The 56,892-nt window shown below is 52.9% G+C and carries 60 protein-coding genes and 2 riboswitches (1 of these 62 only partly in view); of the genes, 3 read left to right on the plus strand and 57 right to left on the minus strand.

Going from position 1 to position 56,892, the window contains the following annotated elements:
* Positions 1-21: 21 nt before the first annotated feature.
* The gene (locus ACE418_RS01570; protein WP_416449034.1) at positions 22-174 is read left to right on the plus strand and encodes a transposase domain-containing protein; all 153 of its coding nucleotides are present in this window, start codon (positions 22-24) and stop codon (positions 172-174) included.
* A 137-nt stretch (positions 175-311) separates the two neighbouring features.
* Here ACE418_RS01570 and ACE418_RS01575 read toward each other — a convergent pair whose 3' ends face one another.
* The 21 genes from ACE418_RS01575 to metK form a co-directional block, all read right to left on the minus strand.
* Complete coding sequence (locus ACE418_RS01575; RefSeq protein WP_416448854.1) at positions 312-1,313, minus strand: glycosyltransferase family 8 protein; 1,002 nt, start codon at positions 1,311-1,313, stop codon at positions 312-314.
* Positions 1,314-2,378, minus strand: coding sequence for a glycosyltransferase family 9 protein (locus ACE418_RS01580; protein ID WP_416448855.1), 1,065 nt, complete (start codon positions 2,376-2,378; stop codon positions 1,314-1,316). It lies immediately after the preceding gene.
* 14 nt (positions 2,379-2,392) lie between these two features.
* On the minus strand, positions 2,393-3,175 hold the full coding sequence (locus ACE418_RS01585; protein WP_416448856.1) for a glycosyltransferase family 25 protein: 783 nt from the start codon (positions 3,173-3,175) through the stop codon (positions 2,393-2,395).
* 16 nt (positions 3,176-3,191) lie between these two features.
* On the minus strand, positions 3,192-4,124 hold the full coding sequence (locus ACE418_RS01590) for a glycosyltransferase family 8 protein (RefSeq protein ID WP_416448858.1): 933 nt from the start codon (positions 4,122-4,124) through the stop codon (positions 3,192-3,194).
* A 2-nt stretch (positions 4,125-4,126) separates the two neighbouring features.
* The gene (locus tag ACE418_RS01595) at positions 4,127-4,888 is read right to left on the minus strand and encodes a glycosyltransferase family 2 protein (protein ID WP_416448859.1); all 762 of its coding nucleotides are present in this window, start codon (positions 4,886-4,888) and stop codon (positions 4,127-4,129) included.
* Positions 4,889-4,895: 7 nt separating this feature from the next.
* Entirely contained in the window at positions 4,896-6,113 is a 1,218-nt protein-coding gene (locus tag ACE418_RS01600; protein WP_416448861.1) for an O-antigen ligase family protein, read from the minus strand.
* A gap of 83 nt (positions 6,114-6,196) precedes the next feature.
* Positions 6,197-6,496 carry a hypothetical protein gene (locus ACE418_RS01605; protein WP_416448862.1) on the minus strand — a complete coding sequence of 100 codons (300 nt, stop codon included), beginning with the start codon at positions 6,494-6,496 and terminating at the stop codon, positions 6,197-6,199.
* A gap of 316 nt (positions 6,497-6,812) precedes the next feature.
* Positions 6,813-7,814: an AAA family ATPase gene (locus ACE418_RS01610; RefSeq protein WP_416448864.1), complete on the minus strand. Its 1,002-nt coding sequence runs from the start codon at positions 7,812-7,814 to the stop codon at positions 6,813-6,815.
* 101 nt (positions 7,815-7,915) lie between these two features.
* Entirely contained in the window at positions 7,916-8,380 is a 465-nt protein-coding gene (ribH, locus tag ACE418_RS01615) for a 6,7-dimethyl-8-ribityllumazine synthase (protein ID WP_014016697.1), read from the minus strand.
* A 30-nt stretch (positions 8,381-8,410) separates the two neighbouring features.
* Positions 8,411-9,055, minus strand: coding sequence for a riboflavin synthase (locus ACE418_RS01620; protein ID WP_416448866.1), 645 nt, complete (start codon positions 9,053-9,055; stop codon positions 8,411-8,413).
* Complete coding sequence (gene ribD / locus ACE418_RS01625) at positions 9,036-10,172, minus strand: bifunctional diaminohydroxyphosphoribosylaminopyrimidine deaminase/5-amino-6-(5-phosphoribosylamino)uracil reductase RibD (protein WP_416448868.1); 1,137 nt, start codon at positions 10,170-10,172, stop codon at positions 9,036-9,038. The genes ACE418_RS01620 and ribD overlap by 20 nt, the downstream gene beginning before the upstream one ends.
* A 94-nt stretch (positions 10,173-10,266) precedes the next feature.
* Positions 10,267-10,398, minus strand: a riboswitch (FMN riboswitch).
* A 58-nt stretch (positions 10,399-10,456) separates the two neighbouring features.
* On the minus strand, positions 10,457-11,101 hold the full coding sequence (gene rpe, locus ACE418_RS01630) for a ribulose-phosphate 3-epimerase (RefSeq protein WP_416448870.1): 645 nt from the start codon (positions 11,099-11,101) through the stop codon (positions 10,457-10,459).
* 2 nt (positions 11,102-11,103) lie between these two features.
* On the minus strand, positions 11,104-11,967 hold the full coding sequence (gene rsgA / locus ACE418_RS01635; RefSeq protein WP_416448872.1) for a ribosome small subunit-dependent GTPase A: 864 nt from the start codon (positions 11,965-11,967) through the stop codon (positions 11,104-11,106).
* A gap of 10 nt (positions 11,968-11,977) precedes the next feature.
* Positions 11,978-13,954: a Stk1 family PASTA domain-containing Ser/Thr kinase gene (gene pknB, locus ACE418_RS01640; protein ID WP_416448874.1), complete on the minus strand. Its 1,977-nt coding sequence runs from the start codon at positions 13,952-13,954 to the stop codon at positions 11,978-11,980.
* Positions 13,955-13,990: 36 nt separating this feature from the next.
* Positions 13,991-14,698 carry a Stp1/IreP family PP2C-type Ser/Thr phosphatase gene (locus ACE418_RS01645; RefSeq protein ID WP_298588976.1) on the minus strand — a complete coding sequence of 236 codons (708 nt, stop codon included), beginning with the start codon at positions 14,696-14,698 and terminating at the stop codon, positions 13,991-13,993.
* 69 nt (positions 14,699-14,767) lie between these two features.
* Positions 14,768-15,796, minus strand: a complete 1,029-nt coding sequence (rlmN, locus tag ACE418_RS01650) for a 23S rRNA (adenine(2503)-C(2))-methyltransferase RlmN (protein ID WP_416448875.1) — start codon at positions 15,794-15,796, stop codon at positions 14,768-14,770.
* A 1-nt stretch (position 15,797) separates the two neighbouring features.
* Entirely contained in the window at positions 15,798-17,129 is a 1,332-nt protein-coding gene (gene rsmB, locus ACE418_RS01655; protein WP_416448876.1) for a 16S rRNA (cytosine(967)-C(5))-methyltransferase RsmB, read from the minus strand.
* Positions 17,130-17,228: 99 nt separating this feature from the next.
* Positions 17,229-18,164 carry a methionyl-tRNA formyltransferase gene (gene fmt, locus ACE418_RS01660; RefSeq protein WP_416448878.1) on the minus strand — a complete coding sequence of 312 codons (936 nt, stop codon included), beginning with the start codon at positions 18,162-18,164 and terminating at the stop codon, positions 17,229-17,231.
* Positions 18,164-18,625 carry a peptide deformylase gene (gene def / locus ACE418_RS01665; protein WP_298588963.1) on the minus strand — a complete coding sequence of 154 codons (462 nt, stop codon included), beginning with the start codon at positions 18,623-18,625 and terminating at the stop codon, positions 18,164-18,166. The genes fmt and def overlap by 1 nt, the downstream gene beginning before the upstream one ends.
* 463 nt (positions 18,626-19,088) lie before the next feature.
* Positions 19,089-21,446 carry a replication restart helicase PriA gene (gene priA, locus ACE418_RS01670; RefSeq protein ID WP_416448879.1) on the minus strand — a complete coding sequence of 786 codons (2,358 nt, stop codon included), beginning with the start codon at positions 21,444-21,446 and terminating at the stop codon, positions 19,089-19,091.
* 345 nt (positions 21,447-21,791) lie between these two features.
* Positions 21,792-22,982 carry a methionine adenosyltransferase gene (gene metK / locus ACE418_RS01675; RefSeq protein WP_416448880.1) on the minus strand — a complete coding sequence of 397 codons (1,191 nt, stop codon included), beginning with the start codon at positions 22,980-22,982 and terminating at the stop codon, positions 21,792-21,794.
* A gap of 59 nt (positions 22,983-23,041) precedes the next feature.
* Positions 23,042-23,142, minus strand: a riboswitch (SAM riboswitch).
* 136 nt (positions 23,143-23,278) lie between these two features.
* Here metK and ACE418_RS01680 point away from each other — a divergent pair.
* The gene (locus tag ACE418_RS01680; RefSeq protein WP_416448882.1) at positions 23,279-24,541 is read left to right on the plus strand and encodes a hypothetical protein; all 1,263 of its coding nucleotides are present in this window, start codon (positions 23,279-23,281) and stop codon (positions 24,539-24,541) included.
* Between the two features lie 350 nt (positions 24,542-24,891).
* Here ACE418_RS01680 and coaBC read toward each other — a convergent pair whose 3' ends face one another.
* The 6 genes from coaBC to ACE418_RS01710 form a co-directional block, all read right to left on the minus strand.
* Positions 24,892-26,106 (minus strand): bifunctional phosphopantothenoylcysteine decarboxylase/phosphopantothenate--cysteine ligase CoaBC, encoded by a 1,215-nt coding sequence (coaBC, locus tag ACE418_RS01685; protein WP_416448883.1) that lies wholly within the window; start codon positions 26,104-26,106, stop codon positions 24,892-24,894.
* 16 nt (positions 26,107-26,122) lie between these two features.
* A complete protein-coding gene (gene rpoZ, locus ACE418_RS01690) occupies positions 26,123-26,332 on the minus strand; it encodes a DNA-directed RNA polymerase subunit omega (protein ID WP_014016712.1) in 210 nt (69 codons plus the stop codon).
* Positions 26,333-26,347: 15 nt separating this feature from the next.
* The gene (gene gmk, locus ACE418_RS01695) at positions 26,348-26,962 is read right to left on the minus strand and encodes a guanylate kinase (RefSeq protein WP_416448885.1); all 615 of its coding nucleotides are present in this window, start codon (positions 26,960-26,962) and stop codon (positions 26,348-26,350) included.
* A gap of 7 nt (positions 26,963-26,969) precedes the next feature.
* Entirely contained in the window at positions 26,970-27,266 is a 297-nt protein-coding gene (remA, locus tag ACE418_RS01700) for an extracellular matrix/biofilm regulator RemA (protein WP_416449035.1), read from the minus strand.
* Positions 27,266-28,153, minus strand: a complete 888-nt coding sequence (locus tag ACE418_RS01705; protein ID WP_416448886.1) for a YicC/YloC family endoribonuclease — start codon at positions 28,151-28,153, stop codon at positions 27,266-27,268. Before ACE418_RS01705 ends, remA begins: the two co-directional genes overlap by 1 nt.
* 169 nt (positions 28,154-28,322) lie before the next feature.
* Positions 28,323-30,026, minus strand: a complete 1,704-nt coding sequence (locus ACE418_RS01710) for an Rqc2 family fibronectin-binding protein (protein ID WP_416448887.1) — start codon at positions 30,024-30,026, stop codon at positions 28,323-28,325.
* Between the two features lie 180 nt (positions 30,027-30,206).
* Here ACE418_RS01710 and ACE418_RS01715 point away from each other — a divergent pair, with 180 nt between their 5' ends.
* A complete protein-coding gene (locus ACE418_RS01715; protein WP_416448888.1) occupies positions 30,207-31,562 on the plus strand; it encodes a sensor domain-containing diguanylate cyclase in 1,356 nt (451 codons plus the stop codon).
* A 75-nt stretch (positions 31,563-31,637) separates the two neighbouring features.
* Here ACE418_RS01715 and ACE418_RS01720 read toward each other — a convergent pair whose 3' ends face one another.
* From ACE418_RS01720 to ppk1, 30 genes are all read right to left on the minus strand, one after another.
* Positions 31,638-32,270 (minus strand): class II aldolase/adducin family protein, encoded by a 633-nt coding sequence (locus ACE418_RS01720; RefSeq protein ID WP_416448889.1) that lies wholly within the window; start codon positions 32,268-32,270, stop codon positions 31,638-31,640.
* A gap of 12 nt (positions 32,271-32,282) precedes the next feature.
* Entirely contained in the window at positions 32,283-33,047 is a 765-nt protein-coding gene (gene speD / locus ACE418_RS01725; RefSeq protein WP_416448890.1) for an adenosylmethionine decarboxylase, read from the minus strand.
* 27 nt (positions 33,048-33,074) lie between these two features.
* Complete coding sequence (locus tag ACE418_RS01730) at positions 33,075-33,572, minus strand: metallophosphoesterase family protein (RefSeq protein ID WP_416448891.1); 498 nt, start codon at positions 33,570-33,572, stop codon at positions 33,075-33,077.
* Positions 33,569-34,159: an XTP/dITP diphosphatase gene (locus ACE418_RS01735; RefSeq protein ID WP_416448892.1), complete on the minus strand. Its 591-nt coding sequence runs from the start codon at positions 34,157-34,159 to the stop codon at positions 33,569-33,571. The genes ACE418_RS01730 and ACE418_RS01735 overlap by 4 nt, the downstream gene beginning before the upstream one ends.
* An 11-nt stretch (positions 34,160-34,170) precedes the next feature.
* Complete coding sequence (locus tag ACE418_RS01740; protein WP_292260038.1) at positions 34,171-34,833, minus strand: coenzyme F420-0:L-glutamate ligase; 663 nt, start codon at positions 34,831-34,833, stop codon at positions 34,171-34,173.
* A 14-nt stretch (positions 34,834-34,847) separates the two neighbouring features.
* Positions 34,848-35,390 carry a hypothetical protein gene (locus ACE418_RS01745; protein WP_020311568.1) on the minus strand — a complete coding sequence of 181 codons (543 nt, stop codon included), beginning with the start codon at positions 35,388-35,390 and terminating at the stop codon, positions 34,848-34,850.
* A gap of 36 nt (positions 35,391-35,426) precedes the next feature.
* Positions 35,427-36,230 carry a glutamate racemase gene (gene murI, locus ACE418_RS01750; protein WP_416448893.1) on the minus strand — a complete coding sequence of 268 codons (804 nt, stop codon included), beginning with the start codon at positions 36,228-36,230 and terminating at the stop codon, positions 35,427-35,429.
* Positions 36,220-36,669 (minus strand): acyl-CoA thioesterase, encoded by a 450-nt coding sequence (locus ACE418_RS01755; RefSeq protein ID WP_416448895.1) that lies wholly within the window; start codon positions 36,667-36,669, stop codon positions 36,220-36,222. The genes murI and ACE418_RS01755 overlap by 11 nt, the downstream gene beginning before the upstream one ends.
* A 250-nt stretch (positions 36,670-36,919) precedes the next feature.
* Positions 36,920-37,264: a YkvA family protein gene (locus ACE418_RS01760; protein ID WP_416448896.1), complete on the minus strand. Its 345-nt coding sequence runs from the start codon at positions 37,262-37,264 to the stop codon at positions 36,920-36,922.
* 11 nt (positions 37,265-37,275) lie between these two features.
* A complete protein-coding gene (locus ACE418_RS01765) occupies positions 37,276-38,184 on the minus strand; it encodes a hypothetical protein (protein WP_416448898.1) in 909 nt (302 codons plus the stop codon).
* 57 nt (positions 38,185-38,241) lie between these two features.
* The gene (locus tag ACE418_RS01770) at positions 38,242-38,979 is read right to left on the minus strand and encodes an SDR family NAD(P)-dependent oxidoreductase (RefSeq protein WP_416448900.1); all 738 of its coding nucleotides are present in this window, start codon (positions 38,977-38,979) and stop codon (positions 38,242-38,244) included.
* Between the two features lie 10 nt (positions 38,980-38,989).
* A complete protein-coding gene (locus ACE418_RS01775) occupies positions 38,990-39,778 on the minus strand; it encodes a sulfite exporter TauE/SafE family protein (RefSeq protein ID WP_416448901.1) in 789 nt (262 codons plus the stop codon).
* Positions 39,779-39,845: 67 nt separating this feature from the next.
* Positions 39,846-40,991 (minus strand): MGDG synthase family glycosyltransferase, encoded by a 1,146-nt coding sequence (locus tag ACE418_RS01780; RefSeq protein ID WP_416448903.1) that lies wholly within the window; start codon positions 40,989-40,991, stop codon positions 39,846-39,848.
* 115 nt (positions 40,992-41,106) lie between these two features.
* A complete protein-coding gene (locus ACE418_RS01785) occupies positions 41,107-41,385 on the minus strand; it encodes an HU family DNA-binding protein (RefSeq protein ID WP_044504084.1) in 279 nt (92 codons plus the stop codon).
* A gap of 40 nt (positions 41,386-41,425) precedes the next feature.
* Complete coding sequence (gene mazG / locus ACE418_RS01790; RefSeq protein WP_416448905.1) at positions 41,426-42,451, minus strand: nucleoside triphosphate pyrophosphohydrolase; 1,026 nt, start codon at positions 42,449-42,451, stop codon at positions 41,426-41,428.
* Between the two features lie 41 nt (positions 42,452-42,492).
* Positions 42,493-43,215 carry a hypothetical protein gene (locus ACE418_RS01795; protein WP_416448906.1) on the minus strand — a complete coding sequence of 241 codons (723 nt, stop codon included), beginning with the start codon at positions 43,213-43,215 and terminating at the stop codon, positions 42,493-42,495.
* 100 nt (positions 43,216-43,315) lie between these two features.
* Complete coding sequence (locus tag ACE418_RS01800; protein ID WP_416448908.1) at positions 43,316-43,801, minus strand: MarR family winged helix-turn-helix transcriptional regulator; 486 nt, start codon at positions 43,799-43,801, stop codon at positions 43,316-43,318.
* 126 nt (positions 43,802-43,927) lie between these two features.
* Positions 43,928-45,661 (minus strand): proline--tRNA ligase, encoded by a 1,734-nt coding sequence (locus tag ACE418_RS01805; protein ID WP_416448909.1) that lies wholly within the window; start codon positions 45,659-45,661, stop codon positions 43,928-43,930.
* A gap of 3 nt (positions 45,662-45,664) precedes the next feature.
* Positions 45,665-46,732: a flavodoxin-dependent (E)-4-hydroxy-3-methylbut-2-enyl-diphosphate synthase gene (ispG, locus tag ACE418_RS01810; protein WP_416448911.1), complete on the minus strand. Its 1,068-nt coding sequence runs from the start codon at positions 46,730-46,732 to the stop codon at positions 45,665-45,667.
* A gap of 15 nt (positions 46,733-46,747) precedes the next feature.
* Positions 46,748-47,770, minus strand: coding sequence for an RIP metalloprotease RseP (gene rseP, locus ACE418_RS01815; RefSeq protein ID WP_416448912.1), 1,023 nt, complete (start codon positions 47,768-47,770; stop codon positions 46,748-46,750).
* 14 nt (positions 47,771-47,784) lie between these two features.
* Complete coding sequence (locus ACE418_RS01820; protein ID WP_416448913.1) at positions 47,785-48,930, minus strand: 1-deoxy-D-xylulose-5-phosphate reductoisomerase; 1,146 nt, start codon at positions 48,928-48,930, stop codon at positions 47,785-47,787.
* A 13-nt stretch (positions 48,931-48,943) separates the two neighbouring features.
* Positions 48,944-49,771 (minus strand): phosphatidate cytidylyltransferase, encoded by an 828-nt coding sequence (locus ACE418_RS01825; protein WP_416448914.1) that lies wholly within the window; start codon positions 49,769-49,771, stop codon positions 48,944-48,946.
* A 19-nt stretch (positions 49,772-49,790) separates the two neighbouring features.
* Positions 49,791-50,558: an isoprenyl transferase gene (locus tag ACE418_RS01830; protein WP_416448916.1), complete on the minus strand. Its 768-nt coding sequence runs from the start codon at positions 50,556-50,558 to the stop codon at positions 49,791-49,793.
* Positions 50,551-50,805, minus strand: coding sequence for a hypothetical protein (locus ACE418_RS01835; RefSeq protein ID WP_416448918.1), 255 nt, complete (start codon positions 50,803-50,805; stop codon positions 50,551-50,553). Before ACE418_RS01835 ends, ACE418_RS01830 begins: the two co-directional genes overlap by 8 nt.
* Positions 50,802-51,362 carry a ribosome recycling factor gene (frr, locus tag ACE418_RS01840; RefSeq protein ID WP_416448919.1) on the minus strand — a complete coding sequence of 187 codons (561 nt, stop codon included), beginning with the start codon at positions 51,360-51,362 and terminating at the stop codon, positions 50,802-50,804. Before frr ends, ACE418_RS01835 begins: the two co-directional genes overlap by 4 nt.
* Positions 51,363-51,408: 46 nt before the next feature.
* Positions 51,409-52,134 carry a UMP kinase gene (pyrH, locus tag ACE418_RS01845; RefSeq protein WP_416448920.1) on the minus strand — a complete coding sequence of 242 codons (726 nt, stop codon included), beginning with the start codon at positions 52,132-52,134 and terminating at the stop codon, positions 51,409-51,411.
* Positions 52,135-52,214: 80 nt separating this feature from the next.
* Complete coding sequence (gene tsf / locus ACE418_RS01850) at positions 52,215-52,862, minus strand: translation elongation factor Ts (protein WP_416448921.1); 648 nt, start codon at positions 52,860-52,862, stop codon at positions 52,215-52,217.
* A 109-nt stretch (positions 52,863-52,971) separates the two neighbouring features.
* Positions 52,972-53,715, minus strand: a complete 744-nt coding sequence (rpsB, locus tag ACE418_RS01855) for a 30S ribosomal protein S2 (RefSeq protein ID WP_020309742.1) — start codon at positions 53,713-53,715, stop codon at positions 52,972-52,974.
* A 233-nt stretch (positions 53,716-53,948) separates the two neighbouring features.
* Positions 53,949-54,956: a 3D domain-containing protein gene (locus ACE418_RS01860; RefSeq protein WP_416448923.1), complete on the minus strand. Its 1,008-nt coding sequence runs from the start codon at positions 54,954-54,956 to the stop codon at positions 53,949-53,951.
* A 57-nt stretch (positions 54,957-55,013) separates the two neighbouring features.
* Positions 55,014-56,892, minus strand: the 3' portion of a protein-coding gene (gene ppk1, locus ACE418_RS01865) for a polyphosphate kinase 1 (protein ID WP_416448925.1). The gene runs 278 nt beyond the window's last position; only the last 1,879 of its 2,157 coding nucleotides appear in the window; its start codon lies beyond the right edge, outside the window; it ends in the stop codon at positions 55,014-55,016.

Consider the following 56,892-nt stretch of genomic DNA (forward strand, 5'->3'; position numbering starts at 1 on the left):
AGTGCCATCGTCTACAGCCTGATTGAAACAGCCAAAGCCAACGACTTGGATCCCGAACAGTATCTGAAATACCTTTTTGAAAAGCTGCCGAATACAGCAAACTTCAAAGATGCCGAAACCTTGGATCAATACCTGCCTTGGATAACAAAGGCCCAGGAAAAGTGCAAAGAATAAATAGAATCAAAGCCTCAGACTTATGAAGAAAGGATAGCATAAGTCTGGGGCTTTTTCTATACACTAATTTATTTTCCGCTTACCCTCTATAGATTGTAATGAGAATCTATAGAGGCTATATTATAAGTACTAAGCATTTAAATATGTAATTTATAACGAATCCGTAACCACGAATACCAAAAAATACCTTTAAAATATCCTGCCATATTTCCATGTGCTTTCTGATATCGTCCCCACTGCTGAAAATCATGATAATTTTCAGGCTTCTTTATCGGCAAAATATTAGTAATAGTAGGCCACGGTGATAATGCATTATACTTCCGCCACTGTGCATCAAAATCCGTCAATACCATTTGCCAAGGTTTCCGGCGCCCCGTCCAATGAATAAAAACGCTATCACCTTGGTCATATGCACCGCCATCGTAAACATTATAGCAAGCAGGTAAGTGATAATTAGCTCCATCAAAAACAAGATTTAAAACATCTTGACTTTGCCCTAAAAAACGTTCACACGGTTCATTTTGGTATGAAAATGCTTTTTCTGTAATAGAAGCATTTTCCCATGAATTTACATCAACAACCATAACCCCATCGTTAAAATATTTTCCACTCTTTAATTTTAAAAAATCCGCTCGATAAGTAATCGCTGAATCTCGTTCCGATACAGCGCCCATAGGTATACCATTCATATCTAAATGGCATAACGGCTGAATAGAATTGACACACATTGTATCGGCATCAAGATAAATATATTTCTTTACCTTTCCTTTCAACACCTTAGGCATATATAATCGTGCATATGTAATCCTTGAAAAACGAGAAACCTTAATATGAAAGTCTTCAAATGGCTTCATGTTCAAAATATACACAACACATCTGCAATTCCATTTTTGAGCCAAAGTTCTAATTTTTTCTCGGTTTTCCCTATCACAACTATCCGTAAAAACATAAAATGTAAAGTTCATTTCTTTATTATTTTCCAAAACAGAAATAATAGAAACTCCCATAATGTGAATAAATTGATTATTGACATTATAACAAATATGGCAACTTGGCTGAGATTCTTTCAAATAATTATAATCATATTGGGTAGTAATAAAATTGTCTTTGCTAAAAAAGTCATCGCTAAACGATTTCACTCATATCATCTCCATTATACGAGATATTTCTTTTTGAACCATAGATACAGTTACCGCTTCTACACAATCATTTTTCTTACATTTGCGTGGCCCAATGCAAATATGTTTTCCCGAACAAGGAAGGTGAGCACTGACAGCTCCCGTATATTTTCCAGCCGGCGTATATATAGCCGGTGTATTATGCGTAAAAATAGTAATAACAGGACAGCCTGCAGCTCCTGCAATATGTGAAGTCCCAGTATCCAATGTTAATACTAAATCAACTTGGCGAAACAGGGCAATTAATTCTGAAAAAGATGTTTTTCCAACCGCATTAATACATGAATCTTTATGGCTCATATGTGCAAGGATTTCTCGAACTTTATCAGCATGTTTGGGAACGCCTGTCATAATAACGATGCTATTATATTTCTCTATCAACCAATCTGCAATGATAGAAAATTTATCTGCTGGCCAATCTTTTGCTCTATCCGTTGTTTCTACACAAAAAGCAACTTTTCTCTTATTAGTACTAACAGGTTTTAATAATTGAGCCGCAGCTTTTATATCAGAATCAGTAGAAGGACAAAAAACGGGAGGAATAAATTCTATTTCTGAATCATTCGTATATAACCGCATCAAATGCTGAAAGCTTTCTGACATTCGATGTTCTTGATAATTCCATCCATCTGAAAATGATAAATCATTGGTATAAAACCATTTTTCCCAACCTAATTTCCAACCTAAAGCTTGTTCCATGCTAATCCGAACCGGAATATGGGCAAACCATTTCATTAAAGTAACTCGTTCGCGAGGATCAAGAGAAATCCCTATATCAAAGTTATATTTACGGAGCATCTTTCCCATACGATATACATCCATATATCCACCTTTACTTTGATACGTATAGGGAATGACTTGATCAATCCCATCAAAGAACGAAGCTACATAAGCTAAATTCGCGGTTGCCAAATATATAATTTCAGAATCAGGATATGCTTTTTTTAAAACAGGGATAACTGAGGAAGACATAATCATGTCCCCTAAATGCATAATACCGTCAATAAATATTTTAATATGTGACATATAATAGCCTCTCCTCAACAATCTTCATCATAAAAAAGCGAATCAATATGGCGTTCAAGTCGTTTATATTCAACAAATAATCTTTTTTCCCAAGAATATCGTCGAAGTAAGCGTTGAAAAGAATAGTCTTTAATTTTTTTAATGTCTCTAGACGAACGTGTATGACGATTATCCACTGCATCAATAAGAGAGGCATTAGCCAACTCTTGATTTAAAAAAACAACGTTCTGATCCAGGCAAAAAATATCCAAATATAATAGCTTATAATATAATGCCCATGCATCAATCTCAAAAGCCAAAGGGATCTGTGCTTTCAAAATCTTTTCAGCAGCAACACGATTAATGACATAGCCATGGGCTGCTGAACCAGCCATGGAACGAAGAATATGAACGGAAGATTGTCCGATAGGTTGAACTTTTCTTGTATGTGCTTTGGCTTTGTATAAAAGTAAAACAGCTCCTTTCTTTTGATTACCTATAAAATCCGCCACTGCAGGCGCTAATTGAGGAAAATCATCCCGTATTTCAACATCATCTTCAAAGACAAAAATATACTTTTCATTTGTCTGTAAAAATTTCTTGTATATAGATAAGTGGGATAATGCACAGCCAATTTCACCTAAAGTAAGGAGCCCTCCATCATCTACATAATGACCTATTTGATCTTTAGTCAATTGATTTCCCATAATTGCTGGAAAAAATCTAGGCTCCAATCCAAGTCTACGAAATACCGAAGAGATATTATGTTGCCGTTCTTTTGCATTTATAGCATTGATTATAAAATGATTCAATTCCATTGACTTTCGCGCTCTCTTACCCTAAAATTTTTCTCCAAAAGCCTGCCCACTTCATGCGTAAATTTTGCCTTTTAATTGATTTTCCCTTCATATCTGCACTAGGCTGCGGCATTGGATGGTCTCTAAAAGTTGTCCATTTTAGATAACTATAATATAAATGATTGAAAGGCCCCTCCAAAGGGAATTCCCAAGGTTTATATCTTCCAGCCCAGTGAAAAACAGCCGGATTTTTCATAGCCTCTAAAGCCTTTACCCTTAATGAAGTATGACATAATACTTTTAAGGGCATCGTAAATACAGGTGGAATAACATTCCATCTAAGCGGGATGTTTTTCCAATTGTTCATAAAAACCTTATTCAGGCCATCTTGATCGTGATGACGGAAAGCATGTCGAGTTACCGTACCAATAACTAAGCTTCCATATCTTTTTTGTCGCCACTGTTGTAAATCCATGATAAGAACGCCTGAATTAAAATAAGGGTCTCCCTCCGGCAATCCTAACGTCTCAAACTTTTGCCGCCGCATCCTTTTGGATTTCATAATGCCAAAATCACAAACTGCACCTAGTGGTTTCCCCTCTAGAGAAAGATTCCATAATTTCTCCACATCATCTAATACGACTAAATCTGTGTCAAAATAGATAACCTTAGTGACAGTTCCCGGAAGCACTTGATCAATAGTAAGTCGCAAATAAGCAGCTTTACTAATATGTCCACTAGTAAATCCGTGGATTCCCTTACTATCTACGGAAATAAATCGAATTTCGCCCTTTAAATTGCGTACAGTCTGCATAATTCGATTTTTATTTTCCGTCAAAATAGCATCCTCTAAAATATAAAAACAGATTTTTTCTGGATGCGAGGCATTTTTTAAAATAGATGCACACGCTACTGCCAAATGCTGCGCATATTTATTATCGGCGGCTAAAACAAGCGTAATTTTTTCCATCTTCAATCCTTTTCATTTTTCTTCTGCAATTCATATAATTTCACATATTTAAGCATAGTATAAAAGCCATGTTGTCCACATGAAATAATCCCCATCCAACCATCTAAAAAAGCTCTTTTGATGAGTAAAGCTCTCAATGCACCTAAACTTGCATGTAAAAAGGCTGTTCCTAAAGATACTCTTTTTCCTCGCTGATATCTTTCTTCCGCCCAAATTGTTGTATAATAATCTGCTTTCATTAACCATTGATGCCAGCTTTTATAAGTATAATGCTGCATTTTACCTTTCAGTATTTCTTTAGGTAAATTACATTCTGGATGCTCATGGACTTTACCAACCCAACGTACCTTATCCCTTGGAAATAATCTGCATACACAATCTGGAGAAAAAATTCCATGGTGAAATTCATATCCGTTAAAAAGCATATACCTTTCCATGCCATATTGACGTGCTTTATTATTACTCTGAACAATACTTATTATATGTTTACATAAAGTTTCATCAAGACGTTCATCGGCGTCAAGGTACATAATCCATTCTGAATCAGTTTGTGTAAGAGCAAAATTTCGTTGAGCTGCAAAATCATCATTCAGTTCATGAAAAACAGTCCTTGCGCCCTCTTTTAATGCTAAATTTATCGTAGAATCTGTACTCCCCGAATCAATAACCAACACATCGTCCGTGCATTTTTTCGCATTTTTAATCGCAGTTTCAATATATGCTTCCTCATTTTTAGTTAATATTACAATTGTCAATGTACTCATAAAATCCTCATTTCTTTACTAGTGGAAGATAAAGAGACGCCATGGTAATTCCCCACATGCCATAAAACATTCTCGTAATGTCCTTATTGTATAATGTGTTATCCACCATACCATGAGAAAATATAGCAACACAGACCCATAGCATAGCATAAACATAATAATTATCTGGTCTTTCATCTATCTTCTTTATTAAAAACACCATACTCCCTAAACTAAAAATTAAGTAGCCTATTCCCCCTACTGTTCCAGACATAGAAAAAAATGATACTGTATTATTATGTGGGAAAGGCAAAGTCGGTTCTTTAGCTTGAGGTAATATATAGTGTTGTTGATATTCCTTTTGCCAATTTCCCATCCCAATACCAAATAATTTATGATCATCCCACATATGGAATGTCGATTGTAATAATAAAAGCCTTTCCTGATCATAAGGCCGATGGGCGACATGCAATGTAATAAATATACTACCTACAGCAAAAACAATTAATATGGTAAAAAAAAGAAACAACTTCTTTATCAACCGAAAAGAATATTTATTTTGGAATATCCATAATAATAAAACAGTTAAGAAGCCCACTCCGCAGGCCGCGATTCCACCTCTGGATTGAGTTGCCAACAATGCAACAAATAACCCAAACGCTGCAATAAGTAAAATCATAAAAGTAATAAAATAAGCAGGATGCTTTTTTCTAAATTTACTAAAATGATAAAGGGATAAACTAAAGAATGGAAGTATTATTTCTAAAGCCATGGCAAATCGATTTGCAGCACTGAATGAAACAGATACTCGCTCAGTAAATACCAAATTTCCAAGCGAAATGACTTGTATCAAATAATACAATCCAGCTATCAAAATTCCAATTTGAATAAAAGCAACATACTTCGAATCAAGAGTTAAAAGGAAGAATAAAATCCAAAGAGGTAAAGAAAATAAAATATAATTAAATGTATACTTTATAGAGCTTTCCAATCCTAGCCCTATAGCCGCAAAAATTAATGAAATTACAAAAATTAAATAAAGTGCAACAAAGCCATCTCTTCTAAATATGTATTTTCTATGCATTCTATATTTTTTTAAATAGGCTGCAAACAAAAATATACTTAAAATACCAAGTGTAATATTATATGTTGCAGTGGAGATATTACCGAATAAAGAAAAACTATACAAAATCAATATACATCCTAATCCATATTGCTTCAAAGCTAATGGAAATTGTGACTCCATTAAAATTCAATCCCTTCTTATTGTCAGTATTCGAATACATTCGTTCCAATAAAATATAGAAAAACTGCATATTACCTTAGATACTACAATCTTTTCGTCATCAAAGATATCATTTTTTCTTTTTTAGCACTACCATGATTTATGTGCTTTGAAAGTGGCTCTATACAGCTATGGATTAATTTCTCATCAGCATTTCGAATTACTTCTTGATATCTATCTTTTTCTCTATCAATCAGTCGATAATATTTATTAAATTCACCAGTTTTTATACAAAGGTCATCTCCAATTCTTACTTCAAGTTTAACATGCCTATTATGACTACAATTTTTATTTTTTAGCTTAACTTCCACAAATTCGTGTAGTCCTACATTTTCTTCATCCATTAAATTCACTGCCTCTTTGACCATCCTATTTACGGATTATGGCTATTTTCTACATTTTTATCTATCTGATACGCGTGATAACTACGTTACATTGTACCATATCCCCCGGTCAAAGTACAGCCAACCCGCATCCTTCCTAGTATGGGCACTACTAAATACAACGTAGCAGGCCATCTTGCCATTTATTCATCACATTTTTAACTTTCTTGCAGGAAACTCACTATATTGTTGATTCCAATCTCGTATAGTCCACACATGCACTTCATCAATGAGTTTCTCACCGCTATTAATTTATTTCTGCAACACAAAGGGCAGCTTATCTGCTTTTTCCCATATAGATTTCATCCATAAGCTTTTCAAACGCAGTTACAATCGTATTATGTTGGAGGTCACTAAATTTTTTCTGTTGTTCATCGTATACTAATCCATCCTCTTTCTTGTACAGCGAGTGAAAAAGCACTTTATCCGTATCCTTGGCACGGATTTCGATATATTTAGCCAAAATATAGCTATGTGTACTGATGAGGATTTGTACATGCTGCCTGGAAAGGGCTAAAAGGCAATCGGCAATGACCGGCAAAAATTCAGGGTTTAAATTGGCTTCCGGTTCATCCCATAAAAGTACGGTATTTTCTGTAATAGTTTCATTCATTAATAGTTGCCAAAGAATTCCAATTTTTTTAAATCCTTCCGCTTCCAATTCAAAATTGATTTTCTGCCCATTTTTTTTGACAATGTAAAATTCGTCATTGTCAATCGCAATGGTCCCGTTAATCAATGGTTCTAACAGCGGCAAAATATTCTTTGCCAATGCAGACGGTTTCTTAAGCCCCCAACGCCCGGCACATTCGATACTATCCAACAAGGTCTTATCAAAGGGAAAGTCATTATACTTATGCGCCATTGCTAACAGCCCTCGCGAGTGGGTCAGCATATCTTTTACTGGTAAATAAACGGCATTGATTTTTTGGGTGAAAAGGCTATTCTCATAGGATATGGTCTGTACACCGGCATCATCAGATTCCAAAAGATGATGGGGTATGATTTTAGTCTCCTGATCCGTACTAGCAAGAGAAAAATGGCATACTTTCTGCTTTTTATCCCTTGCCAATGATTTTGTCTTAGCGTTTAGCTGGAAACAAGCCTGGAAATTTTCACGATGGTCTGCAGTCAATTCGCAACACCCATATACCGCTTTTAACAGCTGCGTCTTCCCCGTTCCATTAGCTCCAATGAATACATTTATATTCGGCGACAAAGAAATTTTTCCATCCGAAAAAACTGAAAAGTTTTCCATATGAATTTCATATAAAGCCATGACTTATCACCCCTGTCATCTGATTGAACATCGGTTTATAGCAAGGGCTGCCTTTCCCAGCATCCGCCTGGAGAGACAGCCCTTTGTGATTTCGCTTGCTTTTATAATTCTTTGATGAGGTTGACCATTTCGATGGCGCTGGTAGCGACGTCGAAGCCTTTGTTGCCGGCTTTTGTGCCAGCCCGTTCGATGGCCTGTTCGATGTTTTCGGTCGTGATGACGCCGAACATGATGGGGATGCCCGTTTTGAGGGATGCCTGGGCAATGCCTTTGGCCGATTCGCCGCAGACGAGGTCATAGTGGCTGGTAGCCCCACGGATGACGGCACCGAGGCAGATGACGGCGTCGTATTTGCCCGATTCAGCCATTTTCTGGGCGATCAGGGGGATTTCAAAGGCGCCCGGGACCCAGGCTGTCGTAATGTCTGCGTCGTCGACGCCATGACGATGGAGAGCGTCGTAAGCGCCGCCGAGGAGCTTGCTGCAGATGAATTCGTTGAAACGTGCGACGACGATACCGAATTTCGCACCAGAACCGATTAATTTACCTTCTTTGACTTGTACCATTGTAAAACACTCCTATTCTGAAATATTATCTTAAAATCCATTTTCCAGCAGTTTTTCCATCGTCAGGCCCGAAGACGCCGGCGACGGATGACCGACTGTGAAGCTATGGACATATTTCCCGATGACATCGGTTTCCAAGTTGACGATAGCGCCCGGATGTTTATCCATGAGGGTCGTATTGGCCATGGTATGGGGAATGATGGAAACGGAAAATTGGCTGCTGCCGACGGATACGACGGTCAGGCTGATGCCATCGATGGTGATAGAACCCTTTTCGACGATGAACGGTTCCATTTCCTTGGGGATGGAAATGGTGATGACCCGGGCAATGCCGTCGGTAGCGATGCGGGCGACGTGGCCGATGCCGTCGATGTGGCCGCTGACGATGTGACCGCCCAGGCGGCCGCCGACCTGCATGGCCCGTTCGAGATTGACCTTGGAACCGCTCTTGATGGTGCTGAACGACGAGCGGCGCATGGTTTCATGCATGACGTCAGCTGAAAAGGTCGAGTCCGTCATATCCGTGACGGTCAGGCAAACACCATTGACAGCGATGCTGTCGCCGAGCTGCGTGCCTTCTAATACTTTATGTGCCTGAATGGTCAGGCGGATGGAATCGGGGCGGCGGTCCATATGGGCAATCGTCCCCAGTTCCTCAATGATGCCAGTGAACATAGGCGCCCTCCCTGTTGGCATTATATGCCGTAATCAATACATTATTATCATGGAGTTCTGCCGAATCGTAGACCAGCGGCAGGCATTCATCGAGCTCATCGACGCCATAGCCGCCGACAGACGGCAGGGCACCGGTCCCGCCGATGACCTTGTCCCCCATGAAGGCATAAATCTTATCGACCAGGCGGGCATCGAAGAAGCTGCCCTGGATGGTACTGCCGCCTTCGACGAGGATGCTGGTCAGCCCTTCGTCATGCAGGAGCTGTAAGGCGTCGGGCAGGTAGATGGTCTTGCCATCCTGAAGCGGGGCCAGGATGATGCGCACGCCAGCTTCTTTCAGGGCTTTCATCTTTTCTACCGGGCACAGCGACGTCGTGACGACAATCGTCTGCGTCGTCTTATCGGTGACGACGAGGGAGTTCAGCGGCGTCCGCCCTTGGGTATCGAGGACGATGCGCACGGGCTGGTGCGGCGCGTCCTGACCGGGCCGTTCAATGCGGCTGGTCAGGAGCGGATTGTCGGTCAGGACCGTGTTGATGCCGACTAAGATGCCGTCATAGATGGAGCGCAGGTAGTGGCCATAGCTGCGGGCCCATTCGTTGGTGATCCACTGGGATTTCCCCGTCCGCGAAGCCGTGCGGCCATCGAGGCTCTGGGCCAGTTTGATGGCGATGAACGGCTTCTGGACCATCATGTTCTTGATGAAGACTTCGTTGAGCTGTGCCGCTTCCTTCGACAGGAGTCCGACTTCGACGGCGATGCCGGCTTTGCGCAAGATAGCCGCACCCTTGCCAGCTACTAAGGGGTTGGGGTCGAGCATGGCCATGACGACTTTGCCGACGCCTTTTTCGACAAGGGTCCGAGCACAAGGCGGCGTTCTCCCGTAATGAGCACAAGGTTCGAGGGTCACATAGACCGTAGCTCCCTTCGCCCGTTCGCCAGCTTCACGCAATGCCCATACTTCGGCATGAGGCGTGCCGGCCTTATGATGGTATCCCGTACCGACGATTTCGCCATCCTTGACGATGACGCAGCCGACGGCAGGATTAGGTGTCGTATAGCCCAGGGCGGTCTTTGCCAGCTCCAGGGCTTTTTTCATATACTCTGCCGGTTCCAATGTATTCCTTCCCTTCTATTCGGATTTCGCAAGATAAAAAAAGGCTATGGACGTAAGATTCCCATAGCCTTTTGAGCGCAACAAAAACACAATCTGTCGTCTTTTCCCATCCAGACTGTACTGTCGGTACCGAAATTGCATCGGTTCAACCCTTGCGGGTTAGCGGACTGTCACCGCCGGTCAGGAATTGAAAGCGCCGCTTTCTCACCTTGCCTCAAAGACTATCCTTATTCATTTGAACTACATGTATGATTTTAGCACATGAAAAGAAGAAATACAAGTCCTTATCGCAAGGACGCGATGGCAGCGGCCCGGTCCTCTGCGCCGAAGACGGCACTGCCTGCGACGAGGAAGGTGGCACCGGCGTCTTTGACAGCCTGGACCGTCTTGGCGTTGACGCCGCCGTCGACTTCGATGACGGCTGTCGTATTGCCAGCCTGTTCCAGGAGGGCTTTGGCCTGGCGGATCTTATCGACGGCATAAGGGATGAACTTCTGGCCGCCGAAGCCAGGGTTGACGCTCATGATGAGGATCATATCCAGCTGCCCGGCAATGCAGGACAAGGTCGATACCGGGGTCGCCGGGTTGAGGGCAACGCCGCCTTTCATGCCGGCTTCGTGGATCTGCTGCAGGACCCGGTCGAGATGGGTGCAGGCTTCCTGGTGGACAGTCACGTACTGGACGCCGGCAGCAGCCAGGCCGTCGATATAGGTTTCCGGATGTTCTACCATGAGGTGGGCATCAAAGGGCAGCTGGGTACAGCTACGCAGGGCCTTGACGACGGGGACGCCAAAGGTGAGGTTGGGCACGAAATGGCCGTCCATCAAGTCGAGATGGATACAATCTGCCCCCTTCCGTTCGACGTCCTGAATGTCTTCAGCCAGGCGGGAGAAGTCCGCCGATAATATAGATGAGCAAATGGTTACCATGACTATCGTTTCCTTTCTGCAATGGAAGTGAGTATCTTACAGTACGTTTCATACCGTTCTTTCTGGATATGGCCGTCGGCGACGGCCTGTTTGACCGTACAGTCCGGTTCGGACAAATGGAGGCACGACGAGAACTTGCAGCCGCCGCTGTAGGGCAGCATGTCCGGGAAGAGGCGCAGGACCTCCTTCGGGTCGAGGTGCTCGAAATCGAGAGAGCTGAATCCCGGCGTGTCGACGACGTACGTATCGCTGTCGAGGCGCATGATTTCCGAATGGCGTGTCGTATGGCGGCCGCGCTTAATCTTTTCGCTGACGGCGCCGACGGACAAGTCTTTCCGGCCCAGAATCCGGGACAACAGGCTCGACTTGCCGACGCCTGACGGGCCGGCAAAGGCCGTCATGCGGTGCGGCAAAAGATTCTGCAGCGTATCGAGGCCTTCGCCGGTCTTGGCCGACACGAGATAGACGTCGTAGCCGCAGCGTTCATAAAAGGCCTTATAGGATTCGGCCGTCTCCCGGTCCAAATCGCACTTATTGAAGCACAGCGTCGGATGGATGCCGCCGTATTCACAGGTCATGAGCATCTTATCAACGAGGAACTGGTTCGGGTCCGGCGACTGGGCCGCCATGATGACCAGCAGCTGGTCGATATTGGCTACGGCCGGCCGGCGTATCTGGTTGCGCCGGGGCAGCAGGGCTTCGATGACGCCCTTGTCCTGGCCCAGTTCGGTGATTTCCAGCTCGTCGCCGACGAGGATCTTCGCTTTCAGCAATTTGCCGCGGCGCCGGCACTCGATGAGCCCTTCCCGGCCGACATCGACGTAATAATAGCCGTTATAGTTCTTGATGACGCGTCCTTTTGTCATGTTCCTCCCCTTAGATATACTGGTCCTGTACTAACGAATTGTTGATGTATACTTTGACTCTCGTCTTGCCCGTGCCGCTGACGCTCTTCGAGATGTTGTCGCCGCCGGCCTGATTGCGGTCATAGACGACGCGCGAACCATTGTCGTCGGATACGACAATTTGGACGTGCTGGCTGGAAGCGCCAGACGGTACGCTGATGTTGACTTTCCCGTAATGCGGCGTCCCGGCCGGTTCCTGGTTATTGGCACTGCCGTCAGAACTACTGGAGCTGCTCTGCTGCGAGCTCTGGCTGCTCTGGGACGACGGATATTCAACGGACAAGTTGACGACCTTGCCATCTTCCGAGGTCTGACCCGTGACGACAGCCTGGGAGCTGTCTTTCGACGAATCGAGGTTGGACACGCTGCCGACGGAATAGCCGGCGCTTTCCAAGGCTTTCACAGCCGCGTCGAGGGTCATGCCGCTCGTATTGGGCGCTTCATTCTTGGCCGCTTCCGCTTCTTTTTCGGCTTCGCTCTTGCGGCAGACGACGAGATTGACTTTCGTCCCCTTTTCGACTTTCTTCGGCGATTCCGGATCCTGGTCGATGATGGTCCCGTCAGCATACTGGGCGCTCTCTTTGTAGCGCACCTTGCCGACAGACAGGCCGATTTCCTTCAGCTTCTTTTCGGCCTCATCGAGGGTCAGGCTCCGCAGGTCCGGTATGAGGACTTCTTCGCCCTTATTGCCCTTGCTGACGGTCAGGTAGATGGTCCGGTTGGCCTTGACGACGGCCCCGCCAGACGGCGTCTGGGAAATAACTTCGCCGACTGGCACTTCGTCGCTCTCTACTTCCTTGACGGAGACGTCGAGTTTCTTATCTTTCAGTATCTTCTTGGCGATTTCAACCTGTTTGCCCGTCACATCGGGGACGGTAATGTCTTCGGTACTCCAAAAATTCCCAAAGGAAAAGAAGGCCCAGACAAAGGCGACGAGGAAGACGCCGAGCATACCGATGATGATGGTTTTCTGCGAATGATTGCTGATAGAATCCATGAACCGCGTAAAGGGGTTCTTCTTCTTTTCTTTCGGTTCTTCTTCGGGCAGGTCTTTTTCCTTGATGGGCTGTAATTTCTGCGTGCCGAAGTTATACGGGCCCTTGCTGATGATCGGCCGGGCACCGTTGGTATTGATGAAGCCCTGGGACAGGCGCAGTTCCGACATCATCTCGCCGATGGACTGGAAGCGGTCATCCGGGTTCTTGGCCATGGCCTTCAAGATGACCTGTTCGACCAGCCGCGGGATGCGGCGGTTGTACTTCGTCGGCAAGGGGATATCGTCCTGGACGTGCTTCAAGGCGATGCTGATAGCCGTATCGCCCTGGAAAGGGACGACGCCGGTCATCATTTCGTACATGACGACACCCAGAGAATAGATGTCCGTCCGTTCGTCGATATGGCCGCCGCTGGCCTGTTCCGGTGAAAAGTAATGGACCGAGCCGAGGACCGTACGGTCGCTGTTTTCGACGGAATTCACGGCCCGGGCGATGCCGAAGTCGGCGACTTTGATGCGCCCGGTCTCGGTGACCAGGATATTATGGGGCTTGATGTCGCAGTGGACGATGCCGTTGGCATGGGCATTTTCCAGGGCTTCGCCGATATCGAAGGCAATCTGTATCGACGTGTTGATCGGCAGGTGGCCGTGTTTTTCGATATATTCTTTTAACGTTTCGCCGCGCACGAATTCCATGACGATGTAATGGACATTTTCATCGTAGCCGACGTCGTATATATTGACAATATTGGGGTGTGACAATTTGGCAGCCGCCTGGGCTTCCTGGCGGAAGCGGACGACAAAATCGTGGTCGTTGCCGTATTTTGAATGAAGTATTTTTACGGCGACGATCCGGTCCAGGAGGATATCCTGTGCTTTGTACACGCTGGCCATGCCGCCTGTGCCTACTTTTTCCAATATCTTGTATCTGTTATCTAAGATATGACCAATCATTTTTAGCTATTCCACCACTTTCATAGTCGTTCCCGATTATATGGTTGTTAAAATTGCCGTGATATTATCTTTCGCCCCGTTTTCATAGACACGGGCAAAGAGATCATTGATGATTTCCCGCTCTGTCCGGCGGTAATCGCCGATGGCATCGTAAAGTTCCTGTTTCTGGATGAACGATGTCAGGCCGTCGGAACAAATCAGGATGCGATCTTTCGGCTGTACTTCAAAGGCTCCGCTGTCGACGACCAGGTTCTCATCGACGCCGACGGCTCTGGTCAGCACATGGCGCTGGGGATGATCCATCGCCTCTTCTTCAGTGATCTTGCCCTTGTCGAGCAGGACCTGGACGATGGTATGGTCGACGGAAATCTGTGTGAATTCCCCGTCGCGGTATAAGTAGATGCGGCTGTCCCCGACGTGGCCCCAGAAGGCCATATGCCGGGCCAGGGTCACCATGGACACGGTCGTCCCCATGCCCTTGAGCGAAGGGTCGATCAAGGTCTTGCTGAGGATGCTGGAATTCGCATATTGAATGGCTTTTTCCAGCTGTACCGGTGCTGCATAACTAAAGTTCTTGAAATAATACGCTATCGCTTCTACGGCCGTCTTGCTGGCGATTTCACCGCCTACATAGCCGCCCATACCGTCGGCTACGGCCAGTACGTTTTTCTCATGGCTGATATAAAAGGAATCTTCATTCACTTTCCGAACCAGGCCGATTTTGGATTCACCGTATGTGCCCAAATTCTCACGTCCTCTCACGGTGTTTCGTTATAGGTACACATTAATTCATATCATATTCGCCGTCACCTGTCAAATTTTTTCGCGTTTTATGCGCAGCTGACCGCAGGCGGCCTGGATCTGGCTGCCCATTTCCCGCCGCAACGTGACGGAAACGCCATGGCGCTGCAAGTACGTGACGAACTCGTTCATCGTCTTTTCATCGGGCCGGTAGAGGCCGACATCGTAGTTGTCGTTGATGGGGATGGCATTGACCAGGATGTTCTGGCCGCCCAGGAGACGGGCCAGTTCCTTGGCACAGGCATTGGTACAGGTCAGGCCTTTGATGAGGATGTATTCAAAGGTGACCTTCCGGCCGGTGACGTCGAAATAATGGCGGGCCGCCTTCAGGACCTCGTCGAGGGGATATTTCTCGGCAATCGGCATGATACGGCGCCGCAAGGCGTCGTTGGGGGCATGGAGGGATACGGCCAGGGTGATGGGCATCCCTTCTTTCGCCAGGTCGTACATCTTGGGGACGATGCCCGACGTCGACAAGGCCATGTTGCGATAGCCCAGGTAGAGCGTATCCTTATCATGGATGAGCTTCATGAAGCGGATGACATTGTCATAATTGAGCAGCGGTTCCCCGGTTCCCATGATGACAATGGAGTGCAACTCCGGCGTGACGTACTTGCGGAAGGCCAGGAGCTGGGCGACCATTTCGCCAGCCGACAAGTTGCGGACAAAGCCGTTCTTGGCCGAGGCACAGAAGGCGCAGTTGACGGCACAGCCGACCTGGGACGATACGCAGATGGAATTGCCATAGTCATGCTTCATGAGGACCGTTTCGACAGTCTCGCCGTCAGCCAGCTGCAATAAGAGCTTCACCGTCTGTCCATCGGGAGCGTCCAGGCGGGATACGACTTCCGGGAAATAAATCGGCAAGGCCGCATTCAATACTTCCCGGTCTTTTTTCGGTAACAGTACCATTTCATTCCAGGAAAAGATGTTTTGCTTATAGATATAATGAAAAATCTGGTCGGCCCGGAATTTTTTCATTCCCTGGGCGACGAGGAACGCTTGGAGTTCCTTTTTCGTCATATCAAATACATTACTCATGTCAGCCCTCCTTTTTCATGCGGGCAATGAAGAAACCGTCCAAGCCGTCGCGCTGCGGCAGGAGCTGGATGAAAGGCCCTTCATGGCCGGGAACAGGCAGCCACTGCGTCGCGTTTTCCACGTGGAATTCCGGATGGTTCTTCAAAAAGTCGGCTACGATGCGGCCGTTTTCATCATCATTGATAGTGCAGGTGCTGTAGACCAGGACGCCGCCAGGGCGGACGCACTGGGACGCACTGTCCAGGATGCGCCGCTGTAAGGCTGGCAGTGTGCGCAAATCACTGGGATTCTTGCGCCAGCGCAGGTCGATTTTATGGCGCAGGACACCGAGGCCCGAACAAGGGGCATCGACCAGGACCCGGTCGGCTTTGCCAGCATATTTCTGGCCGATCGTGCAGCCGTTCTGGAGCAGGGTCCGCACATTCTTGAGTCCCAGTTTCTGGGCATTATATTCGATGAGCCGCAGTTTATGCTCGTGGATATCGCCGCCGTAGACGACGCACGACGGACCGCCCAGTGCCGCCATATGGGTCGTCTTGCCGCCGGGAGCGGCGCAGACGTCGAAGATGACTTCGTGCGGTTTGGGGTCGACAATATGGGCTACCAGCTGGGATGGTTCATCCTGGATGATGGCCCGGCCATCGCGCAGGCACGTCAGTTCATGGATACCGGGATTGCCGTCGAGGTAGATACCATCCGGCGAAATCGCTGCCGGACGGGCCGGCAGGCCTTGCTTTTCCAGGTCGGCCAACAGATCTTCGCGACGGGTCTGAGCTGTATTGACGCGCAGGCACAGCGGCGGGATGGTATCGAAATATTGACAGAGCCGTTCCGTATCGTCCGGGCCGTAGGCTTCGAGCCAGCGGCGGACGAGCCATTCCTGCTGATGATAGGTCAGGGACAGATAGGCTGTGATATTTTCACTCTTATCGGGGATGACGAACTGGCTGCGGCGGCGGATGCTGTTGCGCAGCATGGCATTGACGAACTTGGCCATGCCCCGATTGCCGAACTTCGTCGCCATCTTGACGGCTTCATTGCAGGCCGCCGATTCGGGCACTTTAGTCATGCCGAATATCTGATATAAGCCCAGGCGGATGATGGCCAGGCAGACAGGGTCGAGTTTTTGCAGTTTGCGCGTACTGATCTGGGATATGATCCAGTCCAGATAGTTCAAGCAGCGCAGGGTGCCGTAGACCAGCTCCGTATAGAAGCGCCGGTCCCTATCGGCAAATTGATGAGTCTGTATCGCCTTGGAGACGACGATATTGCTATAGCCTTCATCGCGGCAGATAGTCAGCAGGCTCTGAAAGGCAATTTCACGAACGTTCATGGATTCCTCCCCATTTTTTTAAAAGCAGCAGCGAACAGCACAAAAGCAGGGCAACCGTCTTCTTTGCGGCAGTTGTCCCGCTTCTCTGCGCTGAGTCATTTATAATAATTCACCGGCCGTCAAGGCTGCGCTTTGCAGATATTGAGCAGCAGCCATGCGCTTGCGGCTTTCGGGCTGGACTTCGCGGATGCGCAAAGCCCCTTCCCCGGTCTGGACGGTGAATTGTTTCTTTGTCACCGATAATACCGTTCCCGGTGCAGCTTCTGCCCCTTCGACGACGTCAGCCGCCCAGATTTTCAGGCGTTTCCCATCCTGGCAAATCGTATAGGCGCCGGGATGGGGATCCAGCGTCCGGATGAGCCGTTCCAGTACGGCTGCGTCCTGGGACCAGTCGATGCAGGCTTCTTCCTTGGTAATCTTAGCCGTATACGTCGCCTGGCTTTCATCCTGAGCGACGGCACGGCTTTCATAGCCTTCCAGATCGGTCAGGACATCGAGCAGGGTCCGTGCCCCGAGGATAGACAATTTATCAAAGAGCGTCCCCGTCGTTTCCTTGGCATCCAGGGGAATGGCCGCTTTCTTCAGCATTTTCCCCGTATCCATGCCTTCGTCGAGGAGCATGATGGTCACGCCGCTTTCGGCTTCACCGTCCTTGATGGCATACTGTATCGGCGCGGCACCGCGGTATTTCGGCAGCAGCGAGCCATGGACGTTGAGGCAGCCATATTTCGGGATGTCCAGGACGGCCTTCGGCAAGATTTTGCCGTAAGCGATGACGATGATGACGTCCGGTGCCAGATGGCGGAGCTGGTCGATGACGTCGTCACTGCGCATGGAATCGGGCTGGAAGACAGGAATTCCCAGTTCCAGGGCCTTTTCCTTGACCGGCGAGAAAGTCACCTTCTTGCCGCGTCCCCGCTGTTTATCGGGCTGGCTGTAGACGGCGGCGATATCATAGCCGGCCTGGGCCAGGCTTTCCAGGGACGGGACAGAAAAGTCCGGCGTCCCCATGAATACGATACGTAACTTATCCATTAGTTCCCTACTTTCTGCAGATCCGTCGCCTTTTCGATGAACAGATGCCCATAGAGATGGTCGATTTCATGCTGGAAAATGCGGGCCAGGAAACCTTCCGGTTCATAGATGACAGTCTTGCCATGGCGCGTCAACGAACGGACCTTAATTTTAGAAGCCCGTTCCACTTTGCCGTAATATCCGGGGATGCTCAGGCAGCCTTCGGTGTCGACATTGGTTTCGTCCGATTTTTCCAGGATTTCCGGATTGATGAGCTCGATGAGACCGTTGCCGTCGTCGAGGACGATGAGCTGCAGCGATTCATTGACCTGCGGTGCCGCTAAGCCGACGCCTTCAGCCGCATACATCGTTTCTGCCATGTCATCGAGCAATTTCTTTATATGTTTATTTACTTTCGTAACGGGTTTCGCCGTCGCTTTCAGGACGGGGTCCCCGGCTTTAATAATAGTAAGTACTGCCATGTAACTTTCACCTCATTGTAATAATAAAAATGCTTATTCTGTTCTATTATAGTATGAAATCGCCAGAAATGCTATAGATTCCTTATAATTGCTTGAAATGGCCCATTCCTCTTCTGTCTACATTGTCAGCAACGGAAGAAGTAGTACTGAAAGCGGTGACGGACGTATCCTAAAGGGCGCTATGGCCATGAAGTTTCTCAGAACGCTTCTTCCATCTTTTGTATTTTGCACTACTGGAGTCACCACATGGGCGACCCATTAGGAATTTGGATGATTCCACCAACAGCCTGTCCGGGAAAGCACACATATCCTAGAGCGGGACCGCCACGTGCAAGCCCCTACAATGGCTGTAGGGATTCCGTAAAATCCCTGTAGGGCGCCACGTGGGGCGCCCGTTTCTACCTGATGTGGGAATGTGCTCATATCACGGATGGGCTGAAAAGGCAGGTACGATTATAAAGGATTATGCGGGATCGACGTCGATGAGGACGCCGGTCTGCCAGCAGGCCGGGAGATGCTGCATGGCTTTTTTGATGGCTGTCAGGTCTTTTCCGGTCAGGGAAAGGACGACGCGGTATTTATTGCGTATCTTCTTGATGACGTCTTCGTAGGGGCCGATGACGGCCACTTCATCGCCATGGTCCCGGTTCCAGCCATTCAAGGCCGCTGCGACGTCGTTGGCTTTGCGCCAGGCTTGTTCTTCCGATTCGTCCTGGACTAAGATTTTGGCCATTTCCTGGAAAGGCGGATAGCCCAATTCTTTCCGGAACTGGATTTCCTGGTCATAAAAGGCCTTGTAATCCTGGCGGGCAGCGCACTGGATGACGTAGTGGTCCGGTGCGTAAGTCTGCATGACGACGCGGCCTGGGATATCGCCGCGGCCGGCCCGGCCAGCCGCCTGGGTCAGGAGCTGGAAGGTCCGTTCACCAGCCCAGTAGGCCGGAATATTGAGCAGGCTGTCGGCTGACAAGATGCCGACGGCACTGACGCCGGGGAAATCGTGGCCTTTGGCGACCATCTGCGTCCCCAGGAGGATGTCGTATTCATGGCGGCGGAAGGCTTCGATGATGCGGTCGCCACTGTGCTTGCGGCTGGTCGTATCCTGATCGAGTCGGACGATGCGTGCCCTTGGCAGGAGTTCATGGAGCTGCTGTTCCACTTTTTCCGTGCCGCTGCCAAAGAATTTGATATATTTACTGCCACATGACGGGCATACCGTCGGTACGGGCTTTTCAGCATCGCAGTAGTGACAGCGCAGGTGGGCGGCCTGGCGGTGGTAGACCATGGCCACGTCACAGGTATCGCATTTGACGACATAGCCGCACTTACGGCACATGACAAAAGTCGAAAAGCCGCGGCGATTGAGCAGGATGATGGCCTGCTGGCGAGCCGCCAGGGTCTCTTCCAGGAGGTTCAATAAGGTATCGGAAACGACACGGTAGTTCCCACGGGCCAATTCATCGCGCATATCGACGACCTGGACCGAAGGCAGCGGCCGCTGGCCGACGCGCTCAGTCAGCTCGACCAGCACATAGTCACCCTGCAGAGCCCTATAGTAGTCGCCCAGTGCCGGCGTCGCACTGCCCAGGACAACGGGACAGCCATAGTAGGCGGCCCGCTGGCGGGCGACCGCGACGGCATGATAGCGCGGCGCTTCATCCTGCTTATACGAACTGTCATGGGCTTCGTCGACGATGAACAGACCGATGGACTGGGCCGCCGTGAAGACAGCCGACCGGGCACCGATGCAGATATGGCTGGTCCCATTTTGCATACGCAGCCAATTGTTGCGTTTCTCCCCTTGAGAAAGCTGGCTGTGCATGACGACGACATCGTCGCCGAAGCGGCGCAGGAAGCGGCGGACAATCTGACCGGTCAGGGCGATTTCCGGCACTAAGACGACGACCTGCCGGCCCTCTTTCAGGACTTGGCTGGCCAGCTGCATATAGATTTCGGTCTTGCCGCTGCCAGTGATGCCGTGGAGGACGTAGGTTCTGCCTTGTTCATCACTTCCGATAACTCTAACTGCCTGGCGTTGTTCCGGTGTCAAGGTAAAAGGAACATCACTGGAAAGGGTCGGCAGGATATTCGTCGTCCTGGCCGGCCGCTGGCTCCAGCGGGCCAGCCCCGTTGCGCAGAGGCGGCGCATGAGGTCACGGCTGTAGCCCTGGCCCTGCCAATAGGAAACGGCTCCTTCCCCCTTCTCTTTCAAGGCCTGGAGCAATTCCTGCTGACGCCGCCGGCCGTGGAGGAGGTCTTCTTCATCATCATGGACAAAAGAAAGCCAGTCTTCCATCTTGTCGGCAATCTGGTTCTTATAGTAAGTCCGGCTGGTCAGGACCTGACGGGCTAAGGCCTGTTCTACGAGTTCTTTGCCAAAACGGCGGACAAGGCTGCCCTTTTCACGGCTTCCCTTGTCGGCCACATAGGCCTGGAGCTGCCGCCCTTCAGGACTCACCGGCGTGGCCGGGCCGACGGATAAAAGGTCCTGACGGACCAGGCCCTTCTTATCGATCATGAACAGGCGCAGGGCTTCCGAAAGGTTGCAGACATAGTAGTCACGGATCCAGAGGGCCGTGCGGATCATTTCTTCCTGGAACCCCGTCTGCGTCGACAGCAGGCCCTCGACGGGTTTCAGCGTGAAATCAGCCGGTTCATCCAGCTGCTCATGCAGGGCGACGACGATGCCCTCTTCCCGGCGGTGTCCAAAGGGCACGAGGACACGGCTGCCGATGCGGACGGCCAGGCCGTCAGGAACGATATAGGAAAAGGTCTGCTGCAGCCGTTTCGCCGTCGTATTGATGATGATTTCAGCAATCAAAGGGACACCTCCTTTGTGTAGGGCTGTCGCACGAAAGCTTCTGCCATCATGCGAGACCCCGTTTACTTTATGGTTTGTAGCACAGAGTTTGTAGTTTGCAGAGAAAACCTTCAAATTTAAAACCATCCGCTAACAACTTGAAAGGAGCTGTCGCACGAAGGTTTTTGCCATCATGCGAGGCCCCTTCAACTTAAAAGTTTTTCGTTCGTAGTTCATCGTTCATCGCGATGGATTGATATTTTTAATCCCATACGACAAACGATGAACGACCTACGATCAACGTAAAAAGAGGCTGTCTTAATGCGACAGCCTCTTTTCTGAATGTTCAGTTTATCGAACCGCCTCTTATAAGCCGGCTTCTTTGCGGAGCGTGTCGGCTTTGTCTGTCTTTTCCCAAGGCAGGTCGAGGTCGTTGCGGCCGAAGTGGCCATAGGCAGCGGTCTGTTTATAAATCGGACGCTGCAAGTCGAGCATGGCGATGATGCCAGCCGGACGGAGGTCGAAGTTCTTTTCGATGAGTTCGACGATTTTTTCGTTCGGGACTTTACCCGTACCGAAAGTTTCGACGTGGATGGAAACCGGGCGGGCTACGCCGATGGCATAAGCCAGCTGGATTTCGCATTTGTCAGCCAGGCCGGCAGCGACGACGTTCTTGGCGACGTAACGGGCTGCATAAGCGGCCGAACGGTCAACTTTTGTGGGGTCCTTGCCGGAGAAGGCACCGCCGCCATGACGAGCCATGCCGCCATAGGTATCGACGATGATCTTACGGCCTGTGAGGCCCGAATCGCCCTGCGGACCGCCGATGACGAAGCGGCCAGTCGGGTTGATGAAGAGCTTCGTCTTGTCGTCGAACAAGCCTTCCGGCAGTTCCGGTTTGATGACGAATTCGAGGAGGTCGCTTTCAATCTGTTCGCGGCCGACTTCGGGGCTGTGCTGTGCCGAAATGACAATAGTATCGATGCGGACCGGTTTGCCGTCTTCATATTCGACCGTGACCTGGGTCTTGCCATCGGGACGGAGATACGGCAGCGTGCCATCCTTGCGGACTTTGGCCAGGCGGCGTGCCAGGCGGTGTGCCAGGGAAATCGGCAGCGGCATGTAGTCGTCCGTTTCGTTGGTGGCATAGCCGAACATCATGCCCTGGTCGCCAGCGCCGATGGTATCGAATTTATCCGTATTGCCTTCTTTCTTTTCCAAGGCATCGTCGACGCCCATCGCGATATCCGGAGACTGTTCGTCCAGGGAAACGAGAACGCCGCAGGTGTCGCAGTCAAAGCCATATTTAGCGCGGGTATAGCCGATTTCACGGATCGTTTCGCGGACGATGTGCGGGATATCGACGTAGCACGTCGTAGAAATTTCACCGACGACGTGTACCATGCCAGTCGTTACCAGGGTTTCGCAGGCAACGCGGGCGTTTTTATCTTTTGCAAGAATGGCATCCAAAATGCTGTCCGAAATCTGGTCAGCCATTTTATCGGGATGGCCTTCGGTTACGGATTCGGATGTAAAGAATTCACGATTTTTAGCCATGAGTGATCCTCCTTAAAAAAAATTCCCCTCATTCATGACTTCATGAGAGGGGCTTCTAATCCCCATCTGCCAGTATATCACTGCTGGAATTAGCACCTTTCATAGCTGAAGGTTGCTGCGACATCACAGGGCCAGTCCCTCCGTCGTCTCTTGATGGTTCTTTATTTGGTTTGCTTATCCATTATAATTCAAGTCCGTCTATTTTGCAAGTATTTTTTATGCCTAAAAAACATTGTCTACTAGACGTTGCCCCATGGGCAGGGTTATAATGTAAAAGATAGAAAGGATGATTAGATATGACCAAATTGCGGCCTAGAGATATATTCTTCAACGACCCTTATTTCGATTATGCAACCTGCAGCAAGCCCGGCGACCTGCGGCTGGCCAAGCGGGTAGAAGTATTGGGCAAATGGTACAAGACCCAGAGCCTGGTAACGACCCTTCTCACCCAGGAACGGCTGACCTTCAGCCGCCACACCGGCACGGACAAGGAAGACGCCTTGATACTGCGGATCTATGAACGGACAGCTGACCGGCTGCTCATCAACACGTATTATACGTCTAAGCAAAACCCGGAAGAAATCTACGCCGGCACGATTCACCTCGAACGCTACGACATGGCCCAGACCATGGAATCCTTTTCCTATATGGGCATCATCGACCTGCTCATGCTCCAGACGGACAGCCAGATCCTCGGCCTGACCGATGTCTTTGAAGACATACAGATGGCCAAACACGCCGTAGCCCATGCCCTGGGCATCTATCTCATGGCCATCTGCGACCAGCCCTGGTCCGATGAAGCGGTCACAGGCGGTCAGGAAACGCCAGCCATGATGATGGGCAAAGAAAAAGAAGAACTTCAGCAGCTGCGGGAAGAAAAAGCCCAGATGGATGCTGACAGAGAAGAACTCCTGCGCCTGCGCCTGGAAGCCAAGAACCGCACGGCCGTCCTTTCTGAACTAGAACGGCTGCGCCAGGAACTCGATGCCGAACGGACCGGCCGCGAACAGGACCGCAAACAGTATGAAGACCGCATCCGCAAGCAGGAACAGTACATCGAAAAGATAAAGGAAACGGCATCCAGTCAGATTGCTGAACTCCTGGCCCTGCGCAAGGAACTCAATAAGCGCCAGGTACGGCCGGACTTGGCCAAGGGCCAGGCACCGCGGAAAGTGACGCCTCAGGAAGCGTCGCGTTCGGCCCGGGACCCGGAAGACCGCGGTCTGGACCTGCCCTCTTTCATGACCCAGCGCGATTATACGCGCCAGCTGGACCGTTTCCTCAAGGAACGCCAGATAGCCCTGGCCGGCGGCGATCCCGACTGGCAGCGCCGCATCCAGCGCCGTTTCAGTGCCGTTGTCGTCATCAGCGGCCGCCCGGGCGATGACCGGCTGCTGAAAGAATCAGCTCTCTTAGTCATCAACATGGAAGATGGCAAGACACCGCTCGTCCGCTGGGCCATTACCGAAGCCAAAGAAAAAGGCTGCCCCCTCCTCTCCATTGGCCCGACCAACCTCAACGGCTTCGCCAAAGCTATCGTAGGGCATGTGAGTGGTTAGTGGTTAGTGGTTCGTGGCTCGTGGCTCGTGGCTCGTGGTTCGTGGCTCGTGGTTCGTGGCTCGTGGTTCGTGGCGGGCCGCCCTTTGGGACGACCCCTACAACAACATTAAAGCCATTTGCTAACCCCTAGCGGCTAACTGCTAGCGGCTAAAAAAAGGCGCTGTCGCACGAAGGTTTTTGCCATCATGCGAGGCCCCTTCAACTTAAAAGTTTTTCGTTCGTAGTTCATCGTTCATCGCGATGGATTGATATTTTTAATCCCATACGACAAACGATGAACGACCTACGATCAACGTAAAAAGAGGCTGTCTTAATGCGACAGCCTCTTTTTTCTGCAAACTCCCTGCTATCAGCTATGTTTTTTCTCCATAATGGCAGCCGCACGGGCTACGATGATGGCAGCGAGTTCGTCTTTATCCATTTTTTCTAATTTTTCCATAGAGCCGTCGGGGAAAAGCAGGGTGGCGATGTTAGTCGTCCCTTTGAAGCCGGCCCCTTCGGCGCTGACGTCGTTGGCGACGAGCATGTCGAGGTTCTTCTTCTTGAGCTTCTTCGTGCCGTATTCGATGACGTTCGTCGTTTCAGCAGCAAAGCCGACCAGGGTCTGATGGGTCTTGCGCTGGCCCAGGCCGTAGAGGATATCGGGATTCTTGGCCATTTCAATGGTCAGGGTATCGTCGTTCTTCTTGATCTTGTTTTCTGCCGGATGGGCCGAACGGTAATCGGCGACAGCTGCCGCCTTGATGACCAGGTCGCAGTCATCGTAATAGGAATCGACAGCCGTCTTCATGTCGCGCGTACTGCCGACATCGATGCGGCGAGCCAGGCCGACCGGCGTCTTGAGGTTGTCCGTCGTCCCGGCGACAAGGGTGACTTCTGCCCCTGCCATGACGGCAGCCTTGGCGATGGCAAAACCCATGCGGCCGCTGGAATGGTTGCCGATGAAGCGGACCGGATCAATGGGTTCCCGCGTGCCGCCAGCCGTGACGATGACTTTCTTCCCTTTCAGGAGGTCATTGCGGCAGGCCAGGAGCTCGATGTAGTCGACGATGGTATCCGGTTCGGGCAGGCGGCCGACGCCGTCGATGCCACAGGCCAGATGACCGCTGTCAGGAGCGATGAAATGGTAGCCGAACTTCTTCAGTTTAGCCATATTGTCCTGGGTAATGGGGTTGAGATACATGTTGGTATTCATGGCCGGTGCGATGAGGACCGGTGCCGTCGTAGCCATGACGGTCGTCGACAGCATGTCATCGGCAATGCCGTTAGCGACCTTGCCGATGATGTCGGCCGTCGCCGGAGCGATGACGAAGACGTCGGCCCAGCGGGCCAGGGCGATGTGTTCTACATTGAATTCGGGCACATCGTCGAACATGGATACGGCAACGGGATTGCCGGAAATTTCCCGCATCGTCAAGGGCGTGATCAGTTTCGTCGCATGGTCGGTCATGATGCATTTGACTTCGGCCCCCCGCTTGCGGAGCTGGCTGGCGATGGAAGCCGCCTTGAAGGCCGCAATGCCGCCAGTGATCCCTAAGACAATCTTTTTCTTTTCCAAGCTCATGGAAAACACCTCCGTGTTATTTAATGCCGTCACGCGGTGCTTCATACGTGATCTTGCCCTGGTCGATTTCTTCCATGGCAATAGAAACTACTTTGGTCGTATCGACGTCGACGAGGGGTTCGTCGCCATCGGTGAGCTGGCGGGCCCGTTTCGCAGCCAGCGTAACCAGCGTATATTTGCTGTCTACTTTAGTCATCAGGGATTCAAGGGTCGGTTTAATTAACATAGTTCATCTCTCCTATTATTTGTACAATTCTTTCGTATGGGCGATGCGATAGGCATTGCGCGTCACTTTACACTGTTCGGCTTTCAAGATGGAAGCCGCTTCGTCGACGGCCTTATCCAGGTCATCGTTGACGATGACATAATCATAGCGGTCGATCCAGTCCAGCTCTTCCCGGGCCTTAGCCAGGCGTCCGGCGATGACCTCATCCGAATCGGTCTGACGGCCGCGGAGGCGTTTTTCCAGGACAGCCCGGCTGGGCGGTACGATGTAGATGAAGACACCCTGGGGATAGCGTTTTTTGACCTGCATGGCCCCCTGGATATCGATTTCCAGCATGACATGCTTGCCTTCTTCCAGCATCTGGTAAACGTACTTCTTCGGCGTGCCGTAGTAGTGGTCGTAGACCTTGGCGTGTTCCAGGAAGGCATCTTCGGCCAGGAGCTGCTCGAACCGCGCGTTATCGGCAAAATAATAATTGACGCCGTCTACTTCCCCGGGCCGGGGGTCTCGGGTCGTCATGGAAATGGAATACTGGATGTTCGGGAACTGTTCCCGCAGAGCGGAACAGATGGTCCCCTTGCCGGCTCCGGACGGGCCGGATACGACGATGAGCAATCCGGAATCATTCATAGCATTATTACTCCTTTTCTGTTTCCCCGTCTTCGGCGGCATCCTCCCAGAAGGAATCGCTGCCGGCGGGAACGATGCGGTGAGAAATCGTCTCGGGCTGTAACGCCGACAAGATGATCCAGCCGTTGTCCATGACCAGGACCGACCGGGTCTTGCGGCCAAAAGTCGCATCGATGAGGGTATTCCCATCACGGGCATCCTGGACGAGGCGCTTGATGGGCGCCGATTCAGGACTGATGATGGCCACGACTTTGTCGCCCATGACGACATTGCCGAAGCCGATATTTAATAAGTTGAAATTCATCATTCGATATTCTGCACCTGTTCGCGTATCTTTTCGATTTCATTCTTGAGCTGCAGGACCGCTTCGGTCACGGTCAGGTCGCCGGCCTTGGAACCGATGGTGTTAGTCTCGCGGTTCATTTCCTGGATGAGGAAATCGAGCTTGCGCCCTACTTCACCGGGGCTTTGCAGCATGGTGTGCAGCTGGTTCAGATGGCTGCGGAAGCGGACGACTTCTTCGGTGAAATCGATTTTATCCGAATACATGGCCACTTCCTGCAAAAGGCGGTCCTCGTCGGGAACGGCGGCCTGGACCTTGTCCATGAGGGCCAGGATTTTCTTTTCCAGTCGTTCTTCATAGGCCTGGACGATGACGTCCTTGCGGCTGGCAATGGATTCGACAAGGGCTGCCATCTTATCGGCCCGGCCGAGGAGATCGCGGCTGATATTGGCCCCTTCCCGTTCGCGCATGGCGACCATGCTGTCCAGAGCGTTCTTCAAGGCCGCTTCAAAGGGCGGCCAGCTGGCATCGGCGTCGATGGCCGGCGGTGTCTGGACGAACCAGTCCTTGGTCAGAGACGTCACATCGCCGAGGGTCACGGCCTGGCCTGCAAAAAAACGGTCATTGGCATCCTGCAACGCCGTCTTGACTGCACCCAAGGCGGCGTGGTCGATGCGGACATCCGGTGCCGCCGGATCCAGGTCCTGGACAGTGACGAAGACATCGACTTTCCCCCGCTTGAGGACGGCCTTGATGCCGCTGCGCAGCCGGTCTTCCAGCGCCAGATAAGCATGAGGCATGCGGATATTCAATTCCAAAAAACGTTGGTTCACAGCGCGCATTTCAATGGTGACAGCCAGCTTCCCATCATTGCCGGAGCCGCTGCCAAACCCAGTCATACTTCGCATTTACGAACCCCCTTATTATTCTATTCAATACTTTATTATACCCTAAACAGCTTAATTTTGGCAATATTTTACCAAACTTCAAACGATAAAAGGCAACCTCTCAGTCAGCTTCGCTGACAGCTCTCCTATGAGGAGAGCCTTGCGGCCTGACCCTACGAACCACGAACCACTATTTTTTCGGTTCTACCATGTACGTTGTCTGGTCGGTGAAGATGACGTAGCCTGGGACGGCGTGGGCCGGTTTCTTGACGTGGCGCACGAGGGTACAGTCGACTTCGACTTTCGAGCTTTCCCGGGCCTTGCTGTAGTAGGCGGCCAGCTGGGCGGCCCGTTCAATCTGGGCCTCTGTCGGTGTCACGTTATGGCAGGCCAGGATGACGTGGGAGCCGGGCTGGTTCTTGACGTGGAACCAGAGGTCATAGGGATGGGCTTTCTTCAAAGTCAAAAAGTCGTTCTGCCGATTATTGCGGCCGACCCAGATGTCGAGGCCATCGGCCTGGAGAGTCAGGATATCCTGAGCCGATTCTTTCTTGAGTTTATCCCGGTTATGACCGCTGATGAGGTTCATCTGCTTCATTTCGGCCTTGATATCGGCGATTTCATCTTTGGTGCTCGTGTTTTCCAGCGCATATTCCAGTGAATAGAGGTAATCCAGGTGTTTCTGGTTCTCTTCGTGGAGCTGGGCCGACATCTGCTTGCGGTTGCGCATCTTGGTGTAGCGCTTGTAATAGCGGTTGGCATTGTCTGTCATGGAATAGGCCGGGTTCAAGGGGATGGTCACCTTTTCCTGGGCTTCCGACAGGAGATTCTGGACGGTCACTTCTTTTTCATGGTCGTGTTTTTCGTAGGCATAGATCATGAGCAGGTCGCCGTAGAGCTTGTACGTATCCATCTTCTTCGTTTCTTTCATCTCGCTGGCAATGCGCTTGATCTTGCGCTTCTGCTTTTCGATGAGCTTGCCGACTTTCTTCTGCAGCTGTTCCTGTTCGCCGTTGAGGCTGCGGTGCGTCGCCTGGTATTCGCTGAGGTACGTTTCGATGAGCTTGAAATGGCGCCGCGGATATGGGGCCAGGCTGTGCAGTTCCAGCGGGAAGATGACTTCCTTGCCCTTGACCGTATAGACATAGGCGCCGGAAATGCCGTCCAGGCGCTTGCCAAAGGCTTCGACCGTGCGGCACCAGGCAAAGCGGTCGGCTGGCGACAAGTCCCCTACGGGGCGCGCTGCGTCGATGCCTGAATCATAGGCCAGTTCGTTGAGGACGATTGTACTCATGCCGTTGAAGCGCTTGAGCATCCACGTCTTGAGCGGTTCATCCGTGCCCGTTTCCATCATGTCCATCAGTTCCTGGGCCGAAAAGGCAAAGGGATCCATGCGCATGAAGTTCGGCGGGAAAGCGTAGGGTTCCTTGGGGGCAATGGTCCGCAGGGCCTGCTTGTTCTTGCTCGTCTTGATGAGGGCTTCGATGATGGTGCCGTCTTCGGTAAAGATGACATTGCTGTATTTGCCCATGAGTTCGACGTGGATCTTGCGCGTCACCAGACGGCCCGACATATCGAGGACGTCGACGGCGATTTCGATGAGCCGGTCCAGGTGCAGCTGGGCGATGGAAGCGATGCGGCCGTTTTCATAATATTTGCGCAGGAACATGCAGAGGCCCGTCGGGATATCCGGCGTCGGCGGCATCGTATCGGCGACGTACAGGCGCGGCGAATCGTCCAGTGTGATGACCAGGTGATGGATGCCCGTATCGTTGAAGATGCGGAAATAGAGGGACCGGGCGTCGAGCTGATAGATTTTAGAAATCTGGCCGCCCTTGAGGATGTCGGCCAGTTCATTCGTAATGCAATGTAATGTGATACCATCCAAGTTCACGATGATACCTCCTTATCGTAATTCTCACTGTGATAACAATCCTTTTTATGATACCATGTTTTGCCGCGTCCTGTGAAGAGGCGCAAAGAGATGTTGTAGGCAAGTCCTATCTATGTTATGATGGATGTATCCATTTAGGACCGGCAATCAGTATACATTATATTTAATTAGGTGGTATAAATGAATAACTACTGTTTTGACCCAGATTTATTTGAAGACATACCGACACCGTATGCCGTCTTCAAAGTCCTCCTGGCGGAAGATGGGAAGTCCGTGGAAAATACGCAATACGTCTATGTGAATCAGTCGTATTGCCTTTTTTCAGGCTGCTGCCGGGAAGACTTGATCGGACGCCGCTTCCTCGATGTCTATCAAAAAGGCGATGCCCGCTGGCTGGACTACTGCTGGCAGGCCGTGACGACAGGCCAGGCCATCCACGACAGCTTGTACAGCCCGGAAATCAATCACTGGCTGACCTTTACGGCTGCCCCGCTGGAAAAGCCGGGCTACGTGGCCTTCATCTTCATGGACGTCGATGACGAACGGCTGGAACAGATGAATTTCCGCCGCAAGCGCCTGACCAACGAAGCCATCATCAAGGTATCCAAGATTCTCAACAGTGACGAAGCCTATGGCGCTTCCATGGACCATGCGCTGAAAGAATTGGGGACCTTGATCCATCCCGACCGCCTGTACATCCTGGAAACGGATGGCACGACGGTTTCCAACACCTTTGAGTGGTGTGCCTCCGGTATCTCGTCGGAAATCGCGACCTTGCAGGATCTGGATTACCACGTCTACCTAGCCTGCTGGGAACGGTTCCTCAAGGATTCGTCCCTGGTCCTCATCGAAGACATCGAGGCCCTGCGCGGCGATGACCTGCGGGCTTACGAAAATCTCAAACGCCAGGGCATCGAGCGTCTCATCGCCGTCCCCTTCTACCATAAACAGCGTTTATGGGGCTATTTAGTCGCCGACAATTATGAAATCAACAACTTCGTCAATACCGTCGACGTGATGGAAACGATTTCTTATTTCATCAGCGCCAAGATTACGACGCACCGCCTGGTCATGCAGCTGGACCACTTGAGCTTCTACGACAGCCTGACGGGCATCCAGAACCGCAATGCCTATACACGGCGCATCGACGAGCTGCTAAAGCAGCACGACACCATAGGCGTCATCTTTGCCGATCTGAACGGCCTGAAAGCCATCAACGACCGGGAAGGCCACCTGGCCGGCGATAAGGCCCTGCGGGATGTAGCGGCCCTGCTGGCCCGCTGCTTCGGCAGGAAGGAAGTCTATCGCACAGGCGGCGACGAATTCGTCATCTTCCTGCCAGGCGCCGCGGAAAAGCAGTTCCAGGCCTGCCTGGCCTCTCTCCGCAACCGGGCCGCCGGCGAATGTCCCCTGTCCATCGCCATCGGCGGCCAATGGACCGACGACGCCGCACAGATATTGCAGGCCATCCACGCCGCAGACAACGCCATGTACCAGGACAAAGAAGCCTATTATCATGCCCTTAAGCGGGGTTAGGGGTTCGTGGCTAGTGGCTAGTGGCTCGTGGTTCGTGCTGAAAAAGAGCTTGTCGCACAGGCGACAAGCTCTTTTTCACTGCTTCAAATACCAGCTCAGGGGCTGGGCTTTGGCAGTGGGATTATTTTTTTGCTGGCCGCTGGCGGCGGCGAAGATGAGAGAATCGCGGTACATTCTCGCGACGGTTTCCAGTGTTTCCAGGCGGTAAAAAGCTTGTGCCAAATTCTTGCCGACGGTGGCGGCGCCATGGCGTTCCATGAGCAAGACGTCGGCTCCTTCTGCGGCTTCGGCACAGGCCGTGGCCAGTTCTGCCGATCCCGGCGGCGCATAGGGCACCGTCGGCACCGGCCCCAGGACCAGGGCCCCTTCCGTGACGATGTCCGGCCGGAAAGGGATGCCGGCTACGGTCAGGGCTGTGGCCGTGACGGGATGGGCATGGATGATGGCTCGGACGTCTTCCCGCTTCCGATAAATTTCTAAGTGGAGGGCCGATTCCGACGAGGCCTTCCCCGTCCCTTCCAGGACGTGGCCGTCGAGGTCGACGACGAGCAGGTGCTTCGGCTTCAATTCCTCTTTGGGCACACCGGACGGCGTGATGACGACCGTTCCGTCGTCACGGCGGAAACTGATGTTGCCGTCACAGGCTGCGACCAGGCCGGCTTCTTTCATTTTCTGGCCGATACGGCACAGTGTTTTCTTGGTATCCAAACTCTCGCCCCCTTAGCGCATGGATGGCATATTGCGGCCATTGTAGATCTCCAGCATTTCCTGGCGCACCTGGCGGCGTATCTGCTGCTGCTGCCGCGGCGTTAGATCTTCTTTGGTGATATTGAAGAGATAATTATCCAGGTCGAAGTCGTGCAGGACCATCTTGGTATGGAAGATGTTTTCCTGATAGACGTTGACGTCAATCATATCGTAGCGGTTGCGCGTGGCCGGTGCGATGTAATTCTGGATGGAATTGATACGGTGGTCGATGAACAACTTCTTGCCGTTCACATCGCGCGTAAAGCCGCGGACGCGGTAATCGAGGGTGACGATGTCCGAATCGAAACTGTCGAGGAGATAATTCAAGGCATTGAGCGGCGAAATGCGGCCGCACGTAGACACGTCGATATCGGCCCGGAAAGTCATGATGCCTTTCTGGGGATGGCTTTCGGGATAGGTATGGACGGTCAGATGGCTCTTGTCGAGATGACAAACGACATCGGCATCGTGCACTTCCTCTTCGGAAATGAGGATGGTAACGCTGGCCCCCTGCGGGTCATAATCCTGGCTGGCGACATTGAGGACGTGGGCGCCGATGATATCCGACACATTGCGCAGGATCTGGGTCAGCCTGTCGGCATTGTACTGTTCATCGATGTATTCGATGTACTGACGGCGCGACTCATCGCTGACGGCATAACAAATATCATACATGTTGAAGCTCAGGGTCTTGGTCAGGTTGTTGAACCCGTAGAGCTTGAGTTTATTCGTTTTCATGAATCTTATCATCCATTTCTGCTGGAATTACCGTTCGATTTCGTGAAAGGCCACGTCGGTAATGACGCCGTCATCGATAGACACGATGGCATACGTCCCCTTCCGGCCATCCCGGGGCAGACCGATACTGCCGGGATTGACGACCCACATCTCTCCATCCATCTTGACGAAACGGCGGTGCGTATGGCCAAAGGCGACGAGGTCCGCCTGGTTCTGGCGGCCCAGTTCGACGAGCTTCTGCCAGCGCCGTTCGCCATACCACTGACAGCCATGGATGGCGACGATACGAACGCCGCCGACGGTGACGCAGCGGCATTCCGGATCATTCGTGTGAGTCATATAATCATTATTGCCTAAAACGGCATAGACGGGAACGCCTGTATAGATGGCCAGGTCTTCGCCGTCGTCACAGTAGTCGCCGCAATGGATCCACGCCGCCACATCAGGCGCGGCATCAGCCATGCGCGACAGACATTCGAAACGGCCATGGCTGTCACTGACCAGGCCGACGCGGACCGTACTCATGACAGGGCCTCGACGAGCTTCTTCAAGGCTTTGCCGCGGTGGCTGATGGCGTTCTTCTCTTCCATCGTCATTTCGGCCATGGTCTTGCCCTTTTCGGGAACGTAGAAGAGCGGGTCATAACCGAAGCCGTTATCGCCGGCATAGAAGTCGCGCAGGACGCCGTCACAACTCCCTTCAGCGGTCACCGTCCGGCCGTCGGGCCAGATGAGGACAAGGGAACAAATATAGTGGACCGTGCGCTGTTCCGGCGGGAACGCCGCCAGGTCGGCGATGAGCTTCTGGTTATTGGCTTCATCATCGCAGTCCGGGCCGGCATAACGGGCCGAATAGACGCCGGGACGGCCGCCGAGAGCATCGGCGGCGATGCCCGAATCGTCAGCCAGGCAGGGCAGCCCTGTCGCCTTCATATAATACGAGGCCTTGAGCAGGGCATTTTCGGCAAAGGTCTTCCCCGTTTCTTCCGGTTCGCTGATATCGGCGATGACATCATGGACGGAAACGGCTTCATAGCCTAAGGGCTCCAGGATGCTCTTGAACTCCCGGATTTTTCCGGCATTGTGCGTTGCCAGTACGATTTTCTCTGCCACAGGCATTCTCCTTAGTCTTTGTTCCGGTTCTTGACGAACTGGGCGTAATTCTTGATGACGACGATCGGCGTCTTCTGGGAGGCATTGCCAAAGGGGTTGTCGATGAGGATCTTGGCGATTTCCTTCGGGTTCAGGCCTTTGCTATGGCCGAGGACAGCCGAGCGCTTGAGGTCGTTGACGTCGGCGACGACGGCACCGTAGCAGCCCATGCGCTGTTTAATCTTTTCGGCGACTTTATCCGGTTCAGCCGGACCGTAGACGATGCATTTATCAAAAGGCGGCATGGTGCCGGTGACGTCGTCTGTGAGCGATGCCTGGCGGCATTTAGCATACCATACGCCGTTCTTTCCGACGAGTTTAGCCAAAAAGCCGATGAAGAACCAGAACATCATCTTCCATTCGCCTTCGAGGTTCATTGCGGCCTGCATGCCATAGAGGCTGGCCATACTGCCTTCACCGGGGACGAAACGGCGCATGAGGCGGGCCTGCCACGACGGCGTCAGTTCTTCCGGACGGGTATAGCGGCGCTGGGTAATGGCGACGACGCTTTCGGCCGAGCAGACCAGGTCGTCCGGGCCGACGATATCTTTTGCATATTCTTCAATGACATCGACAATATCATCTTTATCCGTAAGGATTCTCGTTTTTACAGGTACTAATTCTAATTCTGCCATCTCGTTAAAACCTCCTAGTTCTGTTCCAATGCATGCTGTACTTCCGAAGCCTTCAAGGTGATGCGGGCTTTATGGATGTACCATTCGCTGCGGGAAACGACCTGATATACCAAATCGATGGGCATGTCAGGGAAGGTCTTCAAGTCTTCGCGGATATTGCCGTCTTTGCTGACCAGGGCGATAGTGACGCGGATCATGCCCTTGTCGCCAGGATTGAAGATGACCGATTCCCAGTAGTTGTCATCGCGTTCAGCCGCTTTATTGGCCAGCTGGGAATGGACGATGACCTTGTCGTACTGTTCGCGGGGCAGCAGGGTACGGGGATAGAAGTCCATGATGGTACCGAGCTGACGGCCGGCGTTGTGGAGAGGGACTTCCGTTTCAAAGACAGCCGTATCCTGGGTCATCTGTTTCAGTTCAAACGGTTTGCGGCGACGGGCTTCGATGACGAAGCGGGCATCCCCCTGCCGCCAGGCAAAGAGGCGGAATAAAAGGTACAAGACAGCGACAATGCCGATGACGGCAATGACAACATTGAGTAAGACATAGAAAAACACGACGCAAGACTCCTTTATATAATATTTTAATAACCATTAAGTGAGGGAAATTTCTTCAGCCGTAAATTCATTGGCCGGGATGAGGTGCTGGGCCAGGCGGGATCCGCGGCCGCTCTCTGCCGTAAAGCACAGGCGGAGGCTCCCCGGTTCCGGCTGCTTATTGAGGAGACCATCTTTTTTCAGGACATCCAGCGTTTCCAGGGCCATTTCATGTGCTGGATCGACAAAAGCGATGGAGTCGCCGCAAAGCTCTTCAAACAAGGGCTGGACAAAGGGGAAATGAGTGCAGCCGAAGATAGCCGTATCGGCACCGGAATGAAGGACCGGTTCCGTATAGCGTTTCAAGGGCTCGCGGATTTCCGGGCCGTCGAGAACGCCCCGTTCGATGAGATTGGCCAGGGCCGGGCAGGACTGCTCGACGATTTCGATGTCCGGGTCCATGGCGGCGGCGACTTTGCGGTGGCTGTGATTGGCAATCGTAAGCGGTGTGGCAAAGACGGCGATTTTTTTGGTCGCGCTGATTTCCCGCGCCGTCCGCAGGCCCCGGCTCATGCCGATGAGGGGATACGGCACTTCCTGGACGACCGCATCATAAGCGACGGCCGTCACGGTATTGCAGCCGATGGCAACGAGCTTGACGCCCTGAGCCGTCATGAAGCGCAGGATATCCCGCGTATAGGACAGGATTTCCTCCGGCGTCCGCGTCCCATAGGGATTGCGTTTCGTATCGCCGACATAGATGATATTTTCATGAGGCAGCAGCATCCGCAGCTTGGCGACGACCGTCAGGCCGCCGACGCCGGAATCAAAGACGCCAATAGGCTGTGCATTACGTTCCATGGACCCCTCCCCCGGCCTGGGCAGCCGCTTTGTCTTCGGCATACATGGCCTGTAATTTCTTATAATCGGCTTCATCGAGGCGGGCGACTTTGCCGCTGTCCTTATGGGCAAAGACGTTCTGCGTCGTCCCCGTCGCCAGCAGGCGGTGGTCATCGTGGTTAACGATGCGGTATGAAAAGACCATCTGTGCCCGGCTCAGCTTGACCAGCCGCGTCTCGATGTCGATGGTATCGGCATAGTTGATGGGGCTGATGTACTCGCAGGACACGCTCTTGATGGGATACGAGATGCCCTGGTCCAACAGGGCGAACAAATCGATGCCGGCAGCTGCCAGGTATTCGCAGCGGCCGCACTCGAACCAGCGGATATGATTGGAATGGTGGGCAATGCCCATCATGTCGGTTTCATAGAACCGCACTTTTTCAACGACAGTAATCATAAGTTCTTAACTCCTAACTATATGCATCTTACATCATGCACACGCATACTATTTTACGATGAGGAACTATGTTTGTCAAAGGAAAAAGAGGCTGTCCCATAAAGACAGCCTCTTTTTTCGTTCATCGTAGGTCGTTCATTGCAGGTCGTAAATACTGCCCCTTACGATGAACGATGAACTACGAACGACAAACGATTAAGTAAAAGGGGCCGTGCATGATGGCAAAGCCCTTCAGCCGGCATCCCCCGCTTCACACATGGACGCGGAAGAAGGGGAACATATGACGTACTTTTTCACGGTGTTCCGGCTTGACGTAGGTCCCGGCCAGACGCAGGGCCGCTGCGACGACGGCGGCGTCATCGAGCCAGCCGAAACCGGCAAAGACATCCGGCACGAAATCGAAGGGCAAAATGACATACCCCAAGGCTCCCATGAGGGCCAGTTTGATGAACTTCGGCGTGTCTTCATCCTGCATGCAGTAAAAAATCGTCAGGAGCTTCGGCAAAAAGTGGACCTTCCTCCCTGTCTTGCGGACAAAGGTGACGAATTTGCCTGGTGTATAAAAACGTGCAAAAAAGCGCAGTACCTTCCACATGGGCATTCACCTTATTTCTTATCTTCCAAAGGGATCTTGGCATCTTCTACGGCAGCTTTCACCTTATCTTCGACAGAGGCCGTAGCGCTGTCAGCGGCGGCAGCTTCCGGTTCTGCTGCTTCTTTAGCCGGCTCTGCGACCGTTTCTGCGGCTTCAGCCGTGCCTTCCGCTTTCCCGGCTTCCTCGTTTTTCGTTTCTTCGGCTTTTTCTTCTACGATTTCGTCGACCAGGTCGTCGTGATGGCGGACGGTGTGATAGAGTTCTTCCCCTTTTTCCTTGACGTCCTGGAAGCGGTCCTTGGCGACGCCGCCCCATTTCTTCATGAAGTCGATGGTTTCATCGCCGAGGGGGACGTTCTTCAAAGGATTTTCTTTGAGCTTGTCGACTTGTTCACGGGCCTTGTCCTTCCATTCACCCATCATGTCGATATAGGGACCCATGTCGGTAGGCATGCCATCCTTCAGCCAGCGCTGGGTGACGCGGCCCAAACTATAGGTGATGCCGACGGCGACCGGTACCTGGATGGCGCTGAAAGGAATGATCGTCGTCAGCAGGCTGCCGGCGACGCGGCTGCCGACGGCGCCCAGGAAGGCGATGAGGGCCCGTTCGCTCAGTTTGACATCATAGACTCTGGCGATGCGGCTGACCAGATAGACTTCATTGGCCATGAGGGCGACCGTCCCGACGAGCGGCGCGATGACGATGGCACCGGCCCGGGCAGCGGCCCAGCGGCACAGCATTTCGACTTTCACGTCCTTGTCTTCCGTCGATTCTTCCATGGCCTTGACGACACTGGCTGCGGCATCTTCGGCCTGCTGGGACTGGGTCTTCATATCGGCCAGTTCCTGTTTCAAGGCGGCAATTTCTGCCTGCAGTTCTTCGACTGTCTTGGCTTCTTCTTTGTATACTTCTTCTGCCATAACAAACACCCCATTCTTTAACGTATTAAAATTTATACTTTATATTTTCCCATGTTTCTACCAGCTTGTCAAACCCCCATCGACAGGAAGTGCCACGCCGGTGATGAACGATGCATCCTCACTGAGGAGAAAGGCGATGGCTTTGGCCACTTCATCGGCCCGGGCCAGGCGGTACAAGGGGTACTGCTCTTTCATGGCATCCCGTGTCGTATCGGGATGGTCCCGGAGCTGCTGTTCCAGCATGGGCGTTTCCACGTCGCCGGGACAGACGCAGTTGACCCGTATCTGGTGCGGGGCCGCTTCCAGGGCCAGGGACTTGGTGAAAGCCACGACAGCGCCCTTCGTCGCCCCGTAGAGAGAACAGGCTATGTTACCCTGGAGGCCGGCGTCGCTGCTGACGGTGACGATGCTGCCCGGCCGGCGCCGCAAGTGCGGCAGCGCATAGCGGCAGAGCGATATGGTCCCGAAGACGTTGATAGAAAAGAGACGCTGCATATCGGCAGGCGTGACATTTTCCAAAAGGCCTTCTTCGTAGACCCCCGCCGACGTGACCAGGCCGTCGATGCCACCGAAACGCGAAACCGTCTCTTCGACCATTTTGCGGCAGTCGTCATCACTGGCTACGTCGCCCTGGATATACCAGGTCCGGTCCGGACAAGCCAGAAAGGCCAGAGCGGCCTCCCCTTTTTCCCGATGGCGGCCGCTGATAGCGACGTTCCATCCCCGTTCCAGCAAGACTGCTGCTGCCGCCAGGCCGATGCCCGACGTACCGCCGCTGATGAGTACCGTATCCATCGTGTCCCTCCTACATGATGCCAAAATAAGATAACCCCAGCTTACCGATGAGGACGACCGTCACGGCCAGCATGACCAGGCGGACGAAGCCCGTGCCGCGGCGGATGGCCAGGCGGGAACCGAAGAAAGCGCCGGCAAAGATGCACAGGGCCATGGCGATGCCGTAGACGTAGAGGATCTGACCCCACCAGATGAGGAGGACGAAGGACGTCACATTGCTCATGAGGTTGAGGATCTTGGCATTGCCCGCAGCCGTGACGAAGTCGAAGCCCAACGCCGCAAAGCCGACGATGAGGAAGGTCCCCGTCCCCGGCCCGATGAAGCCGTCGTAAAAGCCGATGCCCAATGCCATGGCCAGGGCGGCCAGGACATTGCCCCGGGTATTGCCACTGTACGTACTGGCGGCGCCGAGCTGGCGCTGGCTGAAAACGAAGACCGCCGCCGCGATGAGGGCGATGATGATGATGGGCTGGAGCCATTCACTCTTCAAGTGCAGCATGACCAGGCAGCCCAGAATAGCGCCGATGAAGGTCCCCGGCAGGATCCGCTTCAAGAGGCTCATGTCGACCTTACCGGCCCGCCAGAACTGCCAGGCGCTCATGACGGCGCCAAACGTCGCAGAAAACTTATTGGTCCCGATGGCCAGATGCGGCGGCAGGCCGGCTGCCAAGAGGACGGGCAGCGAAATGAGGCCGCCACCGCCGGCGATGGAATCGACGAAACCGGCCAGGAAGCCGCCGGCCATGATGAACAGCAGCAGCGACGCCGACAGGGTCGTATGAAAAAGTGGGAATTCCATGAAAAATTACTCCTTTTAGAAAAAAACTCCTCTTGCTTCGCAGCGCGAAACCGAGGAGACCCTTTTCTCAGTGTTCATATATCAAGTCCGCTGCCGCTCCCGCTGTCTGGGGCCGCAGAAGGCGGACGATTTCTTTGCCGATGATCCGCGCACCGTCGCGGTGGCAATCGAGGCTGGCTTCGGACATGGCCGCCAGCTTGTCGGGATGCGTCAAGAGGTCTGCTACGACGGAAACGAGGTCTTCCTGCTGCTTGACCCAGCGGGCACAGCCTTTGGCCTGCATGTACGTCGCATTGGCTTCTTCCTGGCCCGGGATAGGGCTGTACAGGACCATGGGCACCTGGACGGCTGCCGCTTCGGTACAGGTCAGGGCGCCCGGTTTGGTGACCAGCAGCGACGCCTGGCACATGAGCTGGGGGATCCGGTTGGTATAGCCCAGGATGTTGACGTCGTGATGCAGTTCACTGCGCATCTTGGACAGTTCGTCATAGAGATCGGCATTATAGCCGGTGACGACGGTGAAACGGTCCACGGCGTCGAGGCGGTCGAGCAGCGTCAGGGACTGTTTGATAGACCCCATACCCAGGCCGCCGCCCATGATGAGGACGTTCTTATCTGCCTCATGGGCGGCATCCCAGTGCCAGCGTTCCTGTTCAAAAGCCTTGCGCACAGGGATCCCGGAGACGACGATCTTGCCGGCGTCGATTCCCTGTTCGACGAGCTGGTCCTTGAGCTGGGACGCGGCGACGCAGTAGACATCGATCTGAGGATAGACCCAGAGCTGATGGATGGCAAAATCGGTGATGACGCCGACCAGCGGGATATTGAGGCGGTGCTGGCGCTTGAGGAGCGCTGCCGCCCCTGCCGGGAAGGGGTGGGTAAAGACGAGGACATCGGGCTTCTTTTCGGCCAATACCCTGAGCATCCGCCGCTTGAGGCCCCAGGCAAAGAGCGTCTTGACGACGAGTCCCTTCTTATATCCTTGTGACGAATAGTACATCAAATCGTACAGCATGGGAAAGACATCGAGAATCTTGATGTACGTTTCCTTGACGATGTTGTCGATAGACAGGACGTCGTTGGACAGGAAATCCAGGTGTTCCACTTCACATTCTTCGGGAATGGTCTTGACGTATTCTTCTATCGCCCGTGCTGCCTGTGTATGCCCCGTACCGATGGATGCGGACAGGATCAGGACTTTCTTCTTTGTCATGCATGATACCCTCTTTTATAAACAGCATTAGTCATGGTAGCTTACACTACTATGGTACGACAATTTGCAAGAAAAGAAAAGGGCCGTTTTTCATGCGGCCCTTCGGAATCGTACCTTATTTGTTGTTGACCAAATCTTTGAGCTGTTTGCCAGCTTTGAAAGCCGGGGTCTTGGATGCTTCGATCTGAATCGGTTCGTTGTTGCGCGGGTTGCGGCCTTCGCGGGCTTTACGCTGACGGACTTCAAAAGTGCCAAAGCCGATGATCTGTACTTTATCACCCTGTGTGAGGCTGTCGCTGATAGCTTCGAATACAGCTTTTACAGCTTTTTCAGCATCTTTCTTGGTCAAATCGGATTTCTGTGCGACTGCAGCGATTAATTCTGTTTTGTTCATAATACTAGGTCCTCCTTTAAATCGTTACATCTGCGTAACGCTAACTATCTGTATTTTCCTTCTGCCGTTCTATCTGTTTGGCTTCCTGCCAGAACGAGTCTAGCTCATCCAGCGTAAAAGCATCCCACGGCCGGCCCGACTGGCGGACCCGGTCCTCTACGTGAGCAAAGCGGCGTCGGAATTTACAGTTAGCCCGATGTAACGCACATTCCGGCTCTATATGATAGTGTCGGCATAAATTTGCAAAGACGAACAGGACATCCCCAGCTTCTTCTTCGGCGTGGACGGGATCACCTTCGCCAAGGGCCTGGCGGAATTCCTCCCATTCTTCATGGAACTTATCCCAGACGCCCTGGACATCAGGCCAGTCGAAACCGGTCTTGGCCGCTTTTTCCTGAAGTTTGTCTGCAGCCAGGAGCGACGGCAGTCCAGGAACGACGCCGTCCAGCAGGTGAGCGTGCTGCTGGCGTTGTTCGCCTTGCTTTAATCTATCCCAGTTTAACATACTCGTACCTATGTTTTCAAGGCTTTTTTGGCTAAAAACGTAGGGATGACGCCGAATCATCTTATCGGTGACGTCTTTTACGACATCTTGGGCCGAAAAAAGGCCTTTTTCCTGGGCGATGCGGGCGTGGATGGCGACCTGATAGAGGATATCCCCTAGTTCTTCCCGGATGCCCTCCACATCATGGCTGTCGATGGCATCGAGCATTTCATAGACCTCTTCGATGAGGTAGCGGCGCAAGGTCCGATGGGTCTGTGCCCGGTCCCAGGGACAGCCGTCTTCCTGGCGCAGGCGCGCTGTCACGTCGACGATGGGCGTCACGTCGAAAGGCATGGATTCGGCACTAACCCCTTCCCGTTTCCGCGCTTCTTCCAGGAGCTGGCACACGGCTTGGGCCATGGCCGGCCCGCCTGGGACGGTATGGACGACGGCGTGGAGGCGGCTCTCGCGCAGCAGCAGCTCGACGACTGGCGCATAGGTCTCGGCAAAGGACTTCCCGTCCCGGCCATATGAATCCAGCGGCTTGTCGTCGTTCCCCAAGGGGATGATCTTGATTTCCATAACAGTTCCTCATTTCCCGGCAAATATGCCTATGCCTGTCATTATAACACGGAGTCCGCCATTTGTCGCGGCCTGGCAGGAAAAAGGACATCCCACAGGACCTGGCGGATATAGGGGGCATAGGTCCCCTGCAAAGCCGTCCCCGGTCCCTGGCAGGCTGCCGTGACGATATCCGAGAGGATCCGGGCCCGGGCCGGCGAAAAGGCACTCCGCCTGCCGGCCAGGCCCTGCAGATTCCGAAGGGTAAAAGCCGCCCGTCCATAGTCTTCCTTGACGATGAGCCAGCGCACCTGGAACAGGACCTGTACATCGCGATGGAAGCGGCGCAGGCCGCCGCATCGGTCCCACCAGGCATAGAACCGTTCTTCCTGCCTTTGGCGCAGGCTCAGCCGCAGCAGGGCGACAGATGGCCGCAGGTAACGCTGGCGGTCATACGTGCCGGGCGGCTGCATCGCCTGGAGCTGCCGGGCCCGGTCATAGCAGCGCTCGGCCTGTTCGTAAGCCCATCGGGGCCGGCTGGTCAGCGGCCATTGGCCAGCCCGTTCCAGGAGGACGCCCAGGAGATAGGGATAGTCCGGCTGGTCCGGCTGCTGGCGGCAGGCCGTGAGCAAATCCCGGGCCATTCGGCGGCAGCGGCGGATCCGGCCGGCCTGGCCCTTCGTCCCGCCCAGGGGCAGGCCATAGAGCAAAGAGAGTTCTTCCAGCAGGGACGAGTGCAGGGACAAGTAATGAAAGTCCTGGCGGAAGTGACGAGGCAGATACATGAGCAAACCTTCTTTCTTTTTCCATTTTTTCCAGTCTAGCAGAGAAAAATGAAAAAAACCTGAAAAGCAAGGCTTTTCAGGTTAAGATTTGCTGAGAAAATCATTTCTGGCTCAGTTTCGCCAGCAGGCGGATGAGTTCGGCCTGCTCTGCTTCGCTGAGGCGGTTCATGAGTGTCGAAATGCGCAGATAATGGCCGGGCAGTACCTGGTCCATGAACTGGCGGCCCCGGGCCGTGAGACTGACCTTTTTGCCCCGCTTGTCAGCCTGGTCGATGACGACGGTCGTCAATCCATCGCGGACCATGCGCTTGACCATGGTCGTAATCGTCGCTCGGGTCACACCGGTCTTCTCAGCCAGTTGGGACGGCGCAATGCCATCCGGGTTCTGGTGTAGGACAATCATGACCCGCAGTTTCCCCTGAGACAGGTGATACTGTTTGGCCAGGACGTCGTTGATAGACGAACGGATAATCTCAGCCGCCTGGGAAATGCGCAGCATAGCCAGGACTGCCGACGGTTCGATTTCCGGAATGATCCGGGCGTGTCTTTCCAATTCTTCCCGCGTCGGGAATGCTTCAAATCTCATAGACTTCCCCTCTTTTTGGTTAGCTCGCTAATTATTTTCTAACTCAAAGTATAAAATAAAACGGGGAAAAATACAAGTTTTTTCCCCGTTTTACCGAAATATTTTTTTATTGTATACGCGTTATTTTTACATATTCTTACTGCGCAGGTCAGCCAAGATTTCCTGGACGCGGGCAACAGCCTGGCCGATGGGAACGACTTCCTGTTCGCCAGTCCGGCGGACCTTGATTTCTACGGTGCCTTCGGCAGCGCTCTTCTTGCCGACAGTGACCCGGACCGGATAGCCGATGAGGTCGGCGTCGTTGAATTTGACACCAGCCCGTTCATTGCGGTCGTCGAGGAGGACATCGGCCTTAGCAGCCTGCAGGGCCTGATAGAGGTCGCCGGCAATGCGGACCTGGTCCTGGTCCTTGCTGCTGACCGGCACGATGGCCACTTCAAAAGGTGCGATGGCAACAGGCCACATGATGCCGTGTTCATCGTGGAACTGTTCGATGGCGGCCGCGATGGTACGGGTGACGCCGATCCCGTAGCAGCCCATGACATAGGGTTTGGCCTTGCCATTCTGGTCGAGGAAGGTCGCATGGAGGGCTTCGGAATACTTCGTGCCCAGTTCAAAGACCTGGCCGACTTCGATGCCGCGGACGATTTCGACAGGTGCACCGCAGTGCGGGCATTTGTCGCCAGCGACCATGTTGCGGATGGTCGTGACCGTCACGTCTTTAAAATCCCGCGACGGATTGACGTTCTGATAGTGATAGCCGGCCTTATTGGCACCGGTGACGCCGTTGGGGACGTTCATGGCCGACGGGTCGACGAGGACGAAGAACGTTTCATTATCCGGCTTGTCGGCACCCATAGGGCTCATGTATCCCGGCTGGAGGCCGTGGGCCTTCAGCTCATCTTCCGTTGCCGGTTCGATGGCATTGCCGCCGACGAAGTTCTGGACAGCGATGTCGTTGACTTCGTGGTCGCCGCGGACCATGCAGAGGACCGTCTTTTCCCCATCAATCGTGAAAGCGACGGCTTTGATCGTCTTTTCGACAGGGATGTGCAGGAACTGGGCCAGGTCTTCGATGGTCGAGCAGTTCGGCGTTTCAATGAGTTCTACGTCTTTTGCGTCTTCTGCCGGCATTTCGATGGCCTGAGGGAGAGCTTTTTCGATATCGGCAGCATAATCACATTTCGAGCACGATACGATTTCGGCTTCGCCGGCCTGGGCCAGGGCCATGAATTCATGGGTGTGATTACCGCCGATCTGGCCGCTATCGGCTTCGACGGGCTTGAAGTTCAGGCCGCAGCGCGTAAAGACACGCGTATAGGCATCGTATTCATCCTGATAGCTCTTATGCAGGCCTTCTTCATCGACGTCGAAGGAATACGCGTCTTTCATGATGAATTCACGGCTGCGCATGAGGCCGAAACGCGGACGGATTTCGTCGCGGTATTTGTTCTGCATCTGCCACAGCGTGATAGGCATCTGTTTATACGAACGCAGTTCATTGCGGACCAGGGTCGTAATCAATTCTTCGTGTGTCGGCCCGAGGCAGAAATGATTGCCATGGCGGTCTTCGAGTTTGAACATTTCCGGTCCATAGGCATTCCAGCGGCCCGATTCGTGCCAGATTTCAGCTGGCTGCATGATGGGCATCATGATTTCCTGGGCGCCGATATTGTTCATTTCTTCGCGGACGATGGCTTCGATCTTGAGTTCGACCCGGCGGCCTAAGGGCAGGAAAGAATACAAGCCGCCGCCATTCTTGCGGATCATTCCGGCTTTCAACATATACTGATGGCTGGCGATTTCGGCGTCTGCCGGGATTTCCCGCAGCGTCGGACTATACAATTTCGATGCTAACATGAGTTAGGACTCCTTTGCAATGGTTTTTTCGATTTCTTCCAGCAGGCTGGCCACGAGCCGATCTTCCGGCACGGTGCGCAGGACCTGGCCATGGGAAAAGACGATGCCCTTCCCTTTGCCGCCGGCAATGCCGAAGTCGGCTTCCCTGGCTTCGCCGGGACCGTTGACGACACAGCCCATGACGGCGACCTTGATGGGCACCGTCAGATGAGAAATGGCTTCTTCCACTTCCTTGGCCAGATCGATGAGGTGGACCTGGGTCCGGCCGCAGGTCGGACAGGAAATGAGGGTCGGTCCGAAACGGCGCAGGCCCAGGGCACTGAGGATGGTCTGGCCGGCCTTGATTTCTTCGACGGGATCGCCCGTCAGGGATACGCGGATCGTATCGCCGATGCCCTCGTGGAGCAGCGTGCCGATGCCGATGGCCGACTTGATGCTCCCTTCGCGGACCAGGCCGGCTTCCGTCACGCCTAAGTGCAGGGCATAGGGTACCTTATCGGCCAGGGTTTCATAAGCTTCGATCATCAAAGGCACGTCGGAAGCCTTGAGCGAAATGACCATGTTGCGGTAATCCATGCGTTCCAGGATGCGGATATGGCGCAATGCTCCTTCGACCATGCCTTCTGCCGTCGGATGGCCGCCGCTCCGGGCCAGTATATCTTCCGGCAAAGACCCCGTATTGATGCCGATGCGGATAGGGATGCCTTTAGGGCGCACTTTTTCGACGACCTTGACGACATTATCGTCAGAACCGATATTGCCCGGATTGATGCGCAGGGCCTGGACACCGCTGTCGACGGCAGCCAGGGCCAGGCGGTAATCGAAATGGATATCGGCGACAATGGGAATATCGACGGCCTGGACGACGGCAGCTAGTCCCTTGGCCGCTTCCATATCGGGGACGGCGAAGCGCAAGATTTCAGCGCCATACGATGCCAGGCGGCGGGCATCGACGACGGCTTCGGCTATATGGGCCGGATTGACCGTCGACATGGTCTGGACCGATACGGGCGCATCGCCGCCGATGGTGACGCTGCCCGCCTGGACGGGAAGAGATTTTCTACGTTTCATGCAAGGCCTGCCTTTCTAAAAGCGGCTGAGATCCTGAAACATGGCGAAGAGGAACAAGGAACCCAAGAGGACAGCCCCTGTGACCTGGATATAGTACAACGCCCGTTTCGGCATCCGCCGGCGCGTAATTCCTTCGAGAATCAATAAAATAATATAGCCTCCATCGAGGAGCGGCACGGGCAGGAGATTCAAGATGCCCAGGTTGAGGCTGAGGAAAGCCGTGAACATGAGCAGGTTGGCAAAGCCCGATGCCGCAACCTGACCGGCCAGCTGGGCGACGCCGATAGGACCGGCCACTTCAGCCTTTTCCCGGCCCGTCACCATATCATAGAGGCCGACGATCATGAGCTGGCAGATCCGGCCCGTCCGCTGGACAGCCATGCCGGCCGATTCAAAGAAGCCATGGGCTTCCTTCGTCGTCATGGGCATGACGCCGAGCATGACCTTCTTCGAGGCACTGTCGACTTCCGGCACCATTTCGACGCCCTGGACCTGGCCGTCCCGTTCGATTTCTACGGTGACCACGGCGTGGCTGTACGGTGCGACGGCCTGAGAAATATCGGTCCATTTGGAAATTTCCTGGTTGCCGATACGGACAATGCGGTCACCGGCTACGAGGCCTGACTGTTCAGCCGGCGAGCCGGCGATGGTCGAGCCGACGACGGCTTCCGGCGAAACGGTCACGGTGCCGACGACGAAGAACAGGCCCCATAAGAGGACGATGGCCAGGACGAAGTTCATGATGCCGCCGGCGGCGATGACGATCAGGCGCTTCCAGACAGGCTGGCTCAGGAAAGATTTTTCATTCAGTTCTTCGTCTTCCGTCATGCCGGCGATACGGTTGAAACCGCCGAGAGGAATGGCCCGCAGGGAATATTCGGTGTCGCCGCGGCGTACACTGTACACTTTGGGACCGAAGCCGAGTGCGAACTCATCGACCTGCATCCCCGCCCACTTGGCCGTCGCAAAATGGCCCAGTTCATGGACGAAGACGATGACACTGAAGACGAAGATCGTCGCTAAAATAGTAAGACCCACGGGAAATCCCCTTTCTACAGCAAGGAAGCGGCACAGCGGCGGGCCCAGTCGTCAGCCTGGCGGATGGACGCCAGCGTAACGTCGTGCGAGACCGTATGCCGTTCCATGACAGTACGGACAATGTCAAAAATACGCGTAAAGGAAATCTCTTTACGCAGAAAGGCATAGACGGCGACTTCATTGGCCCCGTTGAGGACACAGGGCATGGTCCCGCCGATGCGGCCGGCTTCATAGGCCAGGCCGATGGATGGGAACTTCTCGTCGTCAGGCGGGAAGAATTCCAGCGTCCCCAGCGTCTTCCAGTCGATGGGACGGGCGCCGCGGACGGTCATCCGTTCCGGGTAAGTAAAAGCGTACTGGATGGGCAGGCGCATATCGGGCATACCCAGCTGGGCCAGGACAGACCCATCGATGAACTCGATCATGGAGTGGATGATGCTCTGCGGCTGGATGACGACTTCGATCTTATCGAAGGGCATGTGGAAGAGCCAGTGGGCCTCGATGACTTCCAGGCCCTTATTGAACATCGTCGCCGAGTCGATCGTAATCTTACCGCCCATGTTCCAGGTCGGATGCTTGAGGCACTGCTCGACGGTAATGGACGAGAATTCCGACGCCGGCCGGCGGAAATGAGGACCGCCGGAGGCCGTGACCAGCAGTTTGGCCACTTCTTCTTCCCGACGCCCCTGGAGGCACTGGAAGATGGCCCCGTGTTCACTGTCCACGGGCAGGATGCGGACGCCGCGGGCTGCGGCTTCCTTCATGACCAGTTCGCCGGCAGCGACGAGGGTTTCCTTATTGGCCAGAGCGATGTCCATCCCCTTCTCGATGGCATGGAGTGTCGGTTCGATGCCGGCGGCACCGACGAGGGACGTCAGAACGATCTGGGCATCACATTCATCGATGAGCTTCAAAAGGCCGTCACTGCCGGAAAAGACAGTACACGCCGGACCGACGGTGCGGCGCAGTTCATCGGCAGCCTTTTCGTCGACCATGCAGGCCCATTTTACCTGATGGTCCCGGACCTGGCGAGCCACTTCCTGCCAATGGGAATAGGCCGCGACGCCAGCCAGGTGAAAGGCCTCGGGATGGGCGTCGATGACGTCGACGGCCTGTGTCCCGATAGAACCGGTACTGCCTAGGATCAAAATATCTTTCATTCCCTGCCCTCCTTTAAATGACCAGCATCAAATAGACGTACATAGCCGGCGCTGCAAAGAGCAGGCTGTCGAAGCGGTCGAGGACGCCGCCGTGGCCAGGGATGATGTTCCCTGAATCCTTGACACCGCAGACGCGCTTCAAGATGGATTCGACCAAATCGCCTAAAGGGGCCATGATGCCGATGATGATGCCGATGGCCAGGGCGTGGAGCACGGAGAATTTAAAGATCAGCGAAAAGATAATGGCCACAGCCAGGGTACCGACGAAACCGCCGATAGCCCCTTCGCGGGTCTTGCCGGGACTGATAGCCGGGCAGAGCTTGACTTTGCCCATCATCTTGCCGACGGCAAAGGCGAAGGTATCGCTGGCCCAGGTCGAAAAGATGAGGAGAAAGACGAAGAACCGCGCCGGTTCCAGCATGACGGCACTGAAACTGCTGCCCATGAAGGAAGCGACAGAGCCGCTGCGCAGGGCCAGCATGGCCAGAAAACCGCAGCCGATGTAGAGCAGGCCGTACAACGTATAGGCACTGTCTACGGGCTTGATCTTGTTGTGGAAAAAGACGGTCCGCAGCATGAGCCAGAACAAGAGACCCAACGCCAGGACCAGCATGACCTTGGTACTGCCGAACCAATAGGCGGCCAGCATGGCGACGAGCCATACGGCACCGCACTTGTCGGCCGTCACGGCATGGAGCTTGTGGACCAGGTTGCCGTATTCATACCAGGCGACGAGGGATAAAAGGGCCATCATGAGGAAAAACAGCCAGTTCCCTTCGTAAATCACAAAAATCGTAAAGGCACCGCCGACGATGCCTGTCAGTATTCGTTTTGCCAACATATCATATACCTTCCCTGATTTATTTTAAGCCGCCAAAGCGCCGTTCCCGGCCCTGGAAGGATAAAATAGCTTCGACCAGTGTATCTTTGGTGAAATCGGGCCAGCAGAGCTGCGTATACCAGAACTCGGCGTAGGCCATCTGCCAGAGGAGGAAATTGCTGACCCGCTTGTCCGCACCGGGGCGGATGAGCAGATCGACATCATTTTCCGGCTCTGTATAGAGATACTGGGCCAGCGTCGCTTCGGTAATGTCTTCAGGCCGGATCTGGCCATCCCGGACGGCTTCTGCCACTTTGCGGGCCGCCTGGGTGATTTCCAGGCGGCCGCCGTAATTGACGGCAACGTTGAGGATGAGACCCGTATTGGCGGCCATTTCCGCTTCGGCCTGAGAAAAGGCTTCCCGCAGGTCCGGATGGAGCCGCTTCATATCGCCGATGATGTGGAGCTGCACGTTGTGTTCCTTGAGTTCCAGGAGATTCTTGCTCAGGTAACTCTTCATGAGTTTCATGATGTACGACACTTCTTCATCAGGGCGCTTCCAATTTTCCGTAGAAAAGGCATAGACCGTCAGGACTTTGATGCCCAGGTCGTCGGCAGCGACGACGATGCGCTTGAGCGTATCGGCACCGGCACGATGGCCGTAACTGCGGGGCAGGCCCTTGCGCTTGGCCCAGCGGCCATTGCCATCCATGATGATAGCTACGTGGCGGGGAATATTGTTCGGATTCAGCATGGCTTCGGACACGGAGCCTGCAGTTCCTTTCTTTTTGCCAAAAAAGTTAATCATGCTGTACGTCTCCATTTCGCAGAGCTGCCGCTACGGATCCGCTCATCTCCAGGCTGTCGTTGACCAGGAGACAGACCGTGCCGTCGTCCCGCTGCTGGGCGCGGATGACATAGGTCTGTTCAGGGTCGCAGTGGAAGAAATGGCTCCGCGACAGCGTCCGCTCTATGACAAAAGGAATATTTTTTTCCTGTAATACAGATTTGGCATACCGTAACGGCATGCCAATAAAAATCCGTATATCCATCATACGGCCATGACTTCTTTTTCTTTTTTTGCTTTGATTTCGTCGATGACCTTGATTTTTTTATCCGTCAGCTTCTGGATATTTTCCTGACCTTCTTTGCTGTCATCTTCCGTGACTTCCTTCTTCTTTTCCATCTTCTTGATGGTTTCGTTGGCGTCGCGGCGGATATTGCGGATGACGACTTTCGAGTCTTCGGCAATCTTGCTGACTTTCTTGCTCAGTTCCTTACGGCGTTCTTCCGTCAGCTGGGGAATTTCCAGGCGGATGATCTTGCCGTCGTTATTCGGGTTCAGGCCCAAGTCGGACTTGAGGATGGCCTTTTCGATTTCACCGAGCATCTTCGGTTCCCACGGAGCGATGGTGATCATGCGCGGTTCCGGAGCGGCTACGTTGGCGACCTGTTTGACCGGCGTCGGCGTACCATAGTAGTCGACCGTGATCCGGTCCAGCAGCGACGTGCTGGCACGGCCCGTGCGGATTGACGCCAATTCCCGTTTCAGGGCTTCGATGGTCTTATCCATCTTTTCTTCGTGCTGGGCAATGATTTCTTTTACTTCCATGTCAATCACTTCCTTATTTTATTTTTATAAGTATATCATACAGCTTTTAGTCTTCTTTGTCGACTACAGTGCCTAAATCTTCTCCGCTGGCAGCTTTGACGATGTTCCCGGGCTGATCGATATTGAAGACGACGATGGGGATGTTGTTATTGCGGCAGAGTGTCGTCGCCGTCGCATCCATGACCTTGAGGTCTTTATTGATGACGTCGAGATAGGTCAGGTGCTTGAACATCTTCGCATCCGGATTGACTTTGGGGTCGCTGTCATAGACGCCGTCGACGCCGTTTTTGGCCATGAGGATGGCATCGGCTTCGATTTCAGCCGCCCGCAGAGCCGCTGTCGTATCTGTCGAGAAGTAAGGGTTGCCCGTGCCGGCACCGAAGATGACGACGCGGCCTTTTTCCATGTGGCGGATGGCCCGGCGGCGGATGTACGGTTCAGCGACCTGCTGCATATTGATAGCCGTCTGGACGCGGGTAGCGACGCCGTTCTTTTCCATGGCATCCTGAAGGGCCAGGGAATTCATGACCGTAGCCAGCATGCCCATGTAGTCGGCCGAAACGCGGTCCATGCCTTTAGCCGAACCGGACAAGCCGCGCCAGATGTTGCCGCCGCCGACGACGATGGCAACCTGGACGCCGAGCTTATTGACTTCGACGACCTGCTTGGCAATGGTTTCGACCGTTTCCGGGTCGATGCCGTAGCCCTGTTTGCCAGCCAATGCTTCGCCGCTCAATTTCAATACGATGCGATGATACTTTTTCGATTCCATAAAAGAAGTGCCTCCTCTGTCGGTATACAAGTCCAATTAGAAAATAAGAGAACACGGGTTGGGTGTTCTCTTATGCAATCTTATTTAGCTTGTGCCATTACTTCGGAAACAAAATCATCGTTCCGTTTTTCCAGGCCTTCACCCAATTCATAACGCGTATAACGGCGGATGTCGATTTTTTCACCGATCTTAGCGATGGCTTCTGTAACGACCTGCTGGACCGTTTTGTCAGAATCTTTGATGAATTCCTGATCGAGGAGGCAGTTTTCTTTGTAGAATTTTTCGATACGGCCGGTAATCATCTTTTCGACGATTTTTTCCGGTTTGCCTTCGTTCAGGGCCTGCTGGCGGAGAACTTCTTTTTCGTGTTCCAATACGTCAGCCGGAACTTCGTCCCGTTTGAGGTATGCCGGTTTTGCAGCAGCGATCTGCATTGCAATGTCTTTGCAGAGTGCTTTGAAGTTATCTGTCTGAGCGACGAAGTCCGTTTCGCAGTTGACTTCGACGAGAACGCCGATACGGCCGTTGCCATGGATGTAAGAATAAACCAAACCTTCAGCAGCGATGCGGTCTGCTTTCTTAGCTGCTGCAGCCAAGCCGTGTTCGCGAAGCAAGTCGACGGCTTTTTCCATATCGCCGTTGCTTTCGGTCAATGCTTTTTTGCAGTCCATCATGCCTGCACCGGTTTTTGTTCTTAATTCTTTTACCATTGCTGCTGTAATAGCCATGAGTATTCCTCCTAAAAGTAATGTGAATTATACAGTTTGAAGAAAGGTAAGAAGCAAAGGCTCCTTACCTTCCTATGATAACCATTCAGTTCTCAAAGAACGAGCAATCTTATTCTGCTGCTTTTTCTTCAGCGGCTTCAGCACCTTCAGCGGCGCCTTCTTCGGTCTGTTCGCCCTGGTTGCCTTCGAGGACAGCGTCGGCGATTTTGCCGGTCAAGAGTTTGACGGCGCGGATAGCGTCATCGTTAGCCGGGATCGGATAGTCGATGACATCGGGATCGCAGTTGGTGTCAACCGTAGCGATGATGGGGATGTGAAGTTTGCGGGCTTCAGAAACAGCGATTTCTTCTTTTTTCGGGTCGATGATGAAGAGAGCGTCCGGGAGTTTTTTCATGTCTTTGATGCCGCCGAGGTATTTCTGAAGTTTTTCCATTTCATGTTTGAGGAGCGTAACTTCTTTCTTCGGCAAGAGTTCGAACGTGCCATCTTCGGCCTGTTTTTCCAACGTCTTCAAGCGTTTTACGCGCTTTTCGATGGTCTGGAAGTTGGTGAGCATACCGCCGAGCCAACGTTCGTTGACGAAGTACTGGTTGCAACGTTCTGCTTCGTTTTTAATGGATTCCTGGGCCTGTTTTTTCGTGCCTACGAAGAGGACTTTGCCGCCTTCAGCAGCCAGGTCGCGGACAAAATTGTAAGCTTCGTCCATTTTCTTAACGGTTTTCTGCAAGTCGATGATGTAGATACCGTTACGTTCGGTGAAGATGAAACGAGCCATCTTCGGGTTCCAACGGCGGGTCTGATGACCGAAATGAACGCCGGCTTCCAATAATTGTTTCATAGATACTACTGCCATAATTGTGATTCCTCCTGTTTTTTCCTCCGCCCGGTCATCGCTCATCTTCACCCTCCCTCTCGGGGGTCGGGCACAGTGCTGAGCTCGCCAAGCGTGTGTATTTTAGGGCTTGGTATTCAAACCTTTGATATTATAGCATATATGACAAACGAGGGCAAGCATTTTTTCCAATGCCTGCCCTCTCAGCGGGCCGCCTTTACAGGACGGCCCCTACGAACATCAAACATCATACATTAATTCAGGATATAGACCGGTACGGTACGGCGGCCGAAGTTCATGCAGGCATCGTAGTCTTCCATGCAGAGGTCGATACGGTTGCCGAGGATGGCTCCGCCTGTATCTTCGGCCCGGGCTACGCCGTAGCCGGGGATGAAGACTGTCGAGCCCAGGGGGATGACGTTGGGGTCGACGGCGACGACGCCGTAACGGGCCCGCGTCCCCATGCGGGTGATGCACTGGCCGTCGCCGTCAGTCGGCAGATAGGCCGTAGCTTCCATGGTGATGATCTTCTGGTAATGGGATACATCGCCGGTGCTGGTATTGATTTCGACCGTTTCCTTGGTGCCGACTTTGCGGACCAGGGGCTGCATTTCCGAAATGAGTTCCGTCGACAGCGTTTCCTTGTCGGCGACCTGGCCGTCGACGCTGACGATGTTCAGCTTGACCCGTTTGCGGCCGTTTTGCCCCTCCTGGATGACTTTTTCTTCGCCCTGCCCCAAAGTTTCATCAGGGATGCTTTCGATGGCGTACGGGACAACTTCATCTTCGGTGATGGTCTTGCGCGATACGTGGCCGATGACGATGTGCTGCCCGGCCTGGAGCGGCTTCTGGACGTCGCCATAGGGGCGGTACTTTTCCTTATTATAGCCGTATTGTTCGGCTACTTCCTGGGAATTGTGCTTAGCCGTATAGACTTCCTGAGTCTGTCCGCGGTACTCCAGGGTGACCGGGATGGCCCGGCGCACCTTGACGTAGCTGCCATCGTCGAGTTTCTGCGTCGACACGTCGATTTCATCGTAATCACCGATGTCGATGTTGTTCTCCCGCATCAACGCCTTTTCATTGACAGCGTGGGTATATACCTGCCGGGTCTCGCCATCGGCAACGAGGGTCACCGATTTCCCCCGGTCGATGAACCCCGTCAGGGACACGATGACCAATAAGGCGATCATCGTCGCGTACATGCGTGTAATCGGTCGTTTATTCTTGAATCCAGTCATGCTGAATCGTTTCCAGTCCATGCCATGCCTCCTAATGCTTTTCTTTTCATTGTAGCAAAGACCGGAAGGCTTGTCAATTTACTTGTCTTCTTCAGCAGGACGAGGACGCAGGACGACATTGCGGAACTGGCGGGCTGCCTTCTTCCGTTCTGACGCCAGCCGTTCGGCTTCGCGCTGGCATGTATCCTGAGCGTTGACGGGCTTGCCCTTGCGTTCGTCGGCCAGGTAGCGGTACGAGCCGTCGCTGTTCATGGCATAGGCCTTGACGTTGTCGTCGAAGTATACCTTCAAGATGCGCTTGATCCGATCTTTATGAGGCGGGAATTCGACAGGCGTCATTAATTCGACGCGTTCATTGAGGTTACGCGGCATCCAGTCTGCCGAAGAAATGAAGACGTCTTCCTTGCCGCCGTTGTAGAAGTAGAACAAGCGGCTGTGTTCCAGGAAGCGGCCGACGATGCTGTGTACTTCGATGTTTTCACTGATTCCGGGCAGGCCGGGACGGAGGACGCAGATGCCGCGGACGATGAGGCGGATCTTGACGCCGGCTGCCGACGCTTCGTAGAGCTTGGCGATGACGTATTTGTCGAGGAGAGAATTCATCTTGGCGACGATGAGGGCTTTCTTGCCGGCCTTGGCCTGGGCGATTTCCTGATCGATTTCCTGATAAATTGTTTCCCGCAGGTTGAGCGGAGCGACGGCCAGCTTGTTCCACTGAGGCGGATCGGAATAGCCCGACAAGAGGTTGAAGAAGGCCGATGCGTCGACGCCGATGAGGGTATTGGCCGTCAGGATACCGACGTCTGTGTAGATGCGAGCCGTCTTGCCGTTGTAGTTACCCGTCGCCAGGTGGACGTAGCGGCGGATGCCGTCTTCTTCGCGGCGGACGACGAGGGTGATCTTGGAATGGGTCTTGAGGCCCATGATGCCGTAAATGACGTGGCAGCCGGCTTTTTCCAGCTTGCGGGCCATGTGGATGTTGTTTTCTTCATCGAACCGGGCCTTGACTTCCATGAGGACCGTGACCTGTTTGCCATTTTCGGCGGCCTGGGCCAGGGCGGCAATGATGGGCGACTTACTGCTGACACGGTAGAGCGTCTGTTTGATGGCCAGGACATGCGGGTCCGTCGCAGCCAGCTGGATGAAGTGTTCGACCGTTTCAAAGGTTTCATAGGGGTGATGGACCATGACATCCCGTTCGGCAATGGCCGACCAGAAATCCGGTGCATCGATGGCGGCCAGTTCCGACGACGGCTGCGGCGTCACCGGCGGATAGCGCAGGTCATCATAGCCGTCGATGCCGACGAAGGAGAAGAAGACCTTGCAGTCCAGGGGTCCCGGGATCGAATAGATGTCCCGTTCTTCGAGCTGCAGTTCATCGCGCAGGAAATCGCGGATCATGCGCGACGACGAAGCGGCCAGTTCCAAGCGGACAGCAGCCCCTTTGCGGCGTTTCTTCAGGCTCTTTTCGACTTCCATGAGGAGGTCTTCGGCATCGTCGTCGATATCCAGGTCGGCGTCGCGGGTGACGCGGAACGGTTCGACTTCCAAGATATCGCATCCCAGGAAAAAACGTTCCGCATAGGCGGCGATGACGTCTTCCAGAAAGAGGAACTGATGGCCTTCATGCTGCTTGCCGGCCGGCGACACGCTGTCCGGGACCTTGATGATGCGGTCGATGACCGATGTCGGGACCGGCAGGATCGCTGTCTTGACCGAGCGGTCCCCTTGTTTGCGGCGCAAGAGAACGGCCAGGTTCAGGTTCAGGCTGGACAAGAACGGGAAAGGATGGCTGGAATCGACGGCCATGGGCGTGACGACCGGGTAGATTTCCCGTTCAAAGAAGCTTTCCAGCCACAGCCGCTGGTCATCATCGAGGGCATCGACGCCGATGAAGTGCAGGCCGTGAGATTGCAACTTCTGCTGGATGTCTTCATAGTAGCGGTACTGGTCAGCC

The organism is Megasphaera jansseni (assembly GCF_047974155.1).
Lineage (GTDB): Bacteria > Bacillota > Negativicutes > Veillonellales > Megasphaeraceae > Megasphaera.

Bases quoted from the DNA above. Each gene is read 5' to 3' on its own strand.
- ACE418_RS01580 (WP_416448855.1), bottom strand. From the start codon at position 2,378: ATGTCACATATTAAAATATTTATTGACGGTATTATGCATTTAGGGGAC.
- ACE418_RS01585 (WP_416448856.1), bottom strand. From the start codon at position 3,175: ATGGAATTGAATCATTTTATAATCAATGCTATAAATGCAAAAGAACGG.
- ACE418_RS01590 (WP_416448858.1), bottom strand. From the start codon at position 4,124: ATGGAAAAAATTACGCTTGTTTTAGCCGCCGATAATAAATATGCGCAG.
- ACE418_RS01595 (WP_416448859.1), bottom strand. From the start codon at position 4,888: ATGAGTACATTGACAATTGTAATATTAACTAAAAATGAGGAAGCATAT.
- ACE418_RS01600 (WP_416448861.1), bottom strand. From the start codon at position 6,113: ATGGAGTCACAATTTCCATTAGCTTTGAAGCAATATGGATTAGGATGT.
- ACE418_RS01605 (WP_416448862.1), bottom strand. From the start codon at position 6,496: ATGGATGAAGAAAATGTAGGACTACACGAATTTGTGGAAGTTAAGCTA.
- ACE418_RS01610 (WP_416448864.1), bottom strand. From the start codon at position 7,814: ATGGCTTTATATGAAATTCATATGGAAAACTTTTCAGTTTTTTCGGAT.
- ribH (WP_014016697.1), bottom strand. From the start codon at position 8,380: ATGGTACAAGTCAAAGAAGGTAAATTAATCGGTTCTGGTGCGAAATTC.
- ACE418_RS01620 (WP_416448866.1), bottom strand. From the start codon at position 9,055: ATGTTCACTGGCATCATTGAGGAACTGGGGACGATTGCCCATATGGAC.
- rpe (WP_416448870.1), bottom strand. From the start codon at position 11,101: ATGGTAACCATTTGCTCATCTATATTATCGGCGGACTTCTCCCGCCTG.
- rsgA (WP_416448872.1), bottom strand. From the start codon at position 11,967: ATGACAAAAGGACGCGTCATCAAGAACTATAACGGCTATTATTACGTC.
- pknB (WP_416448874.1), bottom strand. From the start codon at position 13,954: ATGATTGGTCATATCTTAGATAACAGATACAAGATATTGGAAAAAGTA.
- rlmN (WP_416448875.1), bottom strand. From the start codon at position 15,796: ATGAGTAATGTATTTGATATGACGAAAAAGGAACTCCAAGCGTTCCTC.
- rsmB (WP_416448876.1), bottom strand. From the start codon at position 17,129: ATGAACGTTCGTGAAATTGCCTTTCAGAGCCTGCTGACTATCTGCCGC.
- fmt (WP_416448878.1), bottom strand. From the start codon at position 18,164: ATGGATAAGTTACGTATCGTATTCATGGGGACGCCGGACTTTTCTGTC.
- def (WP_298588963.1), bottom strand. From the start codon at position 18,625: ATGGCAGTACTTACTATTATTAAAGCCGGGGACCCCGTCCTGAAAGCG.
- metK (WP_416448880.1), bottom strand. From the start codon at position 22,982: ATGGCTAAAAATCGTGAATTCTTTACATCCGAATCCGTAACCGAAGGC.
- ACE418_RS01680 (WP_416448882.1), top strand. From the start codon at position 23,279: ATGACCAAATTGCGGCCTAGAGATATATTCTTCAACGACCCTTATTTC.
- coaBC (WP_416448883.1), bottom strand. From the start codon at position 26,106: ATGAGCTTGGAAAAGAAAAAGATTGTCTTAGGGATCACTGGCGGCATT.
- rpoZ (WP_014016712.1), bottom strand. From the start codon at position 26,332: ATGTTAATTAAACCGACCCTTGAATCCCTGATGACTAAAGTAGACAGC.
- gmk (WP_416448885.1), bottom strand. From the start codon at position 26,962: ATGAATGATTCCGGATTGCTCATCGTCGTATCCGGCCCGTCCGGAGCC.
- remA (WP_416449035.1), bottom strand. From the start codon at position 27,266: ATGAATTTCAACTTATTAAATATCGGCTTCGGCAATGTCGTCATGGGC.
- ACE418_RS01705 (WP_416448886.1), bottom strand. From the start codon at position 28,153: ATGCGAAGTATGACTGGGTTTGGCAGCGGCTCCGGCAATGATGGGAAG.
- ACE418_RS01715 (WP_416448888.1), top strand. From the start codon at position 30,207: ATGAATAACTACTGTTTTGACCCAGATTTATTTGAAGACATACCGACA.
- speD (WP_416448890.1), bottom strand. From the start codon at position 33,047: ATGAAAACGAATAAACTCAAGCTCTACGGGTTCAACAACCTGACCAAG.
- ACE418_RS01730 (WP_416448891.1), bottom strand. From the start codon at position 33,572: ATGAGTACGGTCCGCGTCGGCCTGGTCAGTGACAGCCATGGCCGTTTC.
- ACE418_RS01740 (WP_292260038.1), bottom strand. From the start codon at position 34,833: ATGGCAGAATTAGAATTAGTACCTGTAAAAACGAGAATCCTTACGGAT.
- murI (WP_416448893.1), bottom strand. From the start codon at position 36,230: ATGGAACGTAATGCACAGCCTATTGGCGTCTTTGATTCCGGCGTCGGC.
- ACE418_RS01755 (WP_416448895.1), bottom strand. From the start codon at position 36,669: ATGATTACTGTCGTTGAAAAAGTGCGGTTCTATGAAACCGACATGATG.
- ACE418_RS01760 (WP_416448896.1), bottom strand. From the start codon at position 37,264: ATGTGGAAGGTACTGCGCTTTTTTGCACGTTTTTATACACCAGGCAAA.
- ACE418_RS01765 (WP_416448898.1), bottom strand. From the start codon at position 38,184: ATGGCAGAAGAAGTATACAAAGAAGAAGCCAAGACAGTCGAAGAACTG.
- ACE418_RS01770 (WP_416448900.1), bottom strand. From the start codon at position 38,979: ATGGATACGGTACTCATCAGCGGCGGTACGTCGGGCATCGGCCTGGCG.
- ACE418_RS01775 (WP_416448901.1), bottom strand. From the start codon at position 39,778: ATGGAATTCCCACTTTTTCATACGACCCTGTCGGCGTCGCTGCTGCTG.
- ACE418_RS01780 (WP_416448903.1), bottom strand. From the start codon at position 40,991: ATGACAAAGAAGAAAGTCCTGATCCTGTCCGCATCCATCGGTACGGGG.
- ACE418_RS01785 (WP_044504084.1), bottom strand. From the start codon at position 41,385: ATGAACAAAACAGAATTAATCGCTGCAGTCGCACAGAAATCCGATTTG.
- mazG (WP_416448905.1), bottom strand. From the start codon at position 42,451: ATGGAAATCAAGATCATCCCCTTGGGGAACGACGACAAGCCGCTGGAT.
- ACE418_RS01795 (WP_416448906.1), bottom strand. From the start codon at position 43,215: ATGTATCTGCCTCGTCACTTCCGCCAGGACTTTCATTACTTGTCCCTG.
- ACE418_RS01800 (WP_416448908.1), bottom strand. From the start codon at position 43,801: ATGAGATTTGAAGCATTCCCGACGCGGGAAGAATTGGAAAGACACGCC.
- ACE418_RS01805 (WP_416448909.1), bottom strand. From the start codon at position 45,661: ATGTTAGCATCGAAATTGTATAGTCCGACGCTGCGGGAAATCCCGGCA.
- ispG (WP_416448911.1), bottom strand. From the start codon at position 46,732: ATGAAACGTAGAAAATCTCTTCCCGTCCAGGCGGGCAGCGTCACCATC.
- ACE418_RS01820 (WP_416448913.1), bottom strand. From the start codon at position 48,930: ATGAAAGATATTTTGATCCTAGGCAGTACCGGTTCTATCGGGACACAG.
- ACE418_RS01825 (WP_416448914.1), bottom strand. From the start codon at position 49,771: ATGTTGGCAAAACGAATACTGACAGGCATCGTCGGCGGTGCCTTTACG.
- ACE418_RS01830 (WP_416448916.1), bottom strand. From the start codon at position 50,558: ATGATTAACTTTTTTGGCAAAAAGAAAGGAACTGCAGGCTCCGTGTCC.
- ACE418_RS01835 (WP_416448918.1), bottom strand. From the start codon at position 50,805: ATGATGGATATACGGATTTTTATTGGCATGCCGTTACGGTATGCCAAA.
- frr (WP_416448919.1), bottom strand. From the start codon at position 51,362: ATGGAAGTAAAAGAAATCATTGCCCAGCACGAAGAAAAGATGGATAAG.
- pyrH (WP_416448920.1), bottom strand. From the start codon at position 52,134: ATGGAATCGAAAAAGTATCATCGCATCGTATTGAAATTGAGCGGCGAA.
- tsf (WP_416448921.1), bottom strand. From the start codon at position 52,862: ATGGCTATTACAGCAGCAATGGTAAAAGAATTAAGAACAAAAACCGGT.
- rpsB (WP_020309742.1), bottom strand. From the start codon at position 53,715: ATGGCAGTAGTATCTATGAAACAATTATTGGAAGCCGGCGTTCATTTC.
- ACE418_RS01860 (WP_416448923.1), bottom strand. From the start codon at position 54,956: ATGGACTGGAAACGATTCAGCATGACTGGATTCAAGAATAAACGACCG.